This is a genomic window from Paenibacillus sp. EC2-1, assembly GCF_049311625.1.
GTDB lineage: Bacteria > Bacillota > Bacilli > Paenibacillales > Paenibacillaceae > Paenibacillus_AQ.
On the sequence record NZ_CP186006.1, the window covers coordinates 895,001 to 952,671 of the forward strand.

Genomic DNA, 57,671 nt, shown 5'->3' on the forward strand with positions numbered 1-57,671 from the left:
ATTGTCAAAAGGGAAACAGCCCAGACCATCAGCTAAGGTCCCGAAGTGTGTGTTAAGTGGGAAAGGATGTGGAGTTGCACAGACAACCAGGATGTTGGCTTAGAAGCAGCCACCATTTAAAGAGTGCGTAATAGCTCACTGGTCGAGTGACTCTGCGCCGAAAATGTAACGGGGCTAAACACACCACCGAAGCTATGGCTTGATACTTTTAGTATCAGGGGTAGGGGAGCGTTGTATGTAGGTTGAAGGTGTACCGTAAGGAGCGCTGGACAGCATACAAGTGAGAATGCCGGTATGAGTAACGAAAAGATCAGTGAGAATCTGATCCGCCGAAAGCCCAAGGTTTCCTGAGGAAGGTTCGTCCGCTCAGGGTAAGTCGGGACCTAAGGTGAGGCCGAAAGGCGTAATCGAAGGACAACAGGTTGAAATTCCTGTACCACCGTAAACCGTTATGAACGATGGGGTGACGCAGGAGGGTAGTGACGCGGACTGATGGATGTCCGTCCAAGCAGTGAGGCTGATGTGTAGGCAAATCCGCACATCGTTAAGGCTAGGCTGTGATGGGGAGTGAAAATTATAGTAGCGAAGGTCATGATCTCACACTGCCAAGAAAAGCCTCTAGTCAGGTGAAGGTGCCCGTACCGCAAACCGACACAGGTAGGCGAGAAGAGAATTCTAAGGCGCGCGGAAGAACTCTCGTTAAGGAACTCGGCAAAATGACCCCGTAACTTCGGGAGAAGGGGTGCCCCGGTAGTGTGAATAGCACGAGGGGGCCGCAGTGAAAAGGCCCAAGCGACTGTTTAACAAAAACACAGGTCTGTGCGAAGCCGTAAGGCGAAGTATACGGGCTGACGCCTGCCCGGTGCTGGAAGGTTAAGGGGAGTGGTTAGGGGTAACCCGAAGCTATGAACCGAAGCCCCAGTAAACGGCGGCCGTAACTATAACGGTCCTAAGGTAGCGAAATTCCTTGTCAGGTAAATTCTGACCCGCACGAATGGCGTAACGATTTGGGCGCTGTCTCAACGAGAGATCCGGTGAAATTTTAATACCTGTGAAGATGCAGGTTACCCGCGACAAGACGGAAAGACCCCATGGAGCTTTACTGCAGCTTGATATTGGATTTGGGTACGATCTGTACAGGATAGGTGGGAGCCTAAGAAACAGGAGCGCAAGCTTCTGTGGAGGCGCCGTTGGGATACCACCCTGATCGTATCTAGGTTCTAACCTAGTACCGTGAACCGGTGCGGGGACAGTGTCTGGTGGGCAGTTTGACTGGGGCGGTCGCCTCCTAAAGAGTAACGGAGGCGCCCCAAGGTTCCCTCAGAATGGTTGGAAATCATTCGAAGAGTGCAAAGGCATAAGGGAGCTTGACTGCGAGACCTACAAGTCGAGCAGGGACGAAAGTCGGGCTTAGTGATCCGGTGGTACCGCATGGAAGGGCCATCGCTCAACGGATAAAAGCTACCCTGGGGATAACAGGCTTATCTCCCCCAAGAGTCCACATCGACGGGGAGGTTTGGCACCTCGATGTCGGCTCATCGCATCCTGGGGCTGAAGTAGGTCCCAAGGGTTGGGCTGTTCGCCCATTAAAGCGGTACGCGAGCTGGGTTCAGAACGTCGTGAGACAGTTCGGTCCCTATCTGTCGTGGGCGTAGGAAATTTGAGAGGAGCTGTCCTTAGTACGAGAGGACCGGGATGGACATACCGCTGGTGCACCAGTTGTTCCGCCAGGAGCATGGCTGGGTAGCTACGTATGGACGGGATAAGCGCTGAAAGCATCTAAGCGTGAAGCCCCCCTCAAGATGAGATTTCCCAATTAGTAAGACCCCTTGAAGACGACGAGGTAGATAGGTTGGAGGTGGAAGTGCAGCAATGCATGGAGCTGACCAATACTAATCGGTCGAGGGCTTATCCTACAAGTTTTCTGAAAGAAAACTAGCTTCGGAAGCGATACACTTTGCATCGAAGCAAGACTTTCAGAAACAATGCAAATTCGCAAATTCAAGTTTCGTATCTAGTTTTCAAGTGATCAAACACTTGAACCGTTTGGTGGCGATAGCGGAAGGGTCCCACGCGTACCCATCCCGAACACGACCGTTAAGCCTTCCAGCGCCGATGGTACTTGGACCGAAGGGTCCCGGGAGAGTAGGACGTCGCCAAGCGAACAACCGGAGAAACCACTATCGAGCAATCGATAGTGGTTTTTTTGTGCTTCTCCATGAACTGATTTCGTCTATATGGTAATGAGGTGACGAAGCAGCTACGATACATTTTGCATTTTAATGAAACTCTTTCCTTTCTCTCATGGATTTCTCATTTATCACCGTTATACTTATTATATTATCTGATCGCAGCAGAAGGAGAGTTTACAGATGAAGACATTATTAGCAATAGCAGTAGGAGTTACTATGTTAGTTTCAGTAGGAATACATACAATACGCGGTGAAGGGCAGATAGAAGCAACTTCAAGTAAAGTACAATCTTCTGCTTTGGTTCAGAGCAGCAAAAAAGAGAAGGCTACACAAACAACAGATATTAAGAGTTTTCCTGAATATGAGACACTAGCGAAAAACGTCAAATTGGCCAACTATAATCCAAAAGTTCTTGAGGATAGTATGAATAAGCGCGTGATACTGCTAAAGGATGGTACCGGACATAATCGCTACAAAAGCGTATATATCAAAAAAGAGAGCCGTTTGAAAATCATTGACTATCGCAGTGGTCAAATTTTTAATGACTATATTAAGATAGATGCGAATGCATCATCAGCTCCAACTCAGGAGACAAAGTCTTCTATTTCAGACGCCATTGTTAAGCTTCCAGAATACAAAGCATTAGCCTCAAAAGTGAATTTATCCGGCTATAGTGCACAGATTTTGGAGGACAATCGAGGTAAAAGGATTCTATTGTTTAAGGATAGTAATGGGCAAAAGAAGTATAAGACCATCTATATAAAACAGACAGGATTCGTAAAGATCATCAATCTGTAGCTCGTCACCCCTATCCCATTGGGATGGGGGTGATTTTTGTTATATTCTCTTTTACGGATGGGTACTATTGTTACGCTTCTCCAAATAGTTATCCTTAAAAATAATAAAATTTTAGACATATATTAGTACCAAGTACTAACACTGAATGATATAATGATTGAAAAGATGGAGGTGTGCCTTGTGACTCAGTCCAAATCAAGAATTACCGCTATTGGGACATATGTTCCGGACAAGGTATTAACGAATGCTGATTTAGAAAAGCTTGTTGAGACAAGTGATGAGTGGATTGTACAACGGACGGGCATGAGGGAACGCCGTATTGCGGAACCGGAGCAATATGTTTCCGAGCTTGCCATTAATGCTGTTAAAGATATGAAGCAACGGTATGGTGTTGAAGTACATGATGTGGATATGATCCTTGTGGCCACAAGCACACCTGAATATTCATTTCCAAGCACTGCCGCTCGTGTACAGTCGAAACTGGGTATTAAAAGTACGGGGGCACTCGATCTAAATGCTGCTTGTGCTGGGTTTGTGTATGCGCTCCAATTAGCAGACGGTTTAGTTACCAGTGGTATGTATCGTAAAGTACTCGTTATTGGATCTGAGACACTATCCAAAATTACAGATTATACGGATCGCACGACTTGTATACTGTTCGGAGATGGAGCTGGTGCCGTCCTAGTTGAAAGAGACGATACCGAATCAGGATTCCTTGCAAATATATCAGGTACCTTCGGTGAGGGTGGAATACATCTGTATAAGACAGCTCTTTCGGAAAAAATGGATGGCCAAGAGCTAAAGCCTGGATCTTTGGTTCAGAATGGCCGTGAAATTTATAAGTGGGCTGTTCGAAATGTACCTGTAGGTATGAATACGTTGTTGAAACAGGCGAATATACAAGCGGATGAAGTGAATTGGTTCGCGCCTCATAGCGCTAATCTGCGTATGATTGAAGCAATTTGTGAGCGAGGCCCCATTAACTTAGATCGGACTTTGACAAGTGTAGAATACAGAGGGAATACATCGGCCGCTTCGATACCTCTTGCACTACAGTTAGCAATCGATGATGGTCGTTTGAAGGCTGGGGATCAAGTGATGTTATATGGATTTGGCGGAGGTATGACATATGCTGGTTCCATCATTAAGTGGTCGATATAATGTGAGGTATAACATAACATAGCAAAAGCCCCTCAAGCAGACAGTTCTGTGTTTTAGATAAGACTAGAACACAGAAACTGTAGGCGTGAGGGGTTTTTGGCATATAGTCCAAGTCCTCGTGTGATTTTTAGGTTACTTGATTAAGAACGACCTTTTCTCATTGAACCCATAATCAAGCTGACGATGAAGACAAGTACTACAGCACCGATCAATGCAGGCACAATGTAGAAGTCTCCGATTTCTGGACCCCAAGATCCCAGAAGCAATCCACCTAACCACGCACCGATAAAGCCGGCAACAATGTTACCAATGACACCACCTGGAATGTCGCGACCCATGATAAGACCTGCGATCCATCCAATAATACCACCAACAATTAATGACCAAAGAAAACCCATTCCAATCACCTCTTAATGATTTATTTGCTTGTGCTTTACTATTAACCAAACTAGAAGGTTTTAAACAGATCCATGTTATGAACTCAAATATACTCAAATAGTTAAATGTACCCTTTCAGTAAAAATGCGTAGTCCATGCTATCTGGAACTGAAAATAGATATTTTTATATATCAATTGACGAAAATGACTTTCTAGGTATATATTAATATTGAAATTGGTTTTCATTAATGATGTATATAACTTCAAATTACATGGGAGTGTCTTTATTATGATTAATCCACGTTTGGAATCGCTTGGTTTAGGTAAAGGACTTATCGTTTCTTGTCAGGCATTAGAGAATGAACCTCTTCATAGCTCATTTATAATGGGGCGTATGGCAGTAGCTGCACTCGAAGGTGGGGCTGTAGGAATACGTGCTAATTCCGCTGAGGATATTAAGGAGATTAAATCTAAAGTTGATCTGCCAGTGATCGGGATTGTGAAGAGAGACTATCCAGATTCGAAGGTGTATATTACACCAACGATGAAAGAGATCGAGGAACTAGTCGAGGCTAAGTCAGATATTATTGCTTTGGATGCAACTTCTGATGTTCGACCAGGTGGACTTGAACTGCCAGAACTTATTCAGCAGATTAAAGAGAAGTACCCTGACCAACTACTTATGGCGGATATCTCGACCGTAGATGAGGCTGTGAAGGCTGAAGAACTAGGATTCGATCTGATCGGTACAACATTGATCGGTTACACGGAACATACGGCAGGACAGAAGATGTATAACGATGATTTTAAATTGCTGAAGGATGTTGTAAAAGCCATTAAATCACCGGTTGTTGCAGAAGGAAATGTGCTTACTCCTGAAATGGCGAAACGTTGTCTGGAAGTTGGCGTCTATTGCGTCGTTGTCGGTGGTGCCATCACAAGACCACAACAAATAACGGAGAGATTTGTTAAGTATATTCAGTCTTAGTTATTTAAGAATTAACACATAAAAAAACGGCTTCGCATTCCTTTATAAGGAGGCGAAGCCGTTTTTATGTCAGTTGTTTTCAAGATCTTTTTTTAAATTTTCGTAAAGTGTCTCGAGTGTATCCTGACGTTTCTGGAAGAGGCTCTTATCATTCAGAAGCAGCATCGATAAAACATCGAGCACGTATATTATAGCCAGTTGGCTATTGATGAATTGCGTATCCCCCATGCGGTGCAGGCTCGGCGTATAAAGAGAAATATCGGAAATATCCGTGAGCGGTGTATGTTTATAGTTCGTGATACTGATCGTTGCTGCCCCATTCCTCTTTCCAATGGTTAGAGCATCGATAATCTCGGTAGTTTGTCCGGAGTTAGACAGTCCAATGATAAGATCATTCTCATTTAACAGGGCTGCACTCATGATCATCATATGAGAATCCGTCATGGCATCTATCGTAATGTTCATTCGCATCAGACGATATTTGAATTCAAGAGCGGATAGTCCAGAGCTCCCTAGGCCATAGACTTGAACGCGGTTTGCCGTTTTGATCATCTGAACGACCTTCTCGAAATCTTCCTGATGCATCATGTCCGCTGTAGAATTGACGATTTCATTGTATATGTTCTGGACTTGCGTGAAGCTATTGTTATCTCCTGAAGGCTTATCGGCTTCTCTACTCAGGCGGATTTTGAAGTCGACAAAGCTGTCACAGTGTATCTTTTTACAGAACCGGGTAATGGTTGAGGTGGACGAATGTGTGTGATCTGCTAATTCACGAATGTTAATATTTTGTATAGAGCTTTTATGTTGGACGATATAGTCTGCAATTTCTTTTTCCTTATGAGAGAGTTTGTGATACTGGAGCTGAAGCTCATCCAAAACACTGTGGTGCATCAACGTTCACCTTCTAAATTTTAATGAAATGATTGTAGTTTATTTATTATAGCGCTTCTTTAACCTTTAGGTAAGTCAGGTAGGGATTTTGAAAAGAAGCTTGGTATTCGTTATGATAAAATGAATCGCTTTGGCGTAAATCACAAATTCGGAGCTTGTTTTTAGGCTTGTCTTAGAATAAAGGAGATGCTTTAAGTATGACTGCAAAATGGACTGAGTGTATAACGATAGAATCGGATCAAGTTGATTATAAATCTGTGCTTCGGTGGTCTTCCGTGTTAGGCCTCATGCAGCGAGCTGCAGATGGGCATATTGAATCTCTAGGTGTTAGTAGAGAGCAGATGGTGGAGCATGGGATGGGCTGGATGCTCATTACCCTTGAGGTCCATATGTCCTGCTTACCGAGCTATAAGGACAGTATAGAGATTACAACTTGGAACAGAGGCTCTAAAGGAGCACTGTGGTATCGTGATTACTGCTTTACTAATGAAGAAGGTAAAGAAATAGGGACAGCAAGTTCCGTATGGGCATTGGTAGATATACATAAACGAAAAATTTTGAGACCTTCAGCATTTCCTTATGAGGTGCCTGTCCATAATGAAATCACAGGTGTACCGCTGGATAAGCATGTCATTCCTGAGGGAAGCTTATTGGAAGCTGTCTTTTCTCATACCGTTCGCTACAGTGGATTAGACAGCAATGGTCATTTGAATAACGCAAGATATGCTGATTTATGCTGGGATACACTAACTTTAGAGGAGTTAGAGCATATTAAGGTCAGAACATTTAAGATTACATATCACCAGGAGGCTAGGCTGCTTGATAAGATGGAACTGAGACGTTCTTCTGGAGAGAATGGTGTTATATACGTGACGGGGGTTTCTCCTGCGGGGACAAACTTTTTTGAGGCGGCAATCGTTATAGAATCATGACATACATAGGTTGCTTATCACAAGACGGGATACAGCCTTACGTGTTGTGGAAGGAGCAGGAGTGAATGTACAAGGTCATGATTGTCGAGGATGATCCTAAACTTGGAGGATTGCTGGAATCGCATATTCGTAGGTATGGGAACGAAGGCGTGCTTGTGAGTGATTTTGATCATGTGCTTGAGAAGTTTAAAGAAATAGAGCCGCATGTTGTCCTACTCGATGTCAACTTACCTAGTTTTGATGGATATTATTGGTGCAGGATGATTCGGTCTGTCTCGACATGTCCTATTATTTTTATCTCGGCTAGAAGTGGGACGTTGGATCAGTTAAGGGCTCTTGAGAATGGGGCAGACGATTATATAACCAAGCCGTTTCATCACGACATTGTTATCGCGAAGATCCATAGCCAGCTTAGACGGGTATATGGGGATTATGCTTCTGTTTCCGAGGAGCGGAAGGTAGAGAAGGATGGGCTTACACTTTATCCAGAAAGAATGGAGCTTCAGTTAGGCGAACAGACGGTAGCTTTGACGAAAAAAGAAACCATACTATTAGAGATTCTACTTGGTCGCAGTCCACGCCTTGTCAGCAGGGAAACGATTCTCGAGAAGCTGTGGGATGATGCCTTTGTAGATGATAATACGCTTAGTGTTAATATTACCCGCGTTCGTAAACGATTAGGTGAATTAGGGATAGAAGATGCTCTGGAAACAGTGCGTGGTTCGGGATACCGCTTAAACTCGGTCTGGAAGCAATGAAGAAGTTATTTTGGCTAGAGCATTTACCGTTAATTATTTTTTCTATAGTTGAATTCTTAGTGGTGCTGTTGGTGTTCTGGTTCGATGGGTATGATCATCCGGTCACTGCTGCTTATGCTATATTTCTCGGTCTGTTCATACTTGGCGGTTATTTGTTGTATAGGTACTACAGTCATCGGGGGTTCTACGAGAGGTTATCAGAGCCGATGAGGTCGCTGAATGAATCGATCAAACATAAGGAGTCTGCACCACTTCCAGCTGCATTAAATCAGCTTATGGAGGAGCAATATCGACAATATCAGAGTAAGCTCATGGATTGGGAGCGAAAACAGAAAGAGCATATGACCTTTATGAATCAATGGGTCCATCAGATGAAGACGCCGCTATCCGTCATTGAGATGATTACACAAGAAGATGATAACGAGAGTTATAAGAGCATCTCGGAGGAGGCAGATCGCCTAAGGCGAGGGCTGGATATGGTGCTGTACATGTCGAGACTCGATACATTCGAACAAGATTTTAGTGTTGAGCCTGTGTCCTTGCAGAAGCTTGTGAAAGACGTTATTCATGAGAATAAACGTTATTTTATATATAGTCATGTGTATCCTGAAATGCTTGTAGATGAGGATATTGTGGTGCAGACGGATGCGAAATGGCTTCGGTTCATTGTACTGCAGCTGTTATCGAATGCGATTAAATATTCGGCAGGCAGTGGAGAAAAGGTTACGATCAAGGCTACCAGAGCAGCGCATGGACGTGAAGTACGACTGGAGATTCGGGATCGAGGCATAGGGATACCAAAGTCGGATCTTTCGCGGGTATGTAATGCCTTTTATACCGGAGAGAATGGGAGAAAATACAAAGAATCGACGGGAATGGGCTTATATTTGGTCAGAGAGGTTGCTCTGAAGCTAAATCATCGTGTCGAACTGGAGTCTGAACGTGGTAAAGGTACAATAGTCCGGCTTATATTTAACCCATAGAGAGAGAAACCTATCCTTATGTAAAGGGGTGATAAGACCCTGAAATTTACGATAAGGAATGGGTTTCTTTTTTGTTCTATGAGGGAAGATGAAATCTTACATCGATGTAAGATACGTGAAAGTCAGATCGATAGGAGAAGAAGATAGGTGTGGCTTACAATGATTGCAGATAGTTAAGTTGATTTTTGCGAAATGAGGTAATGGAAATGGAAATATTATCAGTACGTAATCTGGGTAAAGTGTATAAAGCTGCTGTGTCACACGAGGCGCTTTCTGATATCAATCTTAGTATTAATGAAGGGGAATTCGTTGGAATAATGGGACCATCAGGTAGCGGGAAAACAACCCTGCTTAATCTGATATCCACGATTGACCGACCGACATCAGGGGAGATTCGGATTGGTGGAGAAGACCCTTTTCAATTGTCTCAAGACAAGCTTGCAATGTTCCGGCGCCGCGAGCTAGGGTTTATATTTCAATCGTTTAACCTTCTTAACACGTTAACGGTAAAAGAGAATATTCTGCTACCACTTGCGCTCGATGGTGTTGACCTAAATGAAATGAACCGGCGTGTCGGCGTTTTGGCTGAGAAGCTTGGCATTACGTCGATTCTCAACAAGCGGACCTATGAGATCTCTGGAGGACAGGCACAGCGGACGGCTGTGGCTCGAGCAATGATTCATATTCCCAAGCTCATTCTCGCAGATGAGCCTACAGGAAACCTGGATTCGAAAGCGGCACAGGATGTCATGGAGATCATGGAGCGTAGAAATAAAGAGGATAAGGTGACGATGCTCCTTGTTACACATGATCCGGTAGCGGCAAGTTATTGTGACCGGGTTGTGTTCATTAAAGATGGCCAGCTATACAACGAGATAAATTACGGGGAAAGCCGTTCGGCATTTTATCAAAAGATCATCAACGTGTTATCGCTACTGGGAGGTACAGGACATGAATTTTCGCCAGTTCGCGGTTAATAACGTACTTCGTAGCAAGCGTACGTATGTCGCTCATTTTCTGAGCAGCGCTTTTTCGGTTATGATCTTCTTTACTTATGGGCTGCTCGCATTTCATCCGAATCTAAAAGATGGAATTGTATCCTCCAGCGGAACACTCAGCATGCTCGGTACGATGGGGATGACAGTATCCCAGTATATCGTATTTGTGTTCTCGTTCTTTTTCCTGCTCTATTCCGTAGGCGCCTTTATTAAAGTGCGTAAGAAAGAATTCGGGATCCTGCTCATCTTGGGGATGTCGCGCAAGCAATTGAACCGGATGTTATTTATTGAAAATATCCTGATTGGAGCTGCTGCTATTATTACAGGGATCGGGATTGGGTTTATCTTCTCGAAACTGATTCTGTTGATCAGCTCCAAGCTACTAGCTGTTGAAAATGGACTTCCCTTTTACTTTCCGGGAAAAGCACTACTGCTTACGGCAGGCTCCTATGCGATGCTGTTTCTGCTAATTGCCTTATTTTCGTCCGTCATGTTAAGAAAGGGTACACTGATCGACCTGGTTAAAGCCGAGGAGAGTCCGAAGCCTCAGCCTAAAGCTTCGCCTTGGCTCGCAATACTCGCTGTTCTTCTTGTTGTAGCGGGTTATGGTATGGTCATGATATTTGCGGTGCTGCAGATATTCTCACTAACGCTATTGTTCGGTGGAGTTGTGCTGGTCATCCTCGGAACTTATTTTCTCTTCACTCAGTTTAGTGTGTTTTTCATCCGGAGATTGCAGAAGAACCAGAGCTTCTTCTTCCGGAGAACCAATCTGCTTACGATTTCAGAGCTATTGTATCGAATCAAGGATAATGCGGTGATGTTCTTTCTTGTATCCATTATTTCAGCTTCTGCTTTTACCGGAATTGGTACGACATTATCGATTGGTGATCCAGGATTATCCGCGATGGAAAACCCATATGCGTACACGTACTCCAGCTACGGCGAAGATCAATCGGCTGATATGAAGGAATTGAACATTATCAGACAGGAGCTGGAAAAGGCAGGTTTTGATTATACGGAAGCCTCGGTTGCTTCCGGCTATGATGATAGGGGGATGAAGCTGGTTAAGCTCTCTGAGTATAATAGTTTGCTCCGGGCACTAGGTCGTCCAGAAGAAAGATTGTCAGAATTTGAGGGTATCTTATCGCCCGGAACGATAACAGTTAAGAACAAAAATAAGGTAAACGGCATAATAAACGACAACGAAAATGATCAGATTGAAGTCGTAAGTGGAAAGGTACAGCAAATTGTTAAGGTGATTAAAGCAGAGACGTTTATTGCTTTACCTCTTTCATATGGAAATTCACTGGTTATCTCTGATGATTTGTTCGATAAGGTGGAGAAGGCGAAGGACGAAGAGGTTATCTACCAGACATACTATACGTTCTCCGTAGCGGATTGGAAAAATACTGGTGAGGTTTCAAAGGCTATACGCGACTCGCTTAGCAGTGTTGAAACAGATGAATACGGATATTATTTTGAATCCCTCTATTTCTCATGGAAAAGCGCACAGCAACAAAACGGAATTTTGCTTATGGTCAGTGGTTTGATCGGCATTGTGTTCTTCACATTTGCAGCAAGCTTCATTTACTTCCGGCTATATTCTGATTTATCACGGGATGAACAGCAGTATCGCATGATTTCAAAAGTTGGTTTGAGTCGTCGGGAACTGAGCAAGATTGTCACAAGACAACTACTGATCATGTTCTTCCTTCCGATGCTTATTGCGGTCATCCATAGTGGAGTTGCGTTTATAGCGCTACAGCAGTTAGTGGATTTCTCCATTCTGTCGCATACGGTAAATATCTTTATCTTCTTCCTAACGGTACAGATCATTTATTTCTTCGTGACACGTTGGCGTTATCTAAACCGACTATACCAGACCATTGAGTAGATTATTACAATCGTTTAGACAAACAAGAAAGCACATCAACGTCTTCTTCGTTGATGTGCTTTCTCTATAGAATTACTTATAGTTTTTGATGATTTCCAAGAAAAGCTGAATGGCATCTGGGAACACATCTTCATCAATATCAAACTTAGGATGATGATGAGGGTACATGCTCTTCTCTCCGCTCATACCAACATAGATGAACGCACCCGGCTTTTCTTGTAAATAATAGGAGAAATCTTCAGAGCCCATGATTGGCTCAACTAACTCGAACACGTCTTCGCCAAATGTGCTTCGAATGACCGATTCAGCAAATGCGAATTGTTTAGGGTCATTAACGAGTGGAGGTGTTCCAACGATAAAGTCTACGTTGGCTGTTGCCCCAAAGGCGCTGCAAATGCCTTGTGTAATCTGCACAATTTGCTGCTGGATCGTCTGAACAGCACCGGGTGATAAAGTTCTAATCGTACCGATTAACTTGGCTGAATCCGGGATGATGTTATAGGTCGTACCGGATTCAATTCTTCCAATGGAAACGACGCTGGCATCCATCGGATTAAGTTTACGGCTAACGATGCTGTTTAAGCCTTGAATTACATGCGAAGCTACATAAATAGGATCAATAGTCTCGTGAGGCATGGAACCATGTCCGCCATACCCTTGAATCGTAATTTCAAAGTCATCCACCGATGCCATCGTAGGCCCAGGTCTTAAACCGATTTTACCCTTGTCCATTCCTTGCCAAAGGTGAATACCAAAGATTGCATCTACGTGATCCAGTACACCTTGCTTAATGAGTTGATCGGCTCCGCTAGGGGAAATTTCTTCGGCAGATTGGAAGATGAGCACGATATTAGGCTCAATCTCTTGGGTATGCTGGGAGATCCATTCAGCGACTGCTAATAAAATAGCGGTATGACCATCATGTCCACACATATGAGCTACGCCTGGTTTTTGTGAGATATAAGGCTTGTCGCCTTCTTCTGTAATAGGAAGTGCATCAATGTCAGCACGTAAGGCTAATGTTTTATCGCCTTTCGTTCCTTTGACATACCCAACAACACTTGGAGATTTAAAATCAAGAATTTCTATATGAAGAGCTTCTAGGCGATTGCGAATAAACTTACATGTTTCATACTCTTCGCCGGAAAGCTCTGGGTGCATGTGAAGATGACGACGATCTTGAATTGCTTGTTTAACTAGTTGTTCATTAACCAATGTCATTAACTCCTTTTCCTTAAAACGGACCATATTGAATCAGTTGAGCAATAATCAGTGCAACAATCGCTATAATAAACTGAATGATGAAGAACGGAAGGAACCATTTAACCCATTTTCCATAAGAGATTCCACCGACTGCAAGAGCTGCGATGATATTACCTGTTGGAAAGAGTGCTTTCGAAATTCCATCTCCAAACTGATAAGCAAGTACTGCGGTTTGTCTCGTAACACCAATCATATCGGACAGGGGTGCCATAAGCGGCATCGTTAGGGCAGCTTGTCCGCTTCCAGATGGAACGAAGAAGTTCAGAATCAACTGTAGGAAGAACATACCGACAGCTGACAATGTACCCGGTACATTACCTAATAGATTCGACGCGTGATAGAGTAGTGTATCCATTAAGCCGGCTGAATTGAAAATGACGAGAATAGCTTGGGCAAAACCGATAATCATGGCACCACCAAGTAAATCCTTGGCTCCAGCAATGAAGTTGTCGGCGATACTTGATGGAGATAATTTTCCGAGAACCCCCATAATGATAGCGAACAGGAAGAACAGCCCGGCAATTTCGGTAATGTACCAGCCATATTTAGTAACCCCAAAGATGAGTACGATATAGCTAACGAGGAAAGCGATCAGAACAAGTTTATGACTTCTTGTCATTTTTTGATCTGTATTGGCTCCTGCTTTTACTTCGCCTCGCTTAAATTTGCCGTAGATCCCAATGGACGGGTCCTTCTTCACTTTGGAAGCATAGCGGTATACATAAGTAGCTGCTGCTATATACATCACAATAAAAATAACGATTCGGAAGCCCATTCCCGAGAAGGTTGGCAATTCTGCAATTCCTTGTGCAATCCCTACTGTAAATGGATTCATGACTGCGGAAGTGAAACCAATGGATGCACCGATGGTTACCATGGCAAAGCCGGTCATCGCATCAAATCCTAATGCAATGGTGAGCGGGACTAGAATGGCAATATACACAATAATTTCGTCGGACATTCCCATTAATGATCCAGCCACAGCGAAAAATAACATTAGGATGGGGATCAGAAGCTTCTCGCGGTTAGCCATCTTGCGTGAAATCATCGCGATGAATGCATCAAGCGCACCCGTTGCGGCAAATACGCCAAAGGTTCCCCCAATAATCAATACGAAGAAAATCGTGCTTGCCCCGTTCACCATACCGGTGTGAACACTGCTGAAAATATCTAACAACCCTAAAGGCTCCGTGTCAACATACTGGAATGAATCTGCTTGAATAACGCTTCTTCCGTCTACTTCTGTTCGATCGAATTGACCTGCAGGAACAATGTAGGTTAGAATGGCGGATAGAACGATAAGACAAAAAATTAATACAAAGACATTAAAACTCTTTGGTTTTTTCTCTAGTTGATCTTCTAAGCTGCTCATTTTCAAACTCCTTATGCACATTTTATAATGTAATTTATATAATGATATTTATATTATTTGCTCTAATGATATGATTTTAAGGCCTTATAATAATACAATCGATTATATTTTTATACAATGGATAATTGTTACATCTGATGCATGGCTTCCACCTTAATGACTAGGGGGAAGCCATTTTTTTGTGGATAAAAGATTGGGAGGTTATAATAACTGTACAGAGGAAGGGGAGGGCTATGAAAGCATTAGTATTAGCGGAGAAGCCATCGGTTGCAAGAGAGATTGCACGAGTTATGGGGAGCCGCGAGAAACATAAGAATTATTTTGAAGGACCAAAATATGTTGTTACATGGGCACTGGGACACTTGGTGGGACTAGCTGAGCCTGAGGATTATGATCATAAATTTCAGACATGGGCATTAGAGGATCTGCCGATCCTCCCGGACAAGATGAAGCTGAAGGTGCTTCGGGAGACGAGCCATCAATTTAAAACGGTGCAGGCGCTATTACGACGTAAGGATATCGGAGAGATGATTGTAGCAACTGATGCAGCACGTGAAGGAGAACTGCTCGCTCGCTGGATACTGAATATGGCGAAATGGAATAAGCCGTTTAAACGGTTATGGATTTCATCGCAAACAGATAAGGCAATAAAGGAAGGATTTGCTTCATTAAAGCCAGGCAGTCAATTCGATCGTCTCTATGAATCAGCTCGCTGCCGGGCCGAGGCGGACTGGATGGTAGGGCTTAATGTGACACGCGCCTTAACCTGTAAGTTCAATGCTCAGCTGTCAGCAGGACGTGTTCAGACGCCAACCTTAGGTATGATTATGGAGCGGGAGAAAGAGATTACAGGCTTTCGGTCGCAGGAGTACGATACAATTAGCGTGGATTTGGGTCAATTCGAGGCTTCATGGCGTGCATCTGGCGGAGATGGTCGTTTGTTTGACAAAGCCCAGTCGGAGAAGCTGAAGCAGAAGATCGATGGACGCACAGGAACAATTACAAGTGTGAAGAAAAGCGAGAAATCCGAGCCACACCCACTGGCGTACGATTTGACTGAACTCCAGCGGGATGCGAACCGTCGTTTTGGCTTCTCTGCGAAGCAGACGTCAAACGTACTACAGAAGTTATATGAGCAGCATAAACTGGTCACTTATCCGCGTACAGATAGCCGTTATCTGACATCTGACATGGTATCAACTTTAAAAGAAAGGCTGGAGAGTGTCGCTGTTGGGCCGTATGCGACACTGGCTCGTCCTCTACTTCGTAAGAGTCTTTCACCCGGTAAACGGATTGTGGATGACAGCAAGGTTACAGATCATCATGCGATCATTCCGACCGAAGAGACGGTATTGTTGAATAAACTGAGTAGTGATGAGCGAAAACTGTACGATCTAATCGTACGCCGATTCATCAGTTTATTCTACCCACCAGCTAGATATGATGCTGTATCAGTAACGGTTCAGATCGAAGGGGAGACCTTTAGTGCGAAAGGGACCACTGTTAAAGATAGCGGTTGGCGTGAGGTATACGGTGGAGATTATGACGATGAGGGAGAGGACGAGAGTTCCGAGACGAGTGGTACCGAGCCATCAGGAAAATTACTTCCAGCGTTGTCTGAAGGCGAGAAGGTTACTGTACGTCGCTGTATCGTAAAACCAGGCCGGACTCAGCCTCCTAAACGTTATAACGAGGCTGCTCTCTTATCCCAGATGGAGAAGCATGGTCTTGGGACACCTGCTACACGAGCTGATATTATTGAGAAGCTTGTTAGCTCAGATACGATCGAGCGTCAAGGTTCGTCTCTGCATCCCACGGGTAAAGGGAAGCAGCTCATCGAGCTCGTAGCTCCGGCATTAAGAACTCCAGAACTCACGGCTAAATGGGAAGGAGAATTAGAGCGAATCGCTAAGGGGCAGGGGAAGGCAGACCCATTCTTACGCGGTATTCGTGATATGACGAAAGAGCTGGTCTCTGGGGTTAAAGGCAGTAATGCAGAATACAAGCCTCATAACGTCTCAAATAGTCATTGCCCAGATTGTGGTACGAGATTACTTGAGAAGAAAACGAAGCGTGGGAAGTTTCTTGTATGTCCAACTGAGGATTGCGGATACAAGCGTTCCGGTGAGAAAAGACTTTCGAATCGTCGCTGCCCGCAGTGTCACAAGAAGATGGAGATGAAAGAAGGCAAGGCTGGTGCGTACGTTCAGTGTTTGGGTTGCGGAATCACTGAAACGCTGAACAAGGACAGCAAGCATGTTAACAAGCGAGAAGAACGCAAGCTTGTCCAGAAATTCAGTAAGCAGGAATCCATCGGGTCTAATCTAGGTGACCTGCTTAAAGCTGCATTAGAAAAAAGCAAATCAGAATAGTACAAGGAAGTGGTAAGCATAACCTGTCGTGGAATGGTTCATTCTACGAACAGGAGGTGATATATCGTGCCACATCACAAGGCAAGAAAAACGGAGAATCAGCAGAACAAATCAAGCATTTTGGAAGAGAGCCAGACACTCAAGCCGAAAAAGGCTCACGATTATGTTCCGAGTCTGAATGGAATCCCAAAACAGGAATCTTAAAGTTGCTTTGAAAAAGGTTATTGGACATACTTCCTGCGGAAAATGCTACATGGATAAGGAATACAGCTTATCACTTTTCCGCGGGCTTTTTATTGCTTTTTGTCCACAGAGTGTCATTGAATTCATGAATTTGTAGTTCTATAATAAAGGTAGAAGCTATGATACCTACCAAAATCGAAAGATTTGACTTGGGGATTGGAGGTGCGGATAAACATTGAGAACCGCGCTGGGTGTCTGGTTTGTTTTTATTAATGCTGTGGCCTACTTGGTCATGTCCGATGACAAGCGGCGAGCACGTCTTGGCAGGGACCGTATTCCTGAGAAGACATTGTTCTTATTAGCAGCTGTCGGCGGTGCTTTTGGTGTATGGGTTGCCATGTACCGTAAAAGGCATAAGACAAGGCATCTATCGTTTAAGATTGGAGTGCCATTGTTGTTATTTCTCAATGCTGTATTGTACGGGTACTTGTGGAAATGACCTCCGATCTACATAACTTCTGAACTTGGAATGCAAGCTATGAATCGTTTCAATTTACGTCTAACGGGTTTAATGAAGAGCAATTCATTCTTAACACACAGAGAAAGAGGTGGCCTGTATGCTATTCACCAAAATTTTGCTGGCTTATGACGGTTCTAAAGCTTCGAACAAAGCTCTTGGCCGAGCCGTTGAACTGGTTAAAGTAACGCCAGGGGCTACACTAGACATCGTGCATGCTTTTGAATTTCCACGCTTCTTCGTTGGAGAAGGTATTGCTCCTATTCCGGCTTCCGTTAATAAGGAAATTTATGACCTAGCTGAGCAAACAACGGAAGAGCTTAGAGAGCGTATGGCTAATGCACAAGTGAATGGTAAGGTTGAAATGATTCAGGGACCTCCTGCGGAAGTCATTCTGGAATATGCGAAACAAAATGAAATGGATCTAATCATTATCGGTAGCCGTGGTTTAGGCGGTATTCGAGAGTTCGTTCTGGGCAGTGTCAGCCATAATGTGGTGCAGCATGCCAAGATTCCAGTCCTTGTTATTAAATAATAAATTAACCTCATTAAAGGGATGCTTATGGGCATCCCTTTTGTTATATATTCAAATATCGAAAAAACGAACAATATTTTTTGAGTATATTAGAATGTTCGTGTTTAGGTTGACATGAGGTGTCAGGGATTGATAAACTGAACTTGTTAAGGATCAATTCAACTGATGAAATGTAAATTTAGTAAATTAAATATGTCTCGTATAAAGCTGGGGATATGGCCCAGAAGTTTCTACCCGGGAACCTTAAATTTTCGGACTACGAGGGAATACGGCACTGCTATATAGAAGCAAATTTATTTGGCTTCTAGCTGGCCAAGGTGTGGAGTTTCTTGTATCTCTGTATTGTCTTCATGACATGGTGATATAGAAGCGGTATTCCCCCGAGAGGTCCGGTGTCCCGCAGATGTAATACAGGGAAATCGGATTTTTTAATGTGATGAAGAAGATTCGAAAACATGCGAAGAAAGCAGGTGGAGTGATGGCGGTGCAAGTTGCAGTCATTATGGGAAGTCAGTCCGATTGGGATACCATGTCTCATGCGTGCCAGGTATTAGATGAGCTGGAGATCGCTTATGAGAAAAAGGTTATCTCAGCACATCGGACGCCAGATCTGATGTTCAAGTTCGCAGAAGAAGCGGTGGGACGCGGGTTACGCGTTATTATTGCAGGCGCTGGGGGAGCAGCTCATCTTCCTGGAATGGTCGCCTCCAAAACGGTATTACCCGTTATTGGTGTACCTGTTCAATCAAAAGCACTGAATGGACTTGATTCCCTGCTCTCCATCGTTCAGATGCCAGGTGGTATTCCAGTTGCTACTGTGGCCATTGGCAAGGCGGGTGCTACGAATGCGGGGCTGCTTGCCGCCCAGATTCTTGGTGCTGCAGATGAGAGTATCCGTGCAAGGGTCCAGGAGCGAAGAGACCGAACACGCGATGAGGTGCTGAAAGGCAGTGACAATCTATGAAAGAGCAACTGAGGCAGCGTAGTCAGACAAGCAGCGAGCGTTTAGCTCCGGGATCGGTTATCGGTGTGCTCGGCGGCGGACAATTAGGCCGTATGATGGCGCTTGATGGAACACGGATGGGATACAAGTTCATCACGCTTGATCCGCAGCCTGATTGTCCACTTGGACAAATATCAGAGCAGATTATCGCAGCTTACGATAATGCTGAAGCGGCGGGACAACTTGCAGCGAAATCTGACGTCATTACGTATGAATTCGAGAATGTGGATGCTGGTGTTGCAGCGCTGCTTGAAGAGCGGTCTTACGTTCCACAAGGAAGTAAATTGCTCTATACAACGCAGCATCGCCTCCGTGAGAAGGCAGCTATTGAAGCAGCAGGTGTCCCTGTAGCTCCATATCGTGAGATCACAAGCCTCGAAAGCTTACATGAAGCTGTAGCTGAGCTGAGCTTACCCTGTGTGCTCAAGACCGCAACTGGTGGCTACGATGGAAAAGGACAGGCGGTTCTTAGGCAAGAGGAGCAGCTTGAAGCTGCTTACACGGAGCTGGCTGCCACGGGTGCAGAGCTTGTACTTGAGAAATTCATCACCTTCACAAGTGAGATTTCGGTTATCGCAGCACGTACGCCGAATGGTGAAGTGAAGAGCTTCCCACCTGCGGAAAATATTCATGTGAACAATATTTTGTATCTGTCCATCGTTCCGGCACGTATACCAACTGAAGTTCAGCGCAAAGCCTGTCAGCTGGCTGAGAAGGTTGCAGAAGGTCTAAACGCGGTTGGACTGCTTGCAGTAGAGATGTTCCTCACGGCTGATGGTTCACTTTATGTGAATGAGGTTGCACCAAGGCCGCATAATTCGGGGCACTACACCATGGAAGCATGCACGACCTCACAATTCGAACAGCATGTGAGAGCAATATGCAATCTACCACTTGGTGATACTACACTGCTTACGCCTGTGGTGATGGTAAACGTGTTAGGGCAACATCTTGATGAGGTGATTGGCAGATCTATTGTAGAGGATCAGGCAGCCATTCAACTTGGTATTGTGCCTAAGCTTCATCTATATGGCAAAAGCGACAGTAAGCATAACCGCAAAATGGGTCACATCAACTTACTTTGCGGAGATGTAGAGGACGCGCTCGAATGGGTAAAGCAAACTAATATATGGAGGCATTAAATATATGATCGAACGTTACAGCAGACCGGAAATGCGGGCTATCTGGACCGAGGAGAATAAATTCAGAGCATGGCTTGAGGTTGAGTTATGTGCATGTGAAGCTTGGGCTGAACTGGGTGTTATTCCTAAAGAAGATACCGTAGAGCTCCGCAAGAACGCGACCTTTGATATCGAGAGAATCTATGAAATCGAGCAAGAGACACGCCATGACGTTATTGCATTCACCCGTGCGGTATCTGAAAGCCTTGGCGCGGAACGCAAATGGGTGCATTACGGCCTGACTTCTACAGATGTAGTAGATACAGCTACAGGATACCTGTTGAAACAAGCGAATGAGATTTTGGAGCAGGACATTCTTCGGTTTATTGGCATTCTGAGAGAGAAAGCACTTGCTTATAAACACACACCAATGATGGGTCGTACGCATGGTGTACATGCAGAGCCAACAACCTTCGGATTGAAAATGGCACTGTGGCACGAAGAGATGATTCGTAATCTGGAGCGCTTCCGTCATGCGGCTGATGGCGTTCAGTACGGTAAAATCTCCGGTGCTGTAGGCACATATGCCAACATTGACCCTTCGGTAGAGCAGTTCGTCTGCGAGAAGCTTGGTACAAAGGCTGCTCCGATCTCGACACAAACACTGCAGCGTGACCGTCATGCTGAATACATGGCTACACTGGCACTCATCGCAACTTCCCTTGATAAATTCGCTACGGAAGTGCGCGCACTTCAGAAGAGTGAAGTTCGTGAAGTGGAAGAAGCTTTTGCGAAAGGGCAAAAGGGTTCCTCTGCAATGCCGCATAAACGTAATCCAATTGGCTCCGAGAATATTTCGGGTCTTGCGCGCGTCATTCGCGGCCATATGGTTTCGGCATATGAGAACGTGTCACTCTGGCACGAACGGGATATTTCCCACTCCTCTGTGGAACGTGTCATTCTGCCGGATGCAACGATGCTTCTGAACTACATGCTGAACCGCTTCGGTAATATCGTAAAGAACTTGACGGTATTCCCAGAGAATATGAAGCGCAACATGGCACGGACTTTCGGTGTTCCGTTCTCCGGCCGTGTGATGACGAAGCTGATCGACAAAGGCTTCAGCCGCGAGCAGGCGTACGATACGGTACAGCCGAGAGCCATGCAGGCATGGGAAGAACAACGTCAATTCCGTGAGATTATTGAGGCAACACCGGAAATTACGGAAGTGCTGAGCCGTGAAGAGATCGAAGATGCATTTAATCCAAGCTGGCATCTGAAGCATGTAGATACGATTTTTGCGAAATTGGGCTTGAACGAATAGTAGAGCAGTCGTTCCTTTAACTGCCAAGATAACGGCCGCTATCAAGCGGCCCCCGCTTAAAAGGGAGTGAGATGACATGGCATTACCTGCGCTTTCTACGGCTGTCGATTTAATTGATGCACCTTTGTTGTACAAGGGTAAGGTTCGTGAGCTTTATGATCTGGGAGAGCACATGCTGATTGTGGTTACTGACCGAATCTCAGCGTTCGACTATGTGCTAGACCCACCGGTTCCCGCTAAAGGAACGGTGCTGAACAAGCTTAGTACTTTCTGGTTTGGACTGACTGAACAGTTGATCAACAATCATGTTGTTCATACAGATGTGGAGTTGCTCGGCTCGATCGTTAAGGACAAAGAACTGCTGGAGGGTCGGATTATGGTAGCCCGCAAGGCAGAACGTATTGATATTGAATGTGTCGTGCGTGGATATATTACGGGCGGCGGATGGCGTCAATATCAAGCTACGGGTGAAGTGAATGGCATTAAGCTTCCTGAGGGAATGCGTAAGAATGAGGCATTTCCAGAGCCGATCTTCACACCTGCGGCCAAGAATGATGTGGGTCATGATGAAGATATCTCCATGGAGCGCATGAAAGAACTCGTTGGCGATGAGCTTGCGCTAGAACTTCAGGAGAAAAGTCTGATGCTGTACCGATTCGCGCGTGATTACTGCGCGGAGCGAGGAATTATTTTGGCGGATTGTAAATTCGAATTTGGTCTAATTGATGGGAAAGTCATCTTGATCGATGAGATTTTCACTCCGGATTCATCCCGTTTCTGGGATAAAGCGAATTATGCGCTGGATATTGAGATTGACAGCATGGATAAGGAGCCTGTTCGTACGTACTTGGCTTCATCCGACTGGGATAAGAACAGTAAACCTGATCCGCTCCCTGAATCCGTTGTTGCAGAAACAACGAACCGTTATACCGATATTTTCCGCCGGATTACGGCGTCTTAGGTTCACAAGGCAATCATAAGTAAGCAATTATTCATATACGATACCGAGGAGGAACAGGAAACGATGTTGAAAGCAAAGGTCTATGTCACCATCAAGCAAAGCGTTTTGGATCCACAAGGGGTAGCAGTACAAGGGGCACTTCATTCCGTAGGATTCAAGGAAGTGGAAAGCCTTCGTATCGGAAAGTATATGGAGTTAGAGCTGGATACAGATAACCGCAAGGAAGCGGAAGAGCGTCTGCAGCAAATGTGTGAAAAGCTTCTGGCTAATACGGTAGTTGAAGATTACCGTTATGAATTGGAGGGCTAACCATGAGATTTGCAGTACTTGTCTTCCCAGGTTCGAACTGTGATATTGACTGTTATAAAGCAGTTGAGGCCATGGGAGAATCTGTGGATTATGTATGGCATACAGAAACAGATCTGTCGCCTTATGATTGCATCTTGGTACCTGGAGGCTTCTCCTATGGAGATTACCTTCGGTGCGGTGCGATTTCCCGGTTCGCCCCGGTCATGAACGAAGTGGCCAAAGCGGCGGAAGAAGGAAAATTCATTCTTGGAATTTGTAACGGATTTCAGATTTTGACGGAAGCAGGGCTCTTGCCAGGTGCTCTTCGTCGTAACGAATCTATGAAATTCCGCTGTCATGATAGTGTACTTAAGGTCGTTAATCAGGAAACACCATTTACAGGTAGTTATTCGGAAGGACAAGAGATTGTTATTCCTATCGCTCACGGTGAAGGTAACTATTATTGTGATGAAGCTACACTACAACAGCTCCGGGACAACCGGCAAATCGTATTTACTTATAAGGATAATCCGAATGGATCGGTTGCAGATATTGCAGGGATTTGTAACGAGCGCGGCAATGTGCTTGGCATGATGCCTCACCCGGAACGTGCGATGAGCAGCCTGCTCGGATCGGAAGACGGAAAGGCAATGTTTAAATCCATCATTCAGACATGGAGGGATCGTCATGACGCAGCAACAAGTGTCCGCTAAAGAACCAACCGCAGAGCAGGTTGCGGAGTTTAAGTTATATGAACAAATGGGAGTATCGGACAGCGAATACGATCTGATCTGTTCGTTTATGGGACGTAAACCTAACTATACGGAAATCGGTGTATTTAGTGTTATGTGGTCCGAGCACTGTGCATACAAGAATTCGAAGCCTTTGCTTCGTAAGTTCCCGACAAGTGGTCCGCGCGTTCTGATGGGACCTGGTGAGGGAGCGGGTATTGTAGATATCGGTGACAATCAAGCAGTCGTGTTCAAAATCGAAAGCCATAACCACCCATCTGCCGTTGAGCCTTATCAAGGTGCAGCTACGGGTGTAGGCGGCATTATTCGTGATATTTTCTCCATGGGTGCAAGACCGGTAGCGCTTCTGAACTCGCTTCGCTTCGGCAGACTAGAGAGCGATCGTGTTAAATATTTGTTCGAGCATGTGGTTTCGGGTATTGCTGGCTATGGTAACTGCATCGGCATTCCTACCGTTGGTGGAGAGGTTGTCTTCGACGAAAGTTATGAAGGTAACCCACTCGTTAACGCTATGTGCGTAGGTATTATCGATCATGATAAAATCCAGCGCGGTGTTGCAAAAGGTGTAGGTAACCCCGTGTATTACGTTGGTCCTCCAACAGGCCGAGATGGTATTCACGGTGCAACCTTTGCTTCCGTTGAGTTGACCGAAGAATCTGAGGCGAAACGTACTGCAGTTCAGGTTGGCGATCCGTTCATGGAGAAGCTGGTTATGGAATCTTGTCTGGAGCTTATTGATACGGGCATCGTGCTCGGGATTCAGGATATGGGTGCGGCCGGATTGACATGTTCTAGTGCTGAGATGGCAAGTAAAGCTGGTAATGGACTGGAGTTGTATCTGGATCAGGTTCCACAACGTGAAGAAGGCATGACTCCGTATGAAATGATGCTGTCTGAATCCCAAGAGCGTATGTTGTTCGTTGTTGAGCCGAAGGATGAGGCGCAGGCGCTTGAGATTTTTGAACGTTGGGGCGTCATTTGTGCGAAGGTCGGTAAGGTAACCGATGACGGAAGATTGAAGCTGATTCATCACGGTGAAGTCGTTGGTGATATGCCAGTTAAAGCACTGGTAGACGAGTGCCCTGTATATAACAAACCTTCAGCTGTACCTGCTTACTATGAAGCTCAAGCTGCTGTGGATACACTTCGTTATGATGAAGTGAAGGATCTTGGCGATGCCTTGAAGCAAATTCTTGGTTCTCCAAGCCTTGCAAGTAAAGCTTGGGTGTACAATCAATATGATTATATGGTTCGTACCAGTACGGCGGTTCGTCCAGGTTCTGATGCTGCGGTAGTGACGGTAGACGGCACACGCAAAGGACTTGCGATGACAACGGACTGTAATGGACGTTATGTATATCTAGATCCAGAGCTTGGAGGCAAAATTGCCGTTAGTGAAGCAGCGCGTAACATTGTCTGCTCCGGTGCTGAGCCACTTGCGATTACGGATAACTTGAACTTCGGTAGCCCGGAGAAACCAGAGATTTTCTGGCAGATGGAACGTGCGGTGGACGGAATGGCAGAAGCTTGCCATCAGCTGAACACACCAGTTATCGGCGGTAATGTCAGTCTGTACAATGAAAATGCGAAGGGTGCAATTTACCCAACTCCCGTTGTAGGTATGGTCGGTCTAATTCATGATACAGATCATATTACAACGCAAGGCTTCAAATCCGAAGGCGATGCAATCTACCTGCTTGGTGAAACGTTCGCAGAGCTTGGCGGTAGTGAATTCCAGGCGATCTTGCATGGTGTTTCTGAAGGTCGTCCTCCAGAGCTGAATCTGACTACAGAGAAAAAATTGCTCGATGGCGTACTTACTGCCATTCAGTCTGGTTTTGTTAGCTCTGCTCATGATGTATCTGAGGGTGGACTTGCTGCAGCGTTGGCTGAAAGCTGTATTAGCGGAAGTGTCGGTGCTGAAGTTAATCTGAGCACAGAGCTTAGAAATGACATTGTACTCTTCAGCGAAAGCCAATCCCGTATTATTCTTTCCGTATCCCCTGACAAACAGGCTGATCTGGAGCAGCTCTTAAAGGAAGCAAATGTTCCGTTCGCTACGATTGGCCATGTTGGCGGAGATCAATTAAGCATCAACATTAACGGTACTTCCGCTGTGAAAGAACCGGTGGAGGCTTTGAAGTCCGTCTGGGAGGATGCCATTCCATGCCGAATGAATTAATACCGGAAGGATTATGGACTGGTGATTACTATAATGAAGGAACAGGACAGAGCGATATCTTTGATACGCTCAAAGAGGAATGCGGCGTATTCGGGGTGTTTGGACACCCTGATGCCGCTTCACTGTCCTACTATGGGCTGCATGCACTGCAGCACCGGGGCGAGGAAAGTGCAGGAATCTGTGTGGCAGATGGTCGTGAGTTCAACTATCACCGGGGTATGGGACTCGTTAAGGAAGTATTCGACAAGGATGTTCTAGAGTCTTTGAACGGAGATATGTCTATTGGGCATGTTCGTTACTCTACCAGTGGAGATAGTCGCCTGTCTAATGCGCAGCCGCTGATCTTTAAATACCGTGAAGGTAATCTGGCCATTGCAACAAACGGCAATATCGTTAATGAGCCACAGTTACGGCGCGAGCTGGAGAACGCGGGTTCAATCTTCCAGACGACGAGTGACACGGAAGTGATCGCCCATCTGATTGCGCGCTCGCCGAAGGATTTTGTCGAGGCGGCTAAGGATGCACTTCAGCGCCTAGTAGGCGGATTCGCATTCCTAATTATGACGAATGACAAGCTGCTTGTTGCTTCCGACCCGAATGGGCTAAGACCCATAACCATGGGCCGTCTGGGTGATGCATATGTCTTCGCTTCTGAAACATGTGCCATGGAAGTGATCGGGGCAGAAGCAGTCCGTGATATTGCGCCAGGTGAATTACTTGTCTTGGATGTGAACGGTTCCGGACTACAAGAAGATCGTTACACAGAAGCAGGTCAAAAAGCACTGTGTGCGATGGAATACATCTACTTCTCTCGTCCGGACAGTGATCTGAACGGCTCGAATCTACACTCCGCACGTAAACGTATGGGCAGCCGGATGGCGCTTGAATCGTTTGTGGATGCGGATGTGGTCACAGGCGTTCCGGATTCCAGTATTTCGGCTGCGATTGGATATGCAGAGCAGACGGGTATTCCTTATGAACTTGGACTTATTAAGAATAAATATACGGGCCGGACATTTATTCAACCTAGCCAGGAGCTGCGCGAGCAAGGCGTTAAGATGAAACTAAGCGCCGTTCGTCGTGTTGTCGAAGGCAAACGTGTCGTGATGATTGACGATTCCATCGTTCGGGGAACGACATCCCGGCGGATTGTGAATCTACTGCGAGAAGCGGGAGCTGCAGAAGTGCATGTTCGGATTACTTCTCCACCGTTCAAGAATCCTTGCTTCTACGGAATAGATACACCGAATCGTCAGGAGCTTATTGCTTCTGAGAAGAGTGTGGAGGAAATATGTAAGGAGATCAATGCAGACTCCCTAGCCTTCCTAAGCCCTGAGGGCTTGATCAAGGCGATCGGTGGTTATGACGAGAAAAGCCCGAAAGGCGGATTATGTCTCGCTTGTTTTGACAACGAGTACCCGACGAAGATTGATTTTAAAGGTGAAGAAAAGATGGGCTGCGGCTGTTAAGGTGACTTATTCATTCCGGAGCTGCCATACCTACAAGTTGGTGGTCTCCGGATCTATTTTCTTTCATCTGCTAAGTCATTAAGGGCATTGAATATAATATAGATTCTTTCTTTATAAAAAAGGAGTGTTAAGCGCGTGTCTGATACTTATAAAAACGCCGGTGTGGATATTGCTGCAGGCAATGAAGCTGTTGAACGGATGAAAAAGCACGTCAAGACTACATTCAGACCAGAGGTTATGACGGATCTGGGTGGTTTTGGAGCCCTCTTTCAACTAAATAAAGATAACTATGAAGAGCCGGTTCTCGTCTCGGGTACCGACGGCGTCGGCACAAAGCTGAAACTTGCATTCGCGATGGACCGTCATGACACCATCGGAATTGATGCAGTGGCTATGTGTGTGAACGACGTTGTGGTACAGGGTGCGGAGCCGCTCTTTTTTCTGGACTATCTAGCTTGTGATAAGGTCATTCCAGCGAAAATCGAAGCGATTGTTAAAGGGATCGCGGATGGTTGTAATCAAGCAGGGTGTTCCCTGATTGGTGGCGAAACGGCCGAAATGCCAGGGATGTATGCTGAGGGAGAATACGACATTGCTGGTTTCACGGTGGGTATTGTCGATAAGAGCAAGATGATCAACGGACAAGCGATTGCATCTGGTGACGTTGTTCTTGGATTAGCTTCTAGCGGTGTGCATAGCAATGGTTTCTCACTTGTTCGTAAGCTGCTTCTGGAGGAGTCTGGATATGCGCTCGATCAAGAGCTGCCTGAGCTTGGCGCACGTCTTGGAGATGTATTACTTGAACCAACGAAGATTTATGTTAAACCGCTGCTTGCACTCCTCAAAGAGATTCAAGTGAAAGGTATGGCTCACATTACAGGCGGCGGATTCATCGAGAATATTCCGCGTATGCTGCCAGAGAACGTGAATGTCGACATTGAGTACGGTTCATGGCCGATTCTGCCGATCTTTAAACTGATGCAGGACCAAGGCAGCATCTCCAATAAAGATATGTTTACGACATTTAACATGGGAATCGGCATGGTTGTTGTCGTTGCTGAGCAGGATGCAGATCAGGCACTTCAGCTCTTGCGTTCCGCTGGTGAAGAGGCTTATGTTATCGGAAAAGTTACCGACGGAGAGCGTGCGGTTACCTTTACGGGAGCGAATGTGTAATGGGATCATACCGGATTGCGGTGTTCGCTTCCGGCAGAGGAAGCAATTTTCAGGCGCTTGTTGATGCGATGGCTAACGGTTCGCTGGGTGGAGAGATCAGTGTTCTCGTATGCGATAAGCCGCAGGCTCCTGTTGTAGAGCGTGCCCGTAAAGCAGGGATTGATTGTTTTTTGTTCCAGCCGAAGGACTATGCTTCGAGAGAAGACTACGAGCAGGAGATAGCAGCAGAACTCAGTAAACGCGGTATAGATCTAATTGTACTGGCGGGATATATGCGTCTGTTGACCTCCGTTCTGGTGGAACCGTACAGTGGCCGTATGATTAACATTCATCCATCGCTGCTGCCTTCATTCACAGGGAAAGATGCCATCGGGCAGGCGCTAGCGTATGGAGTGAAAATGACGGGTATTACCGTTCATTTTGTCGATGGAGGAATGGATACGGGGCCAGTTATTGCACAACATGCAGTCGAAATCTTGGAAGGGGATGACGAAGCATCCCTTTCTGAGCGTATCCATACCGCTGAACAGCAGTTATACCCTGAAGTCGTATCTTGGTTTACAGAAGGCCGGATTACGCTGAATGGGCGTAATGTGGCGATTGCTGCACCGGTGAAGCGGTAAAACCGGACAAGGGACGCCTTATCATCGACAAGTTCGATATTTCTCGGGAAATACTTTAGGAATTATCTCATATCGACAGCATTTACCTTTAGCATAGATTATCAATCCAATAAGCGACGTTTAATCAAGTTCCATTGATCTGAATGAACTTATTCGCAGATATAGGGTTCTACGGATGATTTAGAATCGAATTATGCGAATGGAATAGCTAAAGACACGTGTGGAAACTTTCCACAATGATAGGGAGGAATAAATGTGAGTATCAAAAGAGCACTGGTCAGTGTGTCAGATAAAACGGGAATCGTGGAGTTTTGCCGCGAATTGGCTTCCCTGGGTGTTGAGATCATTTCAACAGGAGGAACAAAAAGCTTGCTTGCCAAAGAAGGCGTACCGGTTATCGGTATTTCGGATGTAACAGGCTTCCCTGAAATCCTTGATGGACGTGTGAAAACATTGCACCCAGCGGTACACAGCGGTTTGCTCGCGGTTCGTGATAGCAGCGAACATCAACGTCAGATGCAAGAGTTGGGTCTGGACTATATTGATCTCGTTGTTGTAAACCTGTATCCATTCCAGGAAACGATTGCGAAACCGGATGTCGAATACGAAGATGCAATCGAAAATATCGACATTGGTGGGCCAACGATGCTCCGCTCCGCGGCGAAAAACCACGCATTTGTTAGTGTTGTTGTAGATGCGGGCGACTACAGTGCGGTTCTGGAAGAGATTCGCGCGGATGGGGATACAACACTTGAAACGCGTAAGCGTCTTGCAGCTAAGGTATTCCGTCATACAGGAGCATACGACACATTGATTTCTGAGTATTTGTCGAATGTAACTGGCGATCCATTGCCAGAGCGTCTGAGCGTAACATACGAGAAGATTCAAGATCTTCGTTATGGTGAGAATCCACACCAGAAGGCCGCTTTCTACAAGAAGCCGCTGGCAGCAGCAGGTACTTTGACAACAGCTGAGCAACTTCACGGTAAAGAGTTGTCTTACAACAACATTAATGATGCGAATGCAGCCCTGCAGATCGTGAAGGAATTTGATGAGCCGGCTGTCGTTGCAGTTAAACATATGAATCCTTGCGGTGTCGGCGTAGGCACCAATGTATTGGATGCGTTCAAGAAAGCTTATGAAGCTGACACCACCTCCATCTTCGGTGGGATTGTTGCAGCAAACCGGACGATTGATGGGCCGACAGCTGAGCTGCTAAAGGATATTTTCCTCGAAATTATTCTGGCACCAGATTTCACACCGGAAGCATTGGAGCTGCTCACGAAGAAGAAGAATATTCGTCTTCTGAAAATGGGTGAGTTCGGTTCCGCTAAGGAACGCCAGAGTGTACTTGCTGTAACTTCAATCGAGGGCGGTATGATCGTGCAAGAGAGCGACGTTCATTCGCTTGATGTGGATGATCTCAAAGTCGTTACAGATCGTAAGCCAACGGAAGAAGAACTGAAGCAACTGCTATTCGGCTGGAAAGTCGTGAAACATGTGAAATCGAATGCGATTGTACTGGCTGCAGATGATATGACTGTAGGTGTGGGTGCTGGTCAGATGAACCGTGTAGGCTCGGCACGCATTGCGATTGAACAAGCAGGCGACAAGGCAAAAGGAGCTGTTCTCGCTTCTGACGCATTTTTCCCGATGGGGGACACGCTCGAAATCGCAGCAAAAGCAGGAATTACCGCTGTCATTCAGCCTGGTGGCTCCGTGAAAGATGAAGAGTCCATTAAGGTGGCTAATGAGAACGGGATCGCTATGGTATTTACAGGTGTAAGACACTTTAAACACTAAAATTTAATGAGGAATCGCATATTCGGGGTAGTCCTGGCATGATGCTGCTGCCCCGGGCGGTTCCTTTGCTGTATAAATGATTCATCTCGTGAATCAATAAATGTATTGATCTTTTGGATGGAGGGGAAGCATGGACATTTTAGTAATCGGTGGCGGTGGACGCGAGCATGCGATTGTATGGGCGCTGTCCAAGAGCCCAAAAGCCGGAACCATATATTGTGCACCTGGAAATGCAGGTATTGCTCAGATTGCAGAAGTAGCACCTATTGCAGTTCATGAGTTTGAACAATTAAAAACATTTGCCCAAGAGAAAGCCGTTGGGCTTGTTGTTGTCGGGCCAGATGACCCGCTTGCAGACGGGATTGTAGATGTGTTCGAAGAGGCAGGTATTCCGGTATTCGGACCACGCAAGAATGCTGCTGAAATCGAGGGCAGCAAAACATTTATGAAAGATCTGCTTCATAAATACAATATCCCAACAGCAGCCTACGAGAAATTTGATGATTACGAACAGGCACTGGCTTACTTGCGGAGTCAGCAGGCTCCAATTGTTGTTAAGGCTGATGGACTTGCAGCAGGTAAAGGTGTTACTGTTGCACATACCTTAGAAGAGGCAGAGTTGGCGCTTCGCGATATCATGCAATCCAAAGTGTTCGGGGAAGCGGGAAGCCGAGTTGTTATCGAGGAATTCTTAGAGGGACAAGAAATGTCGATCTTGGCCTTCGTTGATGGCGAGACGGTGAAACCGATGTCGGCTGCACAGGATCATAAGCCAGCTTACGACGGCGATTTAGGACCGAATACAGGTGGAATGGGTACATATTCTCCACTTCCACATATTTCGGATTCCATTATTGAAGAAGCGATCGAAACGATCATTAAACCGACCGCGAAGGCGATGGTATCCGAGGGTCGTCCATTCCGCGGTGTGTTGTTCGCTGGTCTAATGATTACACCGGATGGCAAACCGAAGACGATTGAATTTAACGCTCGTTTTGGTGATCCGGAGACACAGGTGGTACTGCCACGCTTAAAGACAGATCTTCTTGAAGTGTTCTTGGCAGCTGTGAATGGAACGCTTGCTGATCTTACGCTTGAGTGGAGTGATGAGGCAGCCGTGTGTGTGATTCTAGCTTCAGGTGGATATCCGGCTTCATATCCGAAAGGTCTGGTTATTTCTGGTCTGGATGCGGAGGACTCTTCTTCAATCGTGTTCCATGCTGGAACAGCGCTTGATGGAGAAGGACGAATGGTTACGAACGGTGGACGCGTTCTCGGGGTTGTGGGGCTTGGTTCTGATATTGCTTCCGCTCGTGCGAAAGCTTATGAACGTGCGGAACAGATTACTTTTGAAGGAAAACAGTTCCGTACAGACATCGCAGCGAAAGCATTGATCTGAAACGGTATTTCCAGAGGATTTGCAGTATCATTCTATTATTACAAGTCATTCATTCTAGTATAATTAGAGGCCTGCATTTATTGCAGGTCTTTTATGTTTCAGGATCATAAGGATGTTGTTTTTTTACAATAGTTGGGTAATTGTTGTATGATGTGTTCAGATCAGCATACCTAGTTACATGATTTGGAGAGGGGTAACAAGGGGATGAGAATGAAGAAAGTAATAGCACTTATAACAGCGTTCACGATCGTATTATCCATATCCGCATGTGGTGGAAAGACAGCTGCTCCAGAAGTGGAGCCACAAGCGCCGGTTGATCAACCCACAGGGGCTAAGACCGCCCCGCCTCCGGTTGATCAACCAGATGGAGCGTTGACTCCGCCACCACCAACAGAATCATCGAACGGTGCCAAGACAGCACCACCAGATGCGAATGGCTCAGAATTCAAAGCTGAAGCTGATGCGAAATTGGTAGTATGGGAGAGTAAAGGAGCGGGAACTTACCCAGAAGAATTGATCAAGGAGTTTACAGATAAATATGGGGTGGAGGTTACTCGGGAAGTTATAGATTCCGTCGAACAAGCAGATCGACTGGCACAAGAAGGAGCATCTGCAGCAGATGTTATGATGCTCCCTAGTAGAGAACTTGGGAAAGCAGTAGAAGCCGGGTTAGTTCTGCCGAACGATCTATTTGAAGTTGAAGCAAGAAGGATGAATGCGAAGAACATCGTTGAAGGTGTATCTTATCATGGGATCGTGTATGGATACCCCTTCGCAGCAGACACATATCTGCTATATTACAATAAGAAACTAATTCAAGAAGCACCAAGAACGTTTGATGATGTCATTGACTTCAGTAAGAAGTTTACGAATAAAACGACCAATACATATGGGATCATGTGGGACGTTAGCAATCTATACTTCAGTTATCCATTCCTCGCGTCAAGTGGCGGTTACATCTATGGCAAGGGTGGTACAGATATTAACGATATGGGTCTGAATAGTGCGGAGGCTCAGCGGAGTATGAAGGTATTCTCTCGTTTAAGAGAGGTTCTTCCTCTGCAATCGGATAAGCTCACACAAGATTTCAAAAGAGAGCGATTTACTACAGGTCAGCTTGCGATGGATATCAGCGGTCCTGAGATGCTTAGTGATTATAAAAAGGCACTTGGAGATCAGTTAGGCGTTGCTCCACTTCCTGCAGTCGCGGGATATCCTGCGGTCTCCTTCGCGGATATTAAGGCTTGGTATGTGAATGCAGATAGTAAGTATCCTAATGCAGCAAAATTGTTTGCTTATTACGCATCATCTAGGGAAGCGCAGCTGAATTACAGTGTGCAAACGGGGGCAATCCCGACAAATATAGAGGTGCAGCAATCGGAACACATCCTAAGCGCCCCCTATATGTCAGCGTTTATCGCTCAGCTTGGCAATGCTCAAGCCGTACCAAATCTGCCAGAGATGGATCTTGTATGGAGGCCGGTGGATGCTGCGCTAGCTGATATATGGGATAACCAAAAAGATGCGAAAGCGGCACTTGATCATGCCGTGAAAGAGATTCAAGCACCGAAATAAATGTTCTTAATGACAGAAAAAGAAGATGCCAGCGATGATTGATTGCTGTGCATCTTCTTTATTATCCACGCTTAATCTATTATCCTTGAAGCTTAAATACGCGAACTTCTTTCTCGAGATCATTCACCATGGTTTCTAGCATCGTTGAGGCACTAGCAATCTCCTGCATAGAGGCCATCTGTTCCTCGGATGATGCAGCAACGACTTGAGTGTGTTCGGACGCGCTACGTCCGATTTTAGCCAACTCGCTTAGTGAATTCGATACTTGTCTGCTTCCTGCAGACATTTGCTCCGCAGAAGCAGATACTTCATGGACCTGCTCGTTGACACTCTGAAGAGCGGCAACAATTTCGCCGAAGACGTCCCCAGCCTTCTGAACGGACCCGACTCCTTGCTCTACTTGACCCATACTGGTATTCATTGCGCTTGAAACACGCGTAACATAAGTTGAAATTTCAGCCAGCATGGTGGAAATTTGTTCAGACGAGCTGCCAGACAGCTCGGCAAGCTTACGCACCTCCTGCGCAACAACGGCAAACCCTTTGCCTTGCTCACCAACTCGCGCTGCTTCAATGGATGCGTTGAGCGCAAGTAAATTGGTTTGGCCTGCGATATTAGAGATGATACTGACGATCTGTTGAATTTCATGTGACCGAGCTTCTAGTTCATTCAAGATGTCTACCGTATTGGAGACGGTCGTATGAATTTCCCTCATGTCCTTGACTGAATGTTGAATGACTTCGTTTCCAGATTCCGCTTTTTGCGCGACCTCGTATGAATGCTCAGACAACATCGAAGAATGCTCCGCAATTCGCTGGATGCCGTTCGTCATTTCTTCCATCGCTATCTGGCTTTCCATCGTAGACTGCATTTGGGTCTCAGATCCTTGGGCGACATGTTGAATAGCCATTGTAATTTCCTCAGTCGCCTTTGAGGTCTGGTCCGCGCTCATGACTAAGGATTTAGAAGATTGGGACACTTTTTCTGAAGTCTGCTGGACATTCTGGATTAGGTTCCTGATGTTTCCGATCATGGTATTAAAGTTCGCAGACAGCACACTAACTTCATCTTTGTTTGTTACGCGAGCCTCGACAGTGAGGTCACCCTGAGCGGCTCTGGCGCTAAGCTCAGATAACTGGATGATCGGACGTAGCGTAAACCGTACAAGGAACACTAGGAGTAAAATGAACATAAGTACGACAATGGAGCCAATGATGCTTGTTTTGATAATGACGGCCCTTTGCTGCTTGGCAACTGAGGAATAATCAAAATCGATACCGAAGATTGCGACTTCTTTGCCACTGCTATCTTTCATGGAGCTGATGACGCTGACCCACGTACCGAATTCATCAGTATAGACTTCGGATGTTGCATATCCTTTCTCATTCATTTCAGCCAGCGCTTTTGCAAACGCACCTTTTGCTTCATACATGTCACCCGATTTTAGCCCTGAATCGTATAGCTCTTTGTTAGCTAGAATCAGCTGTAGATTAGCGTTATCTCCCTTTATCGTTTCGGGTATATAGAGGTAGCTGCTGGAAATCATTTGATTGTTTTTCATGCTGTCCAGCTGTTTTTGTAGCTCTATAATGTGCTCTTCTTTCATCAGCTCTTTAGATCCAAGCATGGTCTTAGCTTTCTCGATATGAGGAATACTTTCCACAATGATATTGTGAAGCGTCCATTCCATATTAGAGAGTTCTGTTAGCTGTTGTTTTTTCATCTCTGACTGATTCAATATCGTCACGATCGCTCCTAATAAGAGAAATAACACAGCCAACATAACAATTGATTTGAACACCAAACTGTTTCTTCTTTTCATACACAACCACCTTATACTTATAAAATTCACTGTAGTCATTTCAGCCGCTTCCTGCTACTCAGATACCTAAGTTGACAAAAGCACAGATCTGCACAGTTTTACGATGAATAATATATCGACAACTTCCTTGTTTTTAATGAGGGGGATTTTTTAGTGAAAGAGGACACTGTGATCGTGTCTATTGAAGTCGGGGAAATCTGAGGTAGGATCATTGTTTTGAGAAAAGAACAAAAAGCAGGTCAAGGAAGTTGATCCTTCCTAGCCTGCTTTTTCATTGAAATTATAAAGTAACCTTGAGGTGTAGAGATAATTATTTAAAGGAAGCGTAGCCTTCGTCTGCCATCACGACACTACCATTAATCGCACTTGCTTCTGGAAGTGTTAGCAAATAGACAGAATCAGCAATCTGCTCCGGCTGTGTTAACTTATTCCCCATTACCTTAGCTTTCATCTCATCAACCATACCATTGTCTTTGTAGCCTTGAATGATTGGTGTATCTACGGCCCCTGGAGCCACGGCAACGACACGAATACCATATGGTGCGAGCTCCAGCGCAGCGGATTTGGTCATCATAATGACTGCTCCTTTGGAAGCGTGATAAGCGAATGTACCTGGGGAAGCGAGAAATCCGAAGACGGATGCAGTATTAATAATAACCCCCTGGATGGATAGCTCACGCATTTTTTTACCCGCTGCAATAATACCGTGAGTGACACCATGCTGGTTCACATTAATGACACTGTGGTAATCGGCTAGATTCTGGTCCAGTACGGGAGTAATACGTCCAATACCTGCGTTGTTGAACATCACATCGATTCTACCGTAGGTTTGTACTGCGGTTTCTACCAAAGCTTCTACTTCTTCGTATTTGGACACGTCCGTTTTGACGAAGATGGCTTCTCCACCTGCGGCTTTAATCTGATTGACCGCCTCATTACCAGCAGCCTCGTTAAAGTCTGCAATAACGACTTGATCACCCTTGCTTGCGAATTTCAAAGCCGTTTCTTTACCGATTCCACTTGCTCCACCTGTGATAACTGCAACTCTTTTATTAGACATCTAAAATTCCTCCTTCAAGAAATGTAAATGGGTTCATGATTTAAATCCGTCTGTCTATGATCTTTCTATCATTATCGTAGCACTGCTTTATGTTTATAGAAATTTAATTATAATTAATATTAATTAAGTACGACTTAATAGAGGTGGAGACATGAATCTTGAGCAGATGGAGTACATCGTACAGGTGGCAAAGACAGGCTCTTTAACGAATGCTGCACAGCAGTCACATGTAACCTTATCGGCTATCAGCCAGGCGATCTCATCTATGGAAGCGGAATTAGGAATAACTCTTTTTACGAGAGCGCGCGGTTCTGGAGCTATACCAACGGCTGAAGGTCAGGTTATTATTCAAAAAGCTAATGAAGTGCTAGTGAAGGTACATGAGTTACAAGAAGAGGCCCAATCATTTAGCAATGAGTTGAGCGGTAAGTTAAAGATCGCTACTATTCCAGGACCAATGCATCTGTTGGTTGATATTATTGCAAGCTTCAAGAAAGAACATCCAAGCGTGAAGATCGAAGTATATGAAAAAGGACCGAAAGAGATTCTGCATGATATCGAACATAATCATATGGATGCCGGTCTGATTGTGCTCTCAGAGAATCTCGTTGAGATGAATAAAGAGCTTTCTTTTGAACGCTTATGGGAAGGGAAGATCGTCGTAGGCGTCAGTAAAAATTCACCTCTATCTCTCGAGAAATCGATTACGCCAGAGAAGTTGGTGACTCAAACGTTAGTCTTATATGATGATGAACAGATTCGGGATTTTGTATCGGAGTTTATCTCTTCCTTCGGAAAGCCGGACATCTTATTCATCTCGAACAACACGCAAGCCATCAACAATGCAGTTCTTGCGGGATTAGCGGTAACCCTTGGGCTTGATTACTCATTTCAGGGTCGGGATCATCAGCTTGGACGTGATATCGTAGCTGTTCCCTTGGAGATTCCACAATTAAAGCCTGTATATTACGGGTGGGTTAACGCGAAGGGAAAGCATGCGTCTCACCTATCAAAAAGGTTTATGAATAAGCTTAAATATGAACTGTAGAAGGATGAGTACGTCGTTTCATCTGGAATATCATCTAAACAAAATATAATTTTTTGTGAAAACACCCAACACGTAAGCTGACACATTGTGTATCTTTTGATATAATAAAGGAGTTACGGGGGAACACGTACGGTATATACAGATTAGATATATAGAAGAGAGAAGGCCTTCCAAGCTATTGGAGGGCCTTTTCCTATACTTTGAAACTGGAAATGAGGGGAACAGCTAGGGTTGATTTTTAAGATGAATGTGGTAATATGGAATAAAGAATCTTAATGTTAAGATAATTAGAAATTTGATTGATAGATCAGTATCTGATTTAAATATTAGCATGTAGGTTATCTGGAGGGAGATGTTTACTATGCAACATCATCATTTATACCAACAAGGGACATCCGCGGATGCCATAACGTTGTTGTTGCTTCATGGAACGGGAGGCAATGAGGAGGATTTGTTACCACTAGCGGAGATGATTTCTAAGGACGCAAACATTCTTAGTGTACGAGGGAATGTATCGGAGAATGGAATGCCGCGCTTCTTCAGAAGACTCGCTGAGGGTGTTTTTGATATCGAGGATCTCATTCAGCGTACTCATGATTTGAAGGAATTTATTGATCAAGCTGCTGAGAATTATAATTTTGACCGGAAACGCGTAGTTGCTGTAGGTTACTCGAATGGTGCGAATATCGCAGCAAGTCTGCTCTTTCACTATAGTGATGCACTTCAAGGTGCGGTGCTGCATCATCCAATGGTTCCGTTAAGAGACAAGGAACTGCCGGATTTGTCTGGCGTACCTGTGTTCATCGCAGCTGGCAGACGGGATATGATGTGTCCTCCGCAGGAATCGGAGGATCTGAACTCGATGCTGACCGAAGCGGGCGCGGATGCACAGCTTCACTGGGAGCAAGGTGGGCATCAGTTGAGCCTTACGGAAGTAGAGGCTGCTGCAATCTGGTTTAAGCAGAAATTCGCATAATACGATACTACAGTTGCAGAGAAAAAGGATGACTTATTTCATATAAGTCATCCTTTTTTGCGGTTTACCCAAGAAATTTTTAGGAAAAGTGATACAATAGGATAAATACAAGTTCAAGGGTAGACGGAAGGCATCCGCCACCCGGGCCGCGAAGTGGAGTGAGAGAATATGGAAGAAACACAAACTCAGAGAAAAACCGTTGGTATGGAAGATATCGTACGTGCTCACCACGTGCTGCGAGAGGTGATTATTCGCACACCACTCCAGAAAGATGCGGTGCTGTCTGCCAAACACGGTTGTAATGTGTACTTGAAGCGTGAAGATTTACAGGTAGTCCGGTCCTTTAAGATCCGGGGTGCTTACAATATGATTCGCAGTCTGACAGATAAGGAATTGGCAGCTGGGATTGTCTGTGCGAGTGCTGGAAACCATGCACAGGGTGTTGCCTTCTCTTGTAATGTACTTAATATTCGCGGCAAGATATATATGCCAAGCACGACACCGAATCAAAAAGTGAAGCAGGTCAAGCGATTTGGTGGAAGCAGTGTGGAGGTTATTTTAACAGGGGATACGTTCGACGATGCATATGATCAGGCCATGAAGGTATGTAACGAGCAGGGAATGACTTTCATTCATCCATTCGACGAGGCCCGAATTGTTGCGGGTAATGGAACGATCGGAATGGAAGTTATGGAAGAATTGGATGCTCCGGCAGACTATATGTTCGTGACGATTGGTGGAGGCGGTCTTGCCGCGGGTGTTGCGACATATGTGAAAACGGTAAGTCCAATGACACAGATTATTGGTGTTGAGCCGCTTGGAGCCGCTTCGATGACGGAAGCTAAGCAGCGCGGGGAAGTTGTTACACTTCATGAGATCGATAAGTTTATTGATGGGGCAGCCGTCAAACGTGTTGGTCAGCTTACGTACGATATCTGTAATGAAAAATTAGATGATATTGTCTTGGTACCAGAAGGCAAGGCGTGTACTACGATTCTTGAACTGTATAACGAGAATGCAATTGTTGCAGAACCTGCGGGTGCTTTATCTGTAGCAGCCCTTGATTTATATGGAGATAAGATTCGGGGTAAGAATGTAGTCTGTGTCATTAGTGGCGGTAACAATGATATTGACCGGATGCAGGAGATTAAGGAACGTTCGTTGATCTATGAAGGATTGAAGCACTACTTCATGATCAATTTCCCGCAGCGTGCGGGGGCTTTGCGAGAATTCCTAGAGGAAGTACTTGGACCGAATGATGATATAGCACGATTCGAATATACGAAGAAGCATAATAAGGAAGACGGACCTGCACTAGTGGGGATTGAGCTGATGTATCCGGAGGACTACGGTTCACTGATTGAGCGCATGAACCGAAAAGGTCTTGATTATACAGAGCTGAACAAAAACATGAACTTGTTCAATCTGTTGATCTAAATCGTTGACTTGATATGTTGAGAGCATACTCTCTTGAAAAAAAGGAGTTGTCCCAAAAGTAGATTTTCTACTGCGGAACAGCTCCTTTTTATGCACTCAGGGGTATTGAAAGTGTACGATCCGACTTCAATGTTATCTTCGGAAAAATAACAATTTTGTCCCAATAAGACCGATGATGAATATCACAAGGCTGCCCCATGGCGGGATGACCAACACGGGAAGAGCGCGACCAAGCCATACGCCTATCATGAGAATCACTACTGCGACTGCGGTATAGATGCCCATGCCCCGTATATTGATTTTGCGTTTGTTCTCCTCTGGTTTAAAGGTTTCTCGGTTCATGAAATTCATAATTAGTTTGATCAGGATATAGGCACCAGCAGCAATAAGTACAAGTGTAGAAACTCGTACTTGAGACACTTTCTCCACAGATCCACCCGTCCATTGTGTAACGAACCCAATAAGAGCCTGTGCGAAAAAGAACCAAGTAAGAGCGACCCATGGAATCATAATGATGTATTGTAGCTGACTTAGGCCTTTCTGTTTCGGGAGGTTCTGAACAAGTTTCTCACAATAAGTAACTGGCTCGCTGCCAAATACTTCTTCTGCACTTTTACCATTACGCTGCGCCTCTAGTAGATGCTGACCGATCTCTAGGAGCAGCTCTTCTCCCCGGAGTTCATTCACTGGGCTCGTACGAATGTAGATAACCATATCCTCGTAATATTTCAAATTGGAAGGTGTCATTTGCTCTTGTAATCGGTTGTTCTCTCGGATCATCTGCTGTTTCTTCATCGTTGTGTACCTCCATTGCTCTAAATATGATCCATGCTATATTTCAGCGTTCCCCAATTCTACTGGGATCTGTTACGGGGTGTATACAAAATTGAGAATGTACAAAGTATATCACACTAGGTTGTATTGCAAGCTACGACGCGAAAAAAGTGAACCTTTTGTTAATGAGAATAATCCACGCTCAGACTCTTAACAATATAACCAGTCTTTAAACAAGTACACAAGAAAGGGTGACATCCGCATGGCTCGAGAGAACAGTGCACGTAATTCAGTAAGAGCAAGACAAGCTACTGATGAAAAAATGATTAAGGATAAGGACAAAGAGACGGCGGTTGCAGCTAATCTGTGGGGAGAAGTAGCAGAGGAAGAAGAGTGGATTAAAGGACGACTCGAGACACGTTCTATGTTCCTTCGTAGTTATGATTAATCACGTTATGGATTAGATTAGATCCCGTTGACAATTCGTATAAGGTGATGCTAAGATAAATTTAATTAATTCATATTAAACTTATCGGAATTATATAATATACGAATGGTCACTCGGGGAGGAATGGACATGGAGCGGCAAATTATTATTCGACACGATCAAGAGGAGTTAACCGCAAGTATTCACTATCCATCAACTGATAGGAATCAGGAGGGACGCTGCAATCGTGTTCCACTGGCTGTCATCTGCCATGGTTTTGTGGGGAGTCGCATCGGTGTAGATCGTCTGTTCGTGAAGACGGCACGGGAGCTTGTTGAGGATGGATACATGGTTGTTCGCTTCGATTATATCGGTTGTGGCGAAAGCTCAGGTTCTTATGGTGCAGAAGGATTGGAGTCTATGATTGCTCAGACCCGTTCCGTGCTCGATTATGCGCTTAGCTGCGCCGATGTCGATCCAACCCGAGTGACGTTGATCGGACATAGTCTTGGAGGTGCGGTTGCTCTTCAGACGGCTGTTCGTGATCAGCGTGTGAAGAATCTTGTTCTCTGGTCCGCAGTCGGTTATCCGTTTAATGATATCGTGACGATCACAGGCCGTAGTGTGTATGATGAGTCCGTGAAGTCTGGAAGCGCAGATTATTTGGGATATGAGTTTACGCCCACCTTTTTCGAATCATTGGCAGCAGGACAGCCGTTTCAGGAAGCCGTCAAGTTCAGTGGAGATGTATTAGTGATTCACGGAACTTCTGACGATATTATCCCGGTTGATTATGCGTTTCTGTTTCAAAAAGTGTTCTGGATGCGCCCCGAAGGACGATGCGATAAAGAGATTATCTTTCAGGGGGACCACACCTATTCCGCAGGGCCGCAGCGCGCTCAGTTACTTAAGCGAACTCGCGATTGGTTAAGGGAACTTGAGAGTCAGCAGCAGGAATGGCAGCACTGGAGTATTTAAGCGATCGTAAGGAACAGATGAAGACCTCCACACCACCCGAAATCGGGAGATGTGGAGGTCTTTTTATCGTGATATATTGTATTACTGGATTAAGCAGTGGTGTGCTTTTTGAATATTTTACCGCCGCCTAGGTGTTTCTTATGACCGTCTTCTTTTTTAAACAATCCCCGAAGGTAAGGAAGTACATAATAGTCGAGACCAATCTTACCAGCATTCGCAGCTGCCACGATAATCAGTACTTCAAGCAGTAACAATTGTGCGTTGGTGCTTACTGTGCCCGAGAAGAGGAATGCTGCGTTCATTAAAAGTCCCATCAATGCGGCAAAAGTAGTAAATGTTCCGAGAATCAATCCGAGACCGACTAGGAATTCACCGAGAGGTACAACGAAGTTGAATACGTTCACGCCTGGGAGAGCGACATGCTCTAGGAATGTTGCCCACCAGCCTTGTACGGCAGGATGATCACCTGTTGCACTGGCGATTGCACCTTTCATGAATCCACTAGCATCAAATCCACCCATCAACTTACCCCAGCCTGCTGTTAACCACTGATATCCAACATAGACCCGGATAAAGGTTAGAAGCCACATTGCAATTTTGTTCTCTCTTAGCCAAGTGTTAAACATATGAACCACTCCTCAAATGATTTAGAATTTTTGTATTTATTCGCTTTGGTGTGAGTTGCTTTCTTGTTGTATGTAAGATGATCATCTCTTTCATGTCTTTATTATAAGTGAAAAAAATCACATGACTTGTGATTTAAATCACAATTTTAAATAAATTTTAAAATAAATTTTAAGATAGGCTAAGAAGCTGTTTACCCATGGTGTATATATCGATCTTTCCTATGGCATTACAGACAAAAAATACGTTTTATGATTAAATGTAAAATATAGTATTTTGTCGGATAAGCCAATGTTGATATGTATGTGGGAGTGCTGAGGAAATAGGGGGAAGAAAATATGATGAATCGTAATAAGTCCGTATGGAGGACAAGCATTATTTCTATTACGGCCGTACTTATGCTATCTGCTTGTGGTGGGGAGAAGAAGGAAGCAGAGCCGATCGTTCCGCCAGAGGTGCAGGCCCCAATTGAATCACCCAAGGATGAACAACCTGTGGAGCAAACGGCTGAATTTACGGCACCGCTTACAGGAATGCCACTTGAAGAAGTCTCGAACCGGAGGCCACTAGCTGTTATGGTCAACAATGCACCCGCTGCTCGGCCACAGTCTGGGCTTAGCCAAGCGGATATCGTATATGAAGTGCTTGCTGAAGGCGGGATTACTCGTCTAATCGGTATTTTCCAAAGCCAGACGGATATCGAGAAGATTGGTCCGATTCGCAGTATAAGGCCTTACCTAATTGATATAGGAGAGAGTTATGGTGGGGTGCTTGTTCATGCGGGAGGGAGTCCGGAAGCCTATTCCATTATAAAGAAGCAAGGTAAACAGGACTTGGATGAAATCGGAAGTGCCGGCGCGTATTTCTGGCGTGATAAAGACCGGAAAGCTCCGCATAACCTGTACTCTAGTGATGAGAAGCTCCGTCAGGGAGCAGACAAACACAAGTTCTCGGATGAAGTAAAAATACCGCAGTATACTTTTATTAAGGAAGAGACAGTGGAAGCGGAAGATACAGAAGAGGCAACTAATCAGGCTTCTGATCCAGACACTCAGTCTGGCGAGCCAGCGGCGAAAGTGGATATTACTTTTCTGCTGAAAAACTATGTGGTGGGCTACACCTATGATCAAGAAACGAAGTTGTATCAGAGATACATGAACGGTGAGCCACACATCGATCTGAATGATAAGTCTGTACTTACCGCAGCGAACGTGATTGTCCTCGGGGCGAATCATAAGGTACTTGATGATGTAGGTAGAATATCAGTCGATACTCACTCAGGCGGAGAAGCCATGCTATTTCAACAGGGAAAAGTGATTAGAGGTCAGTGGGTCCGTTCTTCTGGGGATGCTATCCGATTTGTAAAAGATGGTAAAGAGGTGCCTTTGGTCGCAGGTACGACATATTTCAACATCGTCCCGAATAGTCCAGGATTTGAAACACATGTGACCATATCAAATCCGTAATTCCGATTTATTGGGATAAACGACACCGGAGCGGGTAAGTTAATTGTAAGGATAAGTTAGAGCTAGAAAAAAGCTGGTTAAACCTAAGACATTGAGCGAATCTATAGAGGGTTCCATGTAATAGTTTTTATACACACGCATCTTTGGATGTGATAAGATAGTCAAGGTTGTCTTTCCTTTCATTTCGACGTTCTTGGCAATTTTCCGTAAAGGGGTTAGAGTATGAAATTGAAGAAAAAGGATATATTCTTTCAGACGTTGGAGAATATGGCCGACACAATCGTGCAGGCAGCAGATTATTTCTCACAGCACGTTTCTAATCTAAAAGATGTCACAGAATTTGCTAATGAAATGAAAAAATTTGAGTCTCAGTGCGATACATACACGCACACCATCATTACTGAACTCAACAAAACATTTATTACGCCAATCGAACGCGACGACATCATGGATTTGACAACCAGCATGGATGATGTAATGGACGGTCTTGAAGCCACTGCATCCCGATTCTATATGTACCAATTAGGTCAACCTGACGAATATATTGTTCAGTTTGCCGAGATCCTCCGTCAGTCTTCATACGAGATGCAGAAGGCGATTCACTTGCTATCGCAAAAGAAATTGCTGGCTATTCGTGAATACACGATCCGTCTGAATGATCTGGAGAACCAAGGTGACGAGTTGCTGCGTATCTGCATCAAAGACTTGTTCGCAACGGTATCTGATCCGATCGAACTGATCAAACGTAAAGAGATTTACGAACGTCTAGAGACTACCACGGACACTTGCGAAGACGTGGCAAATATGCTCGAATCCATCATTATGCGTAATTCGTAAGGGGTCCTGAACAATGGATACAACTATGCTCGTATTAGGGATTGTCGTATTTCTGGCACTCGCTTTTGACTTCATCAACGGGTTCCATGATACGGCTAATGCCATTGCAACTTCCGTATCGACGAGAGCTTTAAAGCCTCGGACAGCGATTATTATGGCAGCATCCATGAACTTTATCGGTGCGATGATGTTTACTGGTGTAGCCAAAACAATCGGTGGTAGTGTGGCGGATCCGACAACACTCGACAACGGGATTGAAGTCGTTATCGCAACACTTATCGCCGCGATCATCTGGAACTTGGTTACCTGGTGGTTTGGTATTCCGTCATCCTCCTCACACGCTCTCATTGGTGCGTTAGCAGGTGCAGTATATGTTGGAGCGGGTAGTGACAAGCTTAATTATTCAGGATTTACGGATATTGTGCTTGCGCTCGTGTTATCACCAATTATTGCTTTTGTTATCGGATATCTGATCATGCAGCTGCTTAAAGTGATTTTTGCGAAGCGAAGTCCGCATAACGTGAACAAAGGTTTCCGTACGATGCAGATCTTTACGGCAGCACTCCAATCTTTCACGCACGGTACCAACGATGCGCAGAAAGCGATGGGGATTATCACCTTCGCACTCGTGACCTCAGGTCAGCTCAGTGAAATGGAAGTTCCTCTCTGGGTTAAAATATCCGCAGCTACAGCGATGGCGCTTGGTACTTCGGTCGGTGGATGGAAGATCATCAAAACGATGGGTACCAAAATATTCAAAATTGAGCCGATTAACGGATTTGCTGCCGACTTTACTGGCGCGACAGTTATCTTCTCGGCTACACTGCTTCACTTGCCAATCAGTACAACGCATGCCATTACTTCGGCAATCCTCGGTGTTGGCTCAGCCAAACGCTTCTCTGCCGTTAAATGGTCTCTTGCGGGTCGTATCGTAGTGACATGGTTCATTACTATTCCAATTACGGCATTGCTCTCAGGTCTAATCTTCAAAATCCTATTCTAATATGGATTTAACACATACAGATATAATGGATAGCTGTGGAGCCAATCATATAAGATTGGCTTTTTTTGTTTAATATAGAGTAGAAGATCAGATGATAAGAAAGAAGGAAAGAGCGGGGGGCCAAGCTTATGATCCGAACATTAGCAGTAACTCGAAACCGTGAAGCCATGATTGGCCTTCCTCTGGAAGAGCTGAAGATGGAGGAATATGAATGGGTGTGGGTTGACTTTAATATGCCGACACCAGAGGAATCTCGGATGCTGGAAACCTATTTTCATTTTCATCCACTGGCGGTGGAAGATTGTCTACATGTGTTACAGAGACCGAAGCTCGACTATTATGATGATGTACAATTCCTTGTTCTTCACGCCCTCGATGCAGATAATCTGCAAGCTGTAGAGGTCGACTTCTTCCTGTCCCCTAATCTACTTGTGTCGTTTCATATGCAGTCCCTAAATGAAGTGGATGAAGCTTGGGAACGAGTGAGCGAAAGCGTGAAGAAAAGAAGTGTGAAAGTTAATGGGGCTACGTTCTCAGCCTATACGGTGATGGATAAATTGGTGGATCAGTATTTTCCTAGCTTATTCGCTATAGAAGATGAGTTAGCGGATATTGAGAGCAAGGGTGGGGATGAGTCGGTCGATGACTTAGTGCAGCAGGTGTTTGCTATACGCTCCAAGCTACTTAAGCTCAGACGAACGGTTGTCCCCATGCGCGATCTCTTGTACCGGGTTGTGAACTCACAGCATGTTCAGAAACATGGTCATCACGCCTATTTCTCTGATATTTACGATCATTTGTTGAAGCTCACAGATATGATTGAGGTGGATCGAGAGATGACTTCCGATTTACGGGATAGTTATATTTCTCTAAACTCCAATCGGATGAACAATATTATGAAGACGCTAACGGTAATTACTACGATATTTATGCCGCTCACACTGATCGCTGGTATTTATGGAATGAATTTCGATGTAATGCCGGAGCTGCATTGGTCTTTTGGTTATGGAATGGTCCTTTTATTCATGTTCCTGCTGGGTTCAAGTATGGTGCTGTGGTTCGTTCGAAGAGGTTGGTTTAAATAGGTAATGGTCTCATTCGATTCACTCCTGCTAGGACGGGTAAAACCAGACAGAGGAGAGGATTAGGGTATGATGAACAAACTTCGGTATCCGTTTAAAAACACCAAGAAGCACCGATCTGGTGAACCTCTGCGTTCTAGGCTGCTGCGGAGAATGAGTCGTGAAACAAGACGAAGAAGAAGATTAACCGTGACAAGTCGCTATGAGACGGGCATGATTTTAAGCGAAATTTTGACGGCTATGTTATTTATATCGGGAAGTATTATGATGTTTTATTTCCATTTGAAAAGTATTGCGACTGTCCTATATCTAATTGGTAGCATTATGATGCTCCTGAGGTCTGGTCTTCGAGCTTCCTACTGGTTTCGTCTGAAATCGATGGATCAGAATAATCCAGATTGTAATAAAGATGCCACTGGTGGTGGAGGTTGGAGTCGTTAACGGTTATGGCATAATGAATGAGTGCAAGACTTGGGATCTGAAACATCTTATAGAAAAATAGGCCAATCGGAAGCATAAAGGCGTGAGTTAGCCCCTATTGCTCCTTGATTGGCCTGTTTGCTGCTCGGTATGAACTTCCTCAGACACATGAATTCATCACCTTATGGATGAATATCCTTATTTAAGAGCGTCTACGCTTGCCTGAGGAAGGTCTGCGTGAGCCGGCTCCTTGCTTGCTAGAAGAGCCGGAATGGCGTCTTCTTGATCTGGATCCCTTTCGTTTTATCGAATTCGTAGCATTCGATGAAGCGCCTTTACCTTTTTTACCAAAGACTCCGGTGAGTAGAGACATTACAGGAGCAAGCTGCTGTACACCTTGCATGACTTTCTGAACCTTGCCCATGTTCGCAACAAGACCGTCAATACCGCCCATTTTCTCAATAATACCTTTAATATCAAGATTGCTGAGGTTTAGCCCACTAAGTAAACTAGCTAATCCACCACTGGAGCTGCTGTTCGTAGGAGCAGGTGTGATTGCCGATACAGGGACTGGATAATTGCCCCCAACTTCCTGTATCCCTTCAAAGGGGGCTAGAGGAGGCTGCACCGCATTCGAATAAGGATAGAAATCGGAACCTCCAGCTTCTGCCTGGAAGTCAGCATATGGATTAACACCCGGGTAAGGCGCTGTAGGCGGCAATTCACTGATTGCCCGTTGATCAGAGGGCCGGCGGTGGTGATAATAGTGATGACCTGACATGTTTATCACTTTCCTTTTTGGATGGTTTACTATACTGTATGAAATAGGCGGGCTAATGGATTAGGCTCTTGCCCTTGTTTACGGGATAGGAGCGGAAACGGGCGGTTGCCTATACGGGCTGAAAGCTCTTTTTTAATAGGTTATTTTGTCATAAAATTGTAAATGCTATGGTCGTCCTGTAGTGCGTGAAATCGTTAATGCTTGAAAAGATCGTATCGGCTCAGGTACAATGAAAGAGCGTATAAGTAACGGTAGGGGATGATCCAGTGCAATTAAAGAAATTAAATGATAAAAGCATCGATCAATTATTTGAGGCAGTGTTGACATTGAAGAACGTAGAAGAGTGCTATGTATTCTTCGATGATCTATGCACAGTCAATGAAATTCAATCCTTGTCACAGCGTTTGGAAGTCGCTCGAATGCTCGGCAAAGGAAACACATACAACCAGATAGAAGCAGAAACGGGAGCCAGCACGGCTACCATCTCACGTGTGAAGCGTTGCTTGAACTATGGTAATGATGGTTATAAAATGACGCTGGAGCGCTTGGGGCGTTAAGATGAGACCTGGAGTGCTTGTCATCAGTCATGGCTCTAGGGAAGAGGCTTGGGTAACGCTTGTGGACGAAGCGGTTCAAGAGCTTGGGAGGCGTGTAGATATACCGGTTGTAGCTTCATATCTGGAATTGGTTGAAGGTCAACTCATTCAAGATGGTATATTTGCGCTAGAAGACCAGGGTGTCACGGACATGCTGGTTATTCCGTTGTTCGTATCTTCAGGTAGCACGCATATTGATGAAATAGCATACGCTTTGGGTGTGAAGTCTGTTCCTGATAAGGAAACGGATCTAGAGCCGTTTGAGGTGAAGGCACGGGTTCACTTTGGAAACCCAGTTGACGACGATCCTGATATTGCTGTAATGATATGGGATAAGGTTCGTGAACGATCTACAGATCCTTCAAACGAGGTTGTTCTGCTGGTTGGTCATGGCAGTCGCCATGAGCTGTTTCGCACACGCTGGGAACGGGGTATACATTCTTTGGCCCGTCTCGTAGCGGAAGTGAGCGGGGCGTCTGCGGATGCTGCACTACTGAATCCCGGGAATATTCGGGAGAAGGTAGTTGAGTGGAAGGAGCGCGGCTACGAGGTGATCGTGGCTCCGCTTTTTTTAAGTGAGGGGTATTTTACCGAGAAGGTAATCCCGGACCGGCTTGAGGGGCTTTCGTGTCGTTATTCAGGCCGAACGTTGTTACCTCATCCATTGCTTCCGCAGTGGATGCTGCGCCAGGTTCATACTCTTCTTGAACCCTTGAAATCATGAGTACAGGTGGCGTATCGTAAATGAGAAAAGCACGTTTAATTTATAATCCCACCTCTGGGCGGGAGGAAATGAAGCGGCGACTTGCCGATATACTGCAGCGTTTAGATAACGCAGGTATTGAGACCTCTTGTCATGCGACAACCGGTGAGGGCGATGCGACTCTCGCAGCCGCAGAGGCAGTGGAGCGGGGCTATGACCTTATCATTGCCGCTGGCGGTGATGGAACCTTGAATGAAGTTATCAATGGCATGGCGGAGAAAGAGAATATCCCACCTTTGGGTGTGTTCCCACTGGGAACGACGAACGATTTTGCCCGGGCACTTGGCATCCCGAAGAACTGGGAAGAGTACTGTGATCTAGTGATCCGTAATGTGACTCGGCCCATTGACCTCGGTAAGGCAAATGATCGTTATTTCATTAATATTGCAGGCGGCGGTACACTCACAGAGCTTACGTATGAGGTGCCGAGTAAGCTGAAGACGATGATTGGCCAGTTAGCCTATTATCTGAAGGGCTTGGAGAAGATGGTCAGTCTGACGCCGCAGGAGCTGATCATCAAGGCGAACGGCCAAGAGATGATTCATGATGAGTTCATGGTATTCCTTATCGCGAATAGTAACTCGGTTGGCGGCTTTGAGAAGCTGGCTCCAGGGGCGAGCATCGATGATGGTCTGTTCGACGTCATTGCACTTCGGAAATGTAACCTTGCAGAATTCGTTCGTGTTGTCTCGCTCGCTTTGCGTGGGGAGCATATCAACGATAAGAAAGTCATTCACTTCCGGACCGATTATATGGAGGTTGTCTCCCCAGGACCGGTGCAGCTGAATGTGGATGGTGAATTCGGTGGTGTATTGCCGGGAACGTTCCGGAATCTGCCGCAGCATCTAAGGATTTTTGCATAAGGTAGGAATTAGATTGAATGTCATAGGAAGCTCCCGTATAATGATGGACGGAGCTTTGTCGACTAGCTCCCCCGTGGGGGCTTTTTTGTTGTTTATGACAGGGCTTTAGTATGGATGCCATGAATAGAGAGAATATAGAGTGATATGGATGTACTTCGTCGTATGAATGGATGAGTTGAGGTAAGCTCTCCTCGACTTGAATAGATAGATGAAATGTTGAAGTGTTCCCGTGCGTGGGATCATGATTAGATATATTAATAAGCTGAATGGAAAGAAGTGATCTGCACAACATGAAGAAGAACCGCAGCGGACGCGGTCCGCAACGCAGTAATAAGCCTTCGAATGTTATAGAGGGACTGCCCGTAGGCAAGAACGACGAGGTTGTCATCGACATCATTGGAATGAACCATGACGGCGAAGGCGTAGGCCGCGCTGACGGGTATACATTGTTCGTACAAGGGGCGCTACCTGGCGAAAAGGTTCGTGTAAAAGTGCTTAAGACGAAGAAGCAGTACGGCTATGCGAAGCTCATGGATCTGGTGGAAGCAAGTAAGTCCCGGACTTCGGCCCCTTGTCCTATCTATGATCGGTGCGGTGGCTGCCAGCTCCAGCATATGGATTATGCTGGGCAGCTAGCGTGGAAGCGTCAGCTGGTGGTGGACAACCTGGAGCGGATCGGAAAGCTGCGGGTGCTAAAAGAAGACGCTGTAGCTTCGGAGTCAGCGGACTCTCGTGTGGCGCAGGGTGTGAATACGTCCCGGTCTGAAGGGATAACCACGGAAAATGTAGATCTAAGTAGCATAGGAGAGCAGCAGGCTCATTTCGATGGAATTGTTGTGCGCCCAACGCTTGGGATGAGTGAGCCTTGGCGTTACCGCAACAAGTCACAGGTGCCGATTGGTGTTACCGATGGCGGTCTAGTTGGAGGTTTCTACGCCCGTGGCAGCCACCGCATTATCGATATGGAGACATGCCTTATTCAGCATGAGCAGAATGATGTGGTTGTAAATCGTGTGAAGGCGATTGGTCAAAGACTCGGCATTACGGCATACAATGAAGAAACCGGACAAGGCTTGCTACGCCATGTTGTCGTGAAGATTGGTTTTGCCACTGGTGAAATGATGATCGTCCTCGTAACGAATGGTGACCGGATCCCTCGCATGAATGAGTGGATCGCGGCGATTCGTGAGGAGCTGCCGGCTGTGGTGAGTGTCTGTCAGAATGTGAACACACAGAAGACAAATGTGATCTTCGGGGATGTGACCCGTGTCCTGTGGGGACGCGAGGTCATCCATGACTATATCGGAGACGTCAAGTTTGCGATCTCGGCGCGCTCGTTCTATCAGGTGAATCCTGCGCAGACGGAAGTCTTGTATGGGAAGACGGTGGAATATGCCGGACTGACCGGCAACGAGACCGTTATCGATGCGTACTGTGGTATCGGTACAATCTCGCTGTTCTTGGCTCAGCATGCCAAGAAGGTGTATGGCGTTGAGATCGTCAAGGAAGCGATTGAGGATGCTAGAGCGAATGCTAAGCTCAACGAGATGAGTCATGTGGAGTTCGAGGTTGGTGCGTCTGAGGATGTAATTCCTGCATGGAAAGAGAAGGGGATCGAAGCGGATGTCATCGTCGTCGACCCACCGCGAAAGGGCTGCGACCCACGCCTTTTGGAGACGATTCTTGAGATGAAGCCGGAGCGTGTCGTGTATGTGAGCTGTAATCCGTCTACGCTTGCAAGAGATTTGCGGATACTCGAAGATGGAGGGTATCGGACGGTGGAGGTTACGCCGGTGGATATGTTCCCGCATACGGTGCATGTGGAGTGTTGCTCACTGTTGGTCAGGAAAGACTAATAGTTGAGGTGTATTGGCGGATGTAGCAAAGAGGGGTACCCCCCTCTTTTTTTGTTGGGTATTTTATTGTATTATTTTGATTCTTATCTTTTTTGACAGATGTACAGACCATGAGTGCTAATTCCTAGTATGCTTTTTTCTCTGCATGTTTGAAAATGATAGCTTAGCCAAAAATTGAATTCAGTTTCCTCGAGTTTGTCTACATATTCTTGTATCGTGTGGCTTATTCCATCGGTCCCAATATGGTCGACAGTGATGACATCAAAATCCATTAAAAGTCCTTCGATTTCATTCGGACTTGTAAAATAGGCATCCGTCCAAAAACAGTCTGCATCTCCATCAACAATAACACCTTGATTAACTACCTTATCAATTACACCATCCCGAATAAACTTTGGGTCCCTAGTGGCAAGCATCGGTATAACCGAGTATTTATTTATATACGCAATAGCCAAATGCCCCCCCTTCTTCAGTACCCTCAAACATTCCCTTATACAGGTATTTCTATCATCGCCATCTATAATGTGATAGAGAGGACCAAAGCACATTACAAAATCGAATGATTCTGTATCAAATCTGCTCAAGTCTGTGGCATTCTCCACATATGCCTTTAGTTCAATTCCTTTTTCATTACATTTTTTTTGTATCTCACTTACATGCCTTGGAGTAATGTCAATTGCTACTACCTCATGTTGTCTCTCTGCATAATAGAAAGAGTAAACGCCAGTCCCTGCTCCAACATCTAATATTTTCGCCTGTTGTGGCAAAACATCGTTAAGGACATGGGTGGTTGTCAAAAACTCAATTTTTCTTGAGTTTCTTGAGAACCTCGAATCCTCATCAATCAAATCATAATAATTTACTACTTTATCCATTTGCAACATCCCCTTTGTTCATATACTTAAATCCATTTGACAAGCGAAAGCAAAATAAAAAAAATCCCGTCTCTAAGAGACGAGATTTATTCCCGTGGTACCACTCTAATTTGACCGTTACTGGTCCTCTTTTTTTAACGAGGAGAATGTCCCCGATGTACTCTACATAACTTCAAGTACATTTCTCAGAAGTAGGCTTCATTACAGAAGTTGCATCAGGCTTCCACCATCCCCGACTCGCTATTACGACCTTTCTATAACTACTTTCTTCGTCATGGAATTTGAGGTATTTTTTTGAAATTATACTCAATAAATTGCTTTTTATCAACATATAATTTTTTCGCGTATCCTACTGTGAATTATGAACATGTTTGGTGCGCGATTAATTATTTTATGTGAGTCAAGTTACACAATCTTGCCTGTAATAAGAATAATCATATTGCAAATTTGAAGACATGGATACTGTCATAAGTATCATTATTCTAAAGCTTTCTTGCCCCCTCTGAAAGAGTGGTTATTTACTTTCAGTCATTATTCAAAAAAATATCAGGTGCGTCAAACAGCCATAAACTCTATCATAGCTTGCATTTGTCGATGGCTAGGCAATGGGAGGGGGTATACAATACCTTGCTCAGAAGCTAAATATGAACGTCTGAGCAAGGAATACTATGAACCCTTACATCATCCTGCATGTTGATGATATGATTCATCAATAATTAAAGGAGCGGTAAGACCGTCAAACATGAATCCGTCAATGTCTCCTTCTATATAATTGAGGAAAAGCTTAAGCATATCAGTTTTTCTGTCCTTGACCGCCGCTGTTATCTCCTGCTTGTCTTTCCGCCCAAGCGTTCTCCATTCGCGTTTTCCGTTGGTTATGCTCTTAAGTAAGCACCTCAAGCCTGTCATTTCATTCGTATTTGACACAAAACGGAACCCTTCCATTTTGATAAAGTCTTGTTTATCGTACTGTGTTATCGGCTTGAGTTTGGGCTTCAATCGAAACTCAACTCTTGTCATTGGTACAGAATCAACTCCGTGAACTTCTTTTAGTTGCTTCTGCTTGTTGTACTGACAGACCGTACATGCTGACCTGACCGCCCCATAGTACATGGTTGTGTTGTAACGATTAATTTTTATGTTTGTTGGTGGTGGCAATAGAAAGCAGTCCTCATATGGCGTTATGAAGTCAAATGCAACATCCAGTCTGCTAACCCTCCATCGCTCAGGCTCAATCATATTGAATATCTCCAAAGCTTCAATCGGTGGGTTAGCAGGATTAAAAGAAAGCATAGCGTTGAAGTGGCGGTAAACATATCCTTTCATCGGCAATAACCATACTGCAAAGAAGTTGGGCTTTCGCTGATAATAACAATGTTGAAAATAAGGGTTACGCCGTTTACTAGGATACTGTATCTTAATGCGTTCTATTTCATCAGCTGTTAAAGTTGCAACGACTCTTAGCTTGTCTTTAATGATTCTCATACTTTCATATCCCTTCTGTATGCTCTCCTATATTACTAGGAGAGTTTTCTTTATTTGTCGGTGCTTCTCTGATGCCCACCCGAGCCTTCACTTCGTGAAGTCTCATATTTGCTTTATAGGAAAGCAGGACATAAAAAAATGAGAATAAATACCAGTAGTTACCTAGGAATAATGTGATTTTGGTGAACAAGCATTTGTATTATTCTTATAAGCCTTTGGATAATGGAGATTCTATCCACATGAAGGAGCCTATTGCTGATTACTATTTTTATTTACAGCGAATCCCTATGTGGACATTCTCATGAAGAACGAAGCTAACATTATTCAGTGTAAACATGGAGGTAACTGTAAATTTCATGGAATATTAACCATCTGATTGGAACTAGCAATATGTACGAAATTAAGATGCTAGACTAATGGAGTGATTAGGTTACTTTATCGAAATAGTTATCGAGATTAAATATCGGTTCGTTGCATTAACCGCCCGACTTGTAGGATGTAAAAAAAAACAAGAAACTATTTCGCAATTATCTACTACCCTGCCGCGATTGTTAGCCTGATAACGCTCAGGGAGGAATCAACATATGAAAGTTGAACGAACTTATGGAGATAACGTAACGTTTCATGAACTGCTTATGCCGCTTATTAACTCGGAGATTGACAGATTGATAGAACAAGAAGCAGTCTTCCAGTATAATGAAAGTAACGCCAATACATCTCATAGTGAAGAGGTGGCGTAACTATGAGATGTGCAGTATATATTCGTGTTTCGACAGATAAAGAAGAACAAAAAACGTCATTACAAAATCAAAGAAGCTTATTTTACGAATACCTTGAGAAACAAGGGTGGGATGTATTTGACTTCTATGTTGACGTTGAAAGTGGAACAACTGGTAAAAGAGAAAATTTACAACGTCTGATACAGGATGCTAAAGAACGTAAATTTGACGTTATCGCGGCAAAAGAACTGTCACGACTTGCTCGGAATGGCGGTCTTTCCTATCAAATTAGGGATACAGCTATGGAGAAGCGTATTCACATAGTCACACTTGACAATGCAATCAATACGCTTGAGGGCAAAGGTGAGATGTTTGGGCTATATGCTTGGATGTATGAACAGGAATCACAGCGAACGTCCAATCGAATCAAAGCCGCCCTCAACAGTAAAGCAAGAAAAGGTGAGTTTAAAGGCTCAGTTCCGCCATATGGTTACAGACTGATTAGTGGAAAGCTTGTTCTTGCTGAGGACGATACGCCCAACAATGTAATACGGATATTCCGAATGTACTTAGAAGGAAAGGGATTTGACGCTATTGCACGTACTTTAACCCGTGAAGGATGTCCAACACCTGCTCAAGTCATCGGTAAGAAAAATGCAGGGCTATACTGGCAAGGCACATCTATTAAGAAAATCTTGACTAACCCCCATTATGTGGGCGATTTAGTTCAAGGAAGGCAGACAACAGTAAGCGTTACGTCAAAAGTACGCGAAGAAATACCAAGGGAAAAGCAAATTGTTACTGAAAACGCCCACCAAGCTATAATTACAAGAGAAGACTTTGAAGCCGTACAGCAGTACATGGAAGGGCGAAAGCGACAACAAGCAAAGCCCAAGGCTAAAAAGCACCTTTTTACAAATTATCTCTTCTGCGCTGATTGTGGCAAGGCTCTATGGTACGTTCATTATCGTAAGGGCTATGTATGCGGCAACTATTACAAGCATGGAAAGCACGTTTGCAGTCAGCATAGCGTTAAGGAAAAAGAACTCATAGGTGATATCCTAGCTGATATTCGTAACATGACTGAAACTCTCAATGAGAATGAAGTTGTGGGACGGTTAGAGGTAAAGACTTTACAAGCAAGAAAGCAAGCAGAGAAGCAATTGCACACATTGCAAAGGCGCATTGAAAAGTTGAAGGAACAAAAGACAGGGTTAATCAGACTTTTAGCAAGCGGTACGATTGATGAGACCGAATATAAGGAAGCAACTGAGAGTGGCAATGCAGAACTGTGTTGCCTTCAAGAGAAGTTTAAAAGCTTCCAGTCGCTACAAGCAAGTAATAGTACAGGGGAAAGTATCATTCGATTGAAAATAGAACTCAAGCAGTTTATGAAGTTGGAAGAACTGACTTCTGAAATGGTGCATAGGTTTATTGAAAAGATTGAAGTACAGGCGGACGGCTCGGTAAACATTCATTATAAGTTTACCGCCACCGCTTTTCTTACGGCTTAAATTACAGTGACCGACACTCAAGCCATGTGGAGAGTGTGGCGTTACTTAAATGGAAAGGGTCTTCGGATTAAGCCCCTTGCAATAAATCACCCATTCCCTGAGGGCGGGCGATGTTGTAGTGAATCTTGATAGAGTCGTCCTGATGGACTTCTATCTTTTGAATAACCTGATGAAGCAGCTGCTTTTAGTACCTGCTCGTTATTAATGTCAAGTTGTGCAAACAACGAGATTTGTTTCTGAAAGGCACGGAGTTGTTCTTCCGTGTCTTTTTGCGTTTCGAGAATTGATTCTAGTTCGGCCTTACGTTTGGTAAGTGTTTGCAGTTCATTTTGATTAGTTTGATTTTGGGCAGTAAACAGTTCAAGGGT

The 57,671-nt window shown here is 44.9% G+C and carries 53 protein-coding genes, 2 rRNA genes, 1 riboswitch and 1 other annotated feature (2 of these 57 running past the window's edge); of the genes, 44 read left to right on the top strand and 11 right to left on the bottom strand.

Going from position 1 to position 57,671, the window contains the following annotated elements:
- The 4 genes from ACK8P5_RS04275 to ACK8P5_RS04290 all read left to right on the top strand — a co-directional run.
- Positions 1–1,916, top strand: a 23S ribosomal RNA gene (locus tag ACK8P5_RS04275); it begins 1,012 nt to the left of the window's first position.
- 129 nt (positions 1,917–2,045) lie between these two features.
- Positions 2,046–2,162, top strand: a 5S ribosomal RNA gene (gene rrf / locus ACK8P5_RS04280).
- A gap of 210 nt (positions 2,163–2,372) precedes the next feature.
- Positions 2,373–2,990 (top strand): hypothetical protein, encoded by a 618-nt coding sequence (locus tag ACK8P5_RS04285; RefSeq protein ID WP_422659749.1) that lies wholly within the window; start codon positions 2,373–2,375, stop codon positions 2,988–2,990.
- A 180-nt stretch (positions 2,991–3,170) separates the two neighbouring features.
- Positions 3,171–4,151 (top strand): ketoacyl-ACP synthase III, encoded by a 981-nt coding sequence (locus tag ACK8P5_RS04290; protein WP_422659750.1) that lies wholly within the window; start codon positions 3,171–3,173, stop codon positions 4,149–4,151.
- 140 nt (positions 4,152–4,291) lie between these two features.
- Here ACK8P5_RS04290 and ACK8P5_RS04295 read toward each other — a convergent pair whose 3' ends face one another.
- Complete coding sequence (locus tag ACK8P5_RS04295) at positions 4,292–4,549, bottom strand: GlsB/YeaQ/YmgE family stress response membrane protein (protein WP_422659751.1); 258 nt, start codon at positions 4,547–4,549, stop codon at positions 4,292–4,294.
- Positions 4,550–4,818: 269 nt separating this feature from the next.
- Between ACK8P5_RS04295 and ACK8P5_RS04300 the strand changes: the two genes are divergently transcribed.
- Positions 4,819–5,517, top strand: coding sequence for an N-acetylmannosamine-6-phosphate 2-epimerase (locus ACK8P5_RS04300; protein WP_422659752.1), 699 nt, complete (start codon positions 4,819–4,821; stop codon positions 5,515–5,517).
- Between the two features lie 69 nt (positions 5,518–5,586).
- Here ACK8P5_RS04300 and ACK8P5_RS04305 read toward each other — a convergent pair whose 3' ends face one another.
- Complete coding sequence (locus ACK8P5_RS04305) at positions 5,587–6,411, bottom strand: MurR/RpiR family transcriptional regulator (protein ID WP_422659753.1); 825 nt, start codon at positions 6,409–6,411, stop codon at positions 5,587–5,589.
- A gap of 197 nt (positions 6,412–6,608) precedes the next feature.
- On the opposite strand from ACK8P5_RS04305, the gene ACK8P5_RS04310 reads away from it, so the two are divergent.
- From ACK8P5_RS04310 to ACK8P5_RS04330, 5 genes are all read left to right on the top strand, one after another.
- Positions 6,609–7,343, top strand: a complete 735-nt coding sequence (locus ACK8P5_RS04310) for an acyl-[acyl-carrier-protein] thioesterase (protein ID WP_422659754.1) — start codon at positions 6,609–6,611, stop codon at positions 7,341–7,343.
- 65 nt (positions 7,344–7,408) lie between these two features.
- Positions 7,409–8,101 carry a response regulator transcription factor gene (locus tag ACK8P5_RS04315; protein ID WP_422659755.1) on the top strand — a complete coding sequence of 231 codons (693 nt, stop codon included), beginning with the start codon at positions 7,409–7,411 and terminating at the stop codon, positions 8,099–8,101.
- On the top strand, positions 8,098–9,084 hold the full coding sequence (locus ACK8P5_RS04320) for a sensor histidine kinase (protein ID WP_422659756.1): 987 nt from the start codon (positions 8,098–8,100) through the stop codon (positions 9,082–9,084). Before ACK8P5_RS04315 ends, ACK8P5_RS04320 begins: the two co-directional genes overlap by 4 nt.
- A gap of 206 nt (positions 9,085–9,290) precedes the next feature.
- Entirely contained in the window at positions 9,291–10,061 is a 771-nt protein-coding gene (locus ACK8P5_RS04325; protein WP_422659757.1) for an ABC transporter ATP-binding protein, read from the top strand.
- The gene (locus tag ACK8P5_RS04330) at positions 10,036–11,979 is read left to right on the top strand and encodes an FtsX-like permease family protein (RefSeq protein ID WP_422659758.1); all 1,944 of its coding nucleotides are present in this window, start codon (positions 10,036–10,038) and stop codon (positions 11,977–11,979) included. Before ACK8P5_RS04325 ends, ACK8P5_RS04330 begins: the two co-directional genes overlap by 26 nt.
- Before the next feature lie 72 nt (positions 11,980–12,051).
- On the opposite strand, the gene ACK8P5_RS04335 is transcribed toward ACK8P5_RS04330, so the two are convergent.
- The gene (locus ACK8P5_RS04335) at positions 12,052–13,200 is read right to left on the bottom strand and encodes a M20 metallopeptidase family protein (protein ID WP_422659759.1); all 1,149 of its coding nucleotides are present in this window, start codon (positions 13,198–13,200) and stop codon (positions 12,052–12,054) included.
- A gap of 13 nt (positions 13,201–13,213) precedes the next feature.
- Positions 13,214–14,614 (bottom strand): YfcC family protein, encoded by a 1,401-nt coding sequence (locus tag ACK8P5_RS04340; RefSeq protein WP_422659760.1) that lies wholly within the window; start codon positions 14,612–14,614, stop codon positions 13,214–13,216.
- A 233-nt stretch (positions 14,615–14,847) separates the two neighbouring features.
- Between ACK8P5_RS04340 and ACK8P5_RS04345 the strand changes: the two genes are divergently transcribed.
- The 17 genes from ACK8P5_RS04345 to ACK8P5_RS04425 all read left to right on the top strand — a co-directional run bounded on the left by ACK8P5_RS04345 (position 14,848) and on the right by ACK8P5_RS04425 (position 33,897).
- The gene (locus ACK8P5_RS04345) at positions 14,848–16,986 is read left to right on the top strand and encodes a DNA topoisomerase III (protein ID WP_422659761.1); all 2,139 of its coding nucleotides are present in this window, start codon (positions 14,848–14,850) and stop codon (positions 16,984–16,986) included.
- A 66-nt stretch (positions 16,987–17,052) separates the two neighbouring features.
- On the top strand, positions 17,053–17,190 hold the full coding sequence (locus tag ACK8P5_RS04350) for a hypothetical protein (protein WP_422659762.1): 138 nt from the start codon (positions 17,053–17,055) through the stop codon (positions 17,188–17,190).
- Positions 17,191–17,404: 214 nt separating this feature from the next.
- Positions 17,405–17,668 carry a DUF1294 domain-containing protein gene (locus tag ACK8P5_RS04355; RefSeq protein ID WP_422659763.1) on the top strand — a complete coding sequence of 88 codons (264 nt, stop codon included), beginning with the start codon at positions 17,405–17,407 and terminating at the stop codon, positions 17,666–17,668.
- A gap of 118 nt (positions 17,669–17,786) precedes the next feature.
- Complete coding sequence (locus ACK8P5_RS04360) at positions 17,787–18,221, top strand: universal stress protein (protein ID WP_422659764.1); 435 nt, start codon at positions 17,787–17,789, stop codon at positions 18,219–18,221.
- A gap of 177 nt (positions 18,222–18,398) precedes the next feature.
- Positions 18,399–18,500: riboswitch (purine riboswitch) on the top strand.
- 199 nt (positions 18,501–18,699) lie between these two features.
- On the top strand, positions 18,700–19,185 hold the full coding sequence (gene purE, locus ACK8P5_RS04365; protein WP_422661369.1) for a 5-(carboxyamino)imidazole ribonucleotide mutase: 486 nt from the start codon (positions 18,700–18,702) through the stop codon (positions 19,183–19,185).
- A complete protein-coding gene (gene purK, locus ACK8P5_RS04370; protein ID WP_422659765.1) occupies positions 19,182–20,366 on the top strand; it encodes a 5-(carboxyamino)imidazole ribonucleotide synthase in 1,185 nt (394 codons plus the stop codon). The genes purE and purK overlap by 4 nt, the downstream gene beginning before the upstream one ends.
- A gap of 4 nt (positions 20,367–20,370) precedes the next feature.
- Positions 20,371–21,669 (top strand): adenylosuccinate lyase, encoded by a 1,299-nt coding sequence (gene purB, locus ACK8P5_RS04375; RefSeq protein ID WP_422659766.1) that lies wholly within the window; start codon positions 20,371–20,373, stop codon positions 21,667–21,669.
- Positions 21,670–21,745: 76 nt separating this feature from the next.
- Positions 21,746–22,630, top strand: a complete 885-nt coding sequence (locus ACK8P5_RS04380) for a phosphoribosylaminoimidazolesuccinocarboxamide synthase (protein WP_422659767.1) — start codon at positions 21,746–21,748, stop codon at positions 22,628–22,630.
- A gap of 63 nt (positions 22,631–22,693) precedes the next feature.
- Positions 22,694–22,939, top strand: coding sequence for a phosphoribosylformylglycinamidine synthase subunit PurS (gene purS / locus ACK8P5_RS04385; RefSeq protein WP_379242693.1), 246 nt, complete (start codon positions 22,694–22,696; stop codon positions 22,937–22,939).
- A gap of 2 nt (positions 22,940–22,941) precedes the next feature.
- Positions 22,942–23,631, top strand: coding sequence for a phosphoribosylformylglycinamidine synthase subunit PurQ (gene purQ / locus ACK8P5_RS04390; RefSeq protein WP_422659768.1), 690 nt, complete (start codon positions 22,942–22,944; stop codon positions 23,629–23,631).
- Positions 23,606–25,852 (top strand): phosphoribosylformylglycinamidine synthase subunit PurL, encoded by a 2,247-nt coding sequence (purL, locus tag ACK8P5_RS04395; RefSeq protein ID WP_422659769.1) that lies wholly within the window; start codon positions 23,606–23,608, stop codon positions 25,850–25,852. The genes purQ and purL overlap by 26 nt, the downstream gene beginning before the upstream one ends.
- A complete protein-coding gene (purF, locus tag ACK8P5_RS04400) occupies positions 25,837–27,321 on the top strand; it encodes an amidophosphoribosyltransferase (protein WP_422659770.1) in 1,485 nt (494 codons plus the stop codon). The genes purL and purF overlap by 16 nt, the downstream gene beginning before the upstream one ends.
- A gap of 135 nt (positions 27,322–27,456) precedes the next feature.
- Positions 27,457–28,497, top strand: a complete 1,041-nt coding sequence (gene purM / locus ACK8P5_RS04405) for a phosphoribosylformylglycinamidine cyclo-ligase (protein ID WP_422659771.1) — start codon at positions 27,457–27,459, stop codon at positions 28,495–28,497.
- The gene (purN, locus tag ACK8P5_RS04410; protein ID WP_422659772.1) at positions 28,497–29,120 is read left to right on the top strand and encodes a phosphoribosylglycinamide formyltransferase; all 624 of its coding nucleotides are present in this window, start codon (positions 28,497–28,499) and stop codon (positions 29,118–29,120) included. The genes purM and purN overlap by 1 nt, the downstream gene beginning before the upstream one ends.
- 255 nt (positions 29,121–29,375) lie before the next feature.
- Positions 29,376–30,923 carry a bifunctional phosphoribosylaminoimidazolecarboxamide formyltransferase/IMP cyclohydrolase gene (gene purH / locus ACK8P5_RS04415; protein ID WP_422659773.1) on the top strand — a complete coding sequence of 516 codons (1,548 nt, stop codon included), beginning with the start codon at positions 29,376–29,378 and terminating at the stop codon, positions 30,921–30,923.
- A gap of 130 nt (positions 30,924–31,053) precedes the next feature.
- Positions 31,054–32,322 (top strand): phosphoribosylamine--glycine ligase, encoded by a 1,269-nt coding sequence (gene purD / locus ACK8P5_RS04420; protein WP_422659774.1) that lies wholly within the window; start codon positions 31,054–31,056, stop codon positions 32,320–32,322.
- Positions 32,323–32,532: 210 nt separating this feature from the next.
- On the top strand, positions 32,533–33,897 hold the full coding sequence (locus ACK8P5_RS04425; RefSeq protein ID WP_422659775.1) for a sugar ABC transporter substrate-binding protein: 1,365 nt from the start codon (positions 32,533–32,535) through the stop codon (positions 33,895–33,897).
- A 79-nt stretch (positions 33,898–33,976) separates the two neighbouring features.
- Here the strand turns inward: ACK8P5_RS04425 and ACK8P5_RS04430 are convergent, their stop codons facing one another.
- Together ACK8P5_RS04430 and ACK8P5_RS04435 are read right to left on the bottom strand one after the other, a co-directional pair.
- Complete coding sequence (locus tag ACK8P5_RS04430; RefSeq protein WP_422659776.1) at positions 33,977–35,719, bottom strand: methyl-accepting chemotaxis protein; 1,743 nt, start codon at positions 35,717–35,719, stop codon at positions 33,977–33,979.
- Positions 35,720–36,029: 310 nt separating this feature from the next.
- Positions 36,030–36,779, bottom strand: coding sequence for an SDR family NAD(P)-dependent oxidoreductase (locus ACK8P5_RS04435; protein WP_422659777.1), 750 nt, complete (start codon positions 36,777–36,779; stop codon positions 36,030–36,032).
- A 151-nt stretch (positions 36,780–36,930) separates the two neighbouring features.
- On the opposite strand from ACK8P5_RS04435, the gene ACK8P5_RS04440 reads away from it, so the two are divergent.
- The 3 genes from ACK8P5_RS04440 to ilvA all read left to right on the top strand — a co-directional run bounded on the left by ACK8P5_RS04440 (position 36,931) and on the right by ilvA (position 40,240).
- Positions 36,931–37,827, top strand: a complete 897-nt coding sequence (locus ACK8P5_RS04440; RefSeq protein WP_422659778.1) for a LysR family transcriptional regulator — start codon at positions 36,931–36,933, stop codon at positions 37,825–37,827.
- A 361-nt stretch (positions 37,828–38,188) separates the two neighbouring features.
- A complete protein-coding gene (locus tag ACK8P5_RS04445; RefSeq protein ID WP_422659779.1) occupies positions 38,189–38,803 on the top strand; it encodes an alpha/beta hydrolase in 615 nt (204 codons plus the stop codon).
- A 168-nt stretch (positions 38,804–38,971) separates the two neighbouring features.
- Positions 38,972–40,240: a threonine ammonia-lyase IlvA gene (gene ilvA / locus ACK8P5_RS04450; protein WP_422659780.1), complete on the top strand. Its 1,269-nt coding sequence runs from the start codon at positions 38,972–38,974 to the stop codon at positions 40,238–40,240.
- A 132-nt stretch (positions 40,241–40,372) separates the two neighbouring features.
- Here ilvA and ACK8P5_RS04455 read toward each other — a convergent pair whose 3' ends face one another.
- Positions 40,373–41,035 carry a DUF1129 family protein gene (locus ACK8P5_RS04455; protein WP_422659781.1) on the bottom strand — a complete coding sequence of 221 codons (663 nt, stop codon included), beginning with the start codon at positions 41,033–41,035 and terminating at the stop codon, positions 40,373–40,375.
- Between the two features lie 241 nt (positions 41,036–41,276).
- Here ACK8P5_RS04455 and ACK8P5_RS04460 point away from each other — a divergent pair, with 241 nt between their 5' ends.
- Both ACK8P5_RS04460 and ACK8P5_RS04465 read left to right on the top strand, forming a co-directional pair.
- Positions 41,277–41,462, top strand: coding sequence for a hypothetical protein (locus ACK8P5_RS04460; RefSeq protein ID WP_422659782.1), 186 nt, complete (start codon positions 41,277–41,279; stop codon positions 41,460–41,462).
- A gap of 129 nt (positions 41,463–41,591) precedes the next feature.
- Positions 41,592–42,419, top strand: coding sequence for an alpha/beta hydrolase family protein (locus ACK8P5_RS04465; protein WP_422659783.1), 828 nt, complete (start codon positions 41,592–41,594; stop codon positions 42,417–42,419).
- Positions 42,420–42,508: 89 nt separating this feature from the next.
- Here ACK8P5_RS04465 and ACK8P5_RS04470 read toward each other — a convergent pair whose 3' ends face one another.
- The gene (locus tag ACK8P5_RS04470) at positions 42,509–43,045 is read right to left on the bottom strand and encodes a DoxX family protein (RefSeq protein WP_422659784.1); all 537 of its coding nucleotides are present in this window, start codon (positions 43,043–43,045) and stop codon (positions 42,509–42,511) included.
- A gap of 336 nt (positions 43,046–43,381) precedes the next feature.
- On the opposite strand from ACK8P5_RS04470, the gene ACK8P5_RS04475 reads away from it, so the two are divergent.
- The 5 genes from ACK8P5_RS04475 (at position 43,382) to ACK8P5_RS04495 (ending at position 47,872) form a co-directional block, all read left to right on the top strand.
- On the top strand, positions 43,382–44,509 hold the full coding sequence (locus ACK8P5_RS04475; protein WP_422659785.1) for a DUF3048 domain-containing protein: 1,128 nt from the start codon (positions 43,382–43,384) through the stop codon (positions 44,507–44,509).
- Between the two features lie 222 nt (positions 44,510–44,731).
- The gene (locus ACK8P5_RS04480; protein WP_422659786.1) at positions 44,732–45,346 is read left to right on the top strand and encodes a DUF47 domain-containing protein; all 615 of its coding nucleotides are present in this window, start codon (positions 44,732–44,734) and stop codon (positions 45,344–45,346) included.
- Positions 45,347–45,359: 13 nt separating this feature from the next.
- Positions 45,360–46,349 (top strand): inorganic phosphate transporter, encoded by a 990-nt coding sequence (locus ACK8P5_RS04485; RefSeq protein ID WP_422659787.1) that lies wholly within the window; start codon positions 45,360–45,362, stop codon positions 46,347–46,349.
- A gap of 128 nt (positions 46,350–46,477) precedes the next feature.
- Positions 46,478–47,434 carry a magnesium/cobalt transporter CorA gene (gene corA / locus ACK8P5_RS04490; protein ID WP_422659788.1) on the top strand — a complete coding sequence of 319 codons (957 nt, stop codon included), beginning with the start codon at positions 46,478–46,480 and terminating at the stop codon, positions 47,432–47,434.
- A 66-nt stretch (positions 47,435–47,500) separates the two neighbouring features.
- Positions 47,501–47,872, top strand: a complete 372-nt coding sequence (locus tag ACK8P5_RS04495; protein WP_422659789.1) for a YrhK family protein — start codon at positions 47,501–47,503, stop codon at positions 47,870–47,872.
- A 181-nt stretch (positions 47,873–48,053) separates the two neighbouring features.
- Here the strand turns inward: ACK8P5_RS04495 and ACK8P5_RS04500 are convergent, their stop codons facing one another.
- Complete coding sequence (locus ACK8P5_RS04500) at positions 48,054–48,632, bottom strand: hypothetical protein (RefSeq protein ID WP_422659790.1); 579 nt, start codon at positions 48,630–48,632, stop codon at positions 48,054–48,056.
- A 266-nt stretch (positions 48,633–48,898) separates the two neighbouring features.
- On the opposite strand from ACK8P5_RS04500, the gene ACK8P5_RS04505 reads away from it, so the two are divergent.
- The 4 genes from ACK8P5_RS04505 (at position 48,899) to rlmD (ending at position 52,710) form a co-directional block, all read left to right on the top strand.
- Positions 48,899–49,189 carry a YerC/YecD family TrpR-related protein gene (locus ACK8P5_RS04505; protein ID WP_422659791.1) on the top strand — a complete coding sequence of 97 codons (291 nt, stop codon included), beginning with the start codon at positions 48,899–48,901 and terminating at the stop codon, positions 49,187–49,189.
- A gap of 1 nt (position 49,190) precedes the next feature.
- The gene (locus ACK8P5_RS04510; RefSeq protein ID WP_422659792.1) at positions 49,191–49,952 is read left to right on the top strand and encodes a sirohydrochlorin chelatase; all 762 of its coding nucleotides are present in this window, start codon (positions 49,191–49,193) and stop codon (positions 49,950–49,952) included.
- 20 nt (positions 49,953–49,972) lie between these two features.
- Positions 49,973–50,854 carry a diacylglycerol kinase gene (locus ACK8P5_RS04515; protein ID WP_422659793.1) on the top strand — a complete coding sequence of 294 codons (882 nt, stop codon included), beginning with the start codon at positions 49,973–49,975 and terminating at the stop codon, positions 50,852–50,854.
- A 290-nt stretch (positions 50,855–51,144) separates the two neighbouring features.
- Positions 51,145–52,710 carry a 23S rRNA (uracil(1939)-C(5))-methyltransferase RlmD gene (gene rlmD, locus ACK8P5_RS04520; protein ID WP_422661370.1) on the top strand — a complete coding sequence of 522 codons (1,566 nt, stop codon included), beginning with the start codon at positions 51,145–51,147 and terminating at the stop codon, positions 52,708–52,710.
- 83 nt (positions 52,711–52,793) lie between these two features.
- Here rlmD and ACK8P5_RS04525 read toward each other — a convergent pair whose 3' ends face one another.
- Both ACK8P5_RS04525 and ACK8P5_RS04530 read right to left on the bottom strand, forming a co-directional pair.
- Complete coding sequence (locus ACK8P5_RS04525; RefSeq protein WP_422659794.1) at positions 52,794–53,585, bottom strand: class I SAM-dependent methyltransferase; 792 nt, start codon at positions 53,583–53,585, stop codon at positions 52,794–52,796.
- A gap of 72 nt (positions 53,586–53,657) precedes the next feature.
- Positions 53,658–53,870 (bottom strand) — a binding site (T-box leader).
- 396 nt (positions 53,871–54,266) lie between these two features.
- Positions 54,267–55,070, bottom strand: a complete 804-nt coding sequence (locus ACK8P5_RS04530; protein WP_422659795.1) for a hypothetical protein — start codon at positions 55,068–55,070, stop codon at positions 54,267–54,269.
- A gap of 584 nt (positions 55,071–55,654) precedes the next feature.
- Between ACK8P5_RS04530 and ACK8P5_RS04535 the strand changes: the two genes are divergently transcribed.
- The 3 genes from ACK8P5_RS04535 to ACK8P5_RS04545 all read left to right on the top strand — a co-directional run.
- The gene (locus ACK8P5_RS04535) at positions 55,655–55,810 is read left to right on the top strand and encodes a hypothetical protein (RefSeq protein ID WP_422659796.1); all 156 of its coding nucleotides are present in this window, start codon (positions 55,655–55,657) and stop codon (positions 55,808–55,810) included.
- Positions 55,811–55,812: 2 nt separating this feature from the next.
- On the top strand, positions 55,813–57,303 hold the full coding sequence (locus ACK8P5_RS04540) for a recombinase family protein (protein WP_422659797.1): 1,491 nt from the start codon (positions 55,813–55,815) through the stop codon (positions 57,301–57,303).
- Positions 57,304–57,647: 344 nt separating this feature from the next.
- On the top strand, positions 57,648–57,671 hold the 5' end (the start) of the coding sequence (locus ACK8P5_RS04545) for a hypothetical protein (RefSeq protein ID WP_422659798.1). Its footprint extends 120 nt past the window's final position; only the first 24 of its 144 coding nucleotides appear in the window; it begins with the start codon at positions 57,648–57,650; the stop codon falls past the right edge of the window.

What these genes read in the sequence shown, in the direction of transcription:
- purD (WP_422659774.1), top strand. Translation starts at nt 31,054, where the DNA reads ATGGACATTTTAGTAATCGGTGGCGGTGGACGCGAGCATGCGATTGTA.
- ACK8P5_RS04525 (WP_422659794.1), bottom strand. Translation starts at nt 53,585, where the DNA reads ATGGATAAAGTAGTAAATTATTATGATTTGATTGATGAGGATTCGAGG.
- ACK8P5_RS04430 (WP_422659776.1), bottom strand. Translation starts at nt 35,719, where the DNA reads ATGAAAAGAAGAAACAGTTTGGTGTTCAAATCAATTGTTATGTTGGCT.
- ACK8P5_RS04340 (WP_422659760.1), bottom strand. Translation starts at nt 14,614, where the DNA reads ATGAGCAGCTTAGAAGATCAACTAGAGAAAAAACCAAAGAGTTTTAAT.
- ACK8P5_RS04485 (WP_422659787.1), top strand. Translation starts at nt 45,360, where the DNA reads ATGGATACAACTATGCTCGTATTAGGGATTGTCGTATTTCTGGCACTC.
- ACK8P5_RS04460 (WP_422659782.1), top strand. Translation starts at nt 41,277, where the DNA reads ATGGCTCGAGAGAACAGTGCACGTAATTCAGTAAGAGCAAGACAAGCT.
- ACK8P5_RS04440 (WP_422659778.1), top strand. Translation starts at nt 36,931, where the DNA reads ATGAATCTTGAGCAGATGGAGTACATCGTACAGGTGGCAAAGACAGGC.
- ACK8P5_RS04315 (WP_422659755.1), top strand. Translation starts at nt 7,409, where the DNA reads ATGTACAAGGTCATGATTGTCGAGGATGATCCTAAACTTGGAGGATTG.
- ACK8P5_RS04495 (WP_422659789.1), top strand. Translation starts at nt 47,501, where the DNA reads ATGATGAACAAACTTCGGTATCCGTTTAAAAACACCAAGAAGCACCGA.
- ACK8P5_RS04500 (WP_422659790.1), bottom strand. Translation starts at nt 48,632, where the DNA reads ATGTCAGGTCATCACTATTATCACCACCGCCGGCCCTCTGATCAACGG.
- ACK8P5_RS04285 (WP_422659749.1), top strand. Translation starts at nt 2,373, where the DNA reads ATGAAGACATTATTAGCAATAGCAGTAGGAGTTACTATGTTAGTTTCA.
- purS (WP_379242693.1), top strand. Translation starts at nt 22,694, where the DNA reads ATGTTGAAAGCAAAGGTCTATGTCACCATCAAGCAAAGCGTTTTGGAT.
- ilvA (WP_422659780.1), top strand. Translation starts at nt 38,972, where the DNA reads ATGGAAGAAACACAAACTCAGAGAAAAACCGTTGGTATGGAAGATATC.
- ACK8P5_RS04465 (WP_422659783.1), top strand. Translation starts at nt 41,592, where the DNA reads ATGGAGCGGCAAATTATTATTCGACACGATCAAGAGGAGTTAACCGCA.
- purF (WP_422659770.1), top strand. Translation starts at nt 25,837, where the DNA reads ATGCCGAATGAATTAATACCGGAAGGATTATGGACTGGTGATTACTAT.
- corA (WP_422659788.1), top strand. Translation starts at nt 46,478, where the DNA reads ATGATCCGAACATTAGCAGTAACTCGAAACCGTGAAGCCATGATTGGC.
- ACK8P5_RS04345 (WP_422659761.1), top strand. Translation starts at nt 14,848, where the DNA reads ATGAAAGCATTAGTATTAGCGGAGAAGCCATCGGTTGCAAGAGAGATT.
- ACK8P5_RS04335 (WP_422659759.1), bottom strand. Translation starts at nt 13,200, where the DNA reads ATGACATTGGTTAATGAACAACTAGTTAAACAAGCAATTCAAGATCGT.
- ACK8P5_RS04455 (WP_422659781.1), bottom strand. Translation starts at nt 41,035, where the DNA reads ATGAAGAAACAGCAGATGATCCGAGAGAACAACCGATTACAAGAGCAA.
- ACK8P5_RS04515 (WP_422659793.1), top strand. Translation starts at nt 49,973, where the DNA reads ATGAGAAAAGCACGTTTAATTTATAATCCCACCTCTGGGCGGGAGGAA.
- purK (WP_422659765.1), top strand. Translation starts at nt 19,182, where the DNA reads ATGAAAGAGCAACTGAGGCAGCGTAGTCAGACAAGCAGCGAGCGTTTA.
- ACK8P5_RS04300 (WP_422659752.1), top strand. Translation starts at nt 4,819, where the DNA reads ATGATTAATCCACGTTTGGAATCGCTTGGTTTAGGTAAAGGACTTATC.
- ACK8P5_RS04380 (WP_422659767.1), top strand. Translation starts at nt 21,746, where the DNA reads ATGGCATTACCTGCGCTTTCTACGGCTGTCGATTTAATTGATGCACCT.
- ACK8P5_RS04470 (WP_422659784.1), bottom strand. Translation starts at nt 43,045, where the DNA reads ATGTTTAACACTTGGCTAAGAGAGAACAAAATTGCAATGTGGCTTCTA.
- ACK8P5_RS04360 (WP_422659764.1), top strand. Translation starts at nt 17,787, where the DNA reads ATGCTATTCACCAAAATTTTGCTGGCTTATGACGGTTCTAAAGCTTCG.
- ACK8P5_RS04325 (WP_422659757.1), top strand. Translation starts at nt 9,291, where the DNA reads ATGGAAATATTATCAGTACGTAATCTGGGTAAAGTGTATAAAGCTGCT.
- ACK8P5_RS04530 (WP_422659795.1), bottom strand. Translation starts at nt 55,070, where the DNA reads ATGAGAATCATTAAAGACAAGCTAAGAGTCGTTGCAACTTTAACAGCT.
- purE (WP_422661369.1), top strand. Translation starts at nt 18,700, where the DNA reads ATGGCGGTGCAAGTTGCAGTCATTATGGGAAGTCAGTCCGATTGGGAT.
- ACK8P5_RS04305 (WP_422659753.1), bottom strand. Translation starts at nt 6,411, where the DNA reads ATGCACCACAGTGTTTTGGATGAGCTTCAGCTCCAGTATCACAAACTC.
- ACK8P5_RS04425 (WP_422659775.1), top strand. Translation starts at nt 32,533, where the DNA reads ATGAAGAAAGTAATAGCACTTATAACAGCGTTCACGATCGTATTATCC.
- ACK8P5_RS04480 (WP_422659786.1), top strand. Translation starts at nt 44,732, where the DNA reads ATGAAATTGAAGAAAAAGGATATATTCTTTCAGACGTTGGAGAATATG.
- ACK8P5_RS04295 (WP_422659751.1), bottom strand. Translation starts at nt 4,549, where the DNA reads ATGGGTTTTCTTTGGTCATTAATTGTTGGTGGTATTATTGGATGGATC.
- ACK8P5_RS04445 (WP_422659779.1), top strand. Translation starts at nt 38,189, where the DNA reads ATGCAACATCATCATTTATACCAACAAGGGACATCCGCGGATGCCATA.
- ACK8P5_RS04535 (WP_422659796.1), top strand. Translation starts at nt 55,655, where the DNA reads ATGAAAGTTGAACGAACTTATGGAGATAACGTAACGTTTCATGAACTG.
- ACK8P5_RS04310 (WP_422659754.1), top strand. Translation starts at nt 6,609, where the DNA reads ATGACTGCAAAATGGACTGAGTGTATAACGATAGAATCGGATCAAGTT.
- ACK8P5_RS04475 (WP_422659785.1), top strand. Translation starts at nt 43,382, where the DNA reads ATGATGAATCGTAATAAGTCCGTATGGAGGACAAGCATTATTTCTATT.
- ACK8P5_RS04510 (WP_422659792.1), top strand. Translation starts at nt 49,191, where the DNA reads ATGAGACCTGGAGTGCTTGTCATCAGTCATGGCTCTAGGGAAGAGGCT.
- ACK8P5_RS04320 (WP_422659756.1), top strand. Translation starts at nt 8,098, where the DNA reads ATGAAGAAGTTATTTTGGCTAGAGCATTTACCGTTAATTATTTTTTCT.
- ACK8P5_RS04540 (WP_422659797.1), top strand. Translation starts at nt 55,813, where the DNA reads ATGAGATGTGCAGTATATATTCGTGTTTCGACAGATAAAGAAGAACAA.
- purQ (WP_422659768.1), top strand. Translation starts at nt 22,942, where the DNA reads ATGAGATTTGCAGTACTTGTCTTCCCAGGTTCGAACTGTGATATTGAC.
- ACK8P5_RS04435 (WP_422659777.1), bottom strand. Translation starts at nt 36,779, where the DNA reads ATGTCTAATAAAAGAGTTGCAGTTATCACAGGTGGAGCAAGTGGAATC.
- rlmD (WP_422661370.1), top strand. Translation starts at nt 51,145, where the DNA reads ATGAAGAAGAACCGCAGCGGACGCGGTCCGCAACGCAGTAATAAGCCT.
- purB (WP_422659766.1), top strand. Translation starts at nt 20,371, where the DNA reads ATGATCGAACGTTACAGCAGACCGGAAATGCGGGCTATCTGGACCGAG.
- ACK8P5_RS04330 (WP_422659758.1), top strand. Translation starts at nt 10,036, where the DNA reads ATGAATTTTCGCCAGTTCGCGGTTAATAACGTACTTCGTAGCAAGCGT.
- purL (WP_422659769.1), top strand. Translation starts at nt 23,606, where the DNA reads ATGACGCAGCAACAAGTGTCCGCTAAAGAACCAACCGCAGAGCAGGTT.
- purN (WP_422659772.1), top strand. Translation starts at nt 28,497, where the DNA reads ATGGGATCATACCGGATTGCGGTGTTCGCTTCCGGCAGAGGAAGCAAT.